The organism is Arenibacter algicola, assembly GCF_000733925.1.
GTDB classification, from domain to species: domain Bacteria; phylum Bacteroidota; class Bacteroidia; order Flavobacteriales; family Flavobacteriaceae; genus Arenibacter; species Arenibacter algicola.
Genome location: NZ_JPOO01000001.1, coordinates 807,400 through 865,070 on the forward strand (window position 1 = coordinate 807,400; position 57,671 = coordinate 865,070).

General features: G+C 41.4%; 47 protein-coding genes and 1 pseudogene (1 of these 48 running past the window's edge). 41 read left to right on the top strand and 7 right to left on the bottom strand.

The genetic code is table 11. The annotated features are described in order from the left end of the window. The first annotated feature begins 713 nt into the window (after positions 1-713). The 5 genes from U735_RS0103345 (at position 714) to U735_RS0103365 (ending at position 9,502) form a co-directional block, all read left to right on the top strand. A complete protein-coding gene (locus U735_RS0103345) occupies positions 714-5,951 on the top strand; it encodes a PAS domain S-box protein (RefSeq protein WP_031442470.1) in 5,238 nt (1,745 codons plus the stop codon). A gap of 11 nt (positions 5,952-5,962) precedes the next feature. Further along, a complete protein-coding gene (locus U735_RS0103350) occupies positions 5,963-6,343 on the top strand; it encodes a response regulator (protein WP_031442471.1) in 381 nt (126 codons plus the stop codon). A gap of 679 nt (positions 6,344-7,022) precedes the next feature. Next, positions 7,023-7,421 (top strand): response regulator, encoded by a 399-nt coding sequence (locus U735_RS0103355; RefSeq protein WP_031442472.1) that lies wholly within the window; start codon positions 7,023-7,025, stop codon positions 7,419-7,421. Positions 7,422-7,950: 529 nt separating this feature from the next. Then, positions 7,951-9,141, top strand: coding sequence for a sensor histidine kinase (locus tag U735_RS24870; protein WP_051891853.1), 1,191 nt, complete (start codon positions 7,951-7,953; stop codon positions 9,139-9,141). Continuing rightward, entirely contained in the window at positions 9,134-9,502 is a 369-nt protein-coding gene (locus U735_RS0103365; RefSeq protein ID WP_031442474.1) for a response regulator, read from the top strand. The genes U735_RS24870 and U735_RS0103365 overlap by 8 nt, the downstream gene beginning before the upstream one ends. Positions 9,503-9,738: 236 nt before the next feature. Here U735_RS0103365 and U735_RS25450 read toward each other — a convergent pair whose 3' ends face one another. Next, positions 9,739-9,885 carry a hypothetical protein gene (locus U735_RS25450; RefSeq protein WP_157364995.1) on the bottom strand — a complete coding sequence of 49 codons (147 nt, stop codon included), beginning with the start codon at positions 9,883-9,885 and terminating at the stop codon, positions 9,739-9,741. Positions 9,886-10,404: 519 nt separating this feature from the next. Here U735_RS25450 and U735_RS0103370 point away from each other — a divergent pair. The 5 genes from U735_RS0103370 (at position 10,405) to U735_RS25905 (ending at position 16,236) form a co-directional block, all read left to right on the top strand. Continuing rightward, complete coding sequence (locus U735_RS0103370; protein WP_031442475.1) at positions 10,405-11,685, top strand: serine hydrolase domain-containing protein; 1,281 nt, start codon at positions 10,405-10,407, stop codon at positions 11,683-11,685. 1,214 nt (positions 11,686-12,899) lie between these two features. Then, positions 12,900-13,253 carry a DsrE/DsrF/TusD sulfur relay family protein gene (locus tag U735_RS0103380; RefSeq protein WP_031442477.1) on the top strand — a complete coding sequence of 118 codons (354 nt, stop codon included), beginning with the start codon at positions 12,900-12,902 and terminating at the stop codon, positions 13,251-13,253. A gap of 61 nt (positions 13,254-13,314) precedes the next feature. Then, on the top strand, positions 13,315-14,826 hold the full coding sequence (locus U735_RS0103385) for an MFS transporter (RefSeq protein ID WP_103103987.1): 1,512 nt from the start codon (positions 13,315-13,317) through the stop codon (positions 14,824-14,826). 774 nt (positions 14,827-15,600) lie between these two features. After that, positions 15,601-15,900, top strand: a complete 300-nt coding sequence (locus U735_RS0103395; protein ID WP_031442479.1) for a nucleotidyltransferase family protein — start codon at positions 15,601-15,603, stop codon at positions 15,898-15,900. A 234-nt stretch (positions 15,901-16,134) separates the two neighbouring features. Continuing rightward, positions 16,135-16,236 carry a HepT-like ribonuclease domain-containing protein gene (locus tag U735_RS25905; protein WP_316933009.1) on the top strand — a complete coding sequence of 34 codons (102 nt, stop codon included), beginning with the start codon at positions 16,135-16,137 and terminating at the stop codon, positions 16,234-16,236. A gap of 310 nt (positions 16,237-16,546) precedes the next feature. Here the strand turns inward: U735_RS25905 and U735_RS0103400 are convergent, their stop codons facing one another. Next, positions 16,547-17,002: an excisionase family DNA-binding protein gene (locus tag U735_RS0103400; protein ID WP_031442480.1), complete on the bottom strand. Its 456-nt coding sequence runs from the start codon at positions 17,000-17,002 to the stop codon at positions 16,547-16,549. Positions 17,003-17,292: 290 nt separating this feature from the next. Here U735_RS0103400 and U735_RS0103405 point away from each other — a divergent pair, with 290 nt between their 5' ends. From U735_RS0103405 to U735_RS0103510, 19 genes and pseudogenes are all read left to right on the top strand, one after another. Then, the gene (locus U735_RS0103405) at positions 17,293-18,315 is read left to right on the top strand and encodes a helix-turn-helix domain-containing protein (protein ID WP_031442481.1); all 1,023 of its coding nucleotides are present in this window, start codon (positions 17,293-17,295) and stop codon (positions 18,313-18,315) included. Between the two features lie 136 nt (positions 18,316-18,451). Beyond that, complete coding sequence (locus U735_RS0103410; RefSeq protein ID WP_051891854.1) at positions 18,452-19,540, top strand: flavin-containing monooxygenase; 1,089 nt, start codon at positions 18,452-18,454, stop codon at positions 19,538-19,540. A gap of 898 nt (positions 19,541-20,438) precedes the next feature. After that, positions 20,439-20,921 carry a DUF2975 domain-containing protein gene (locus U735_RS0103415; protein ID WP_031442483.1) on the top strand — a complete coding sequence of 161 codons (483 nt, stop codon included), beginning with the start codon at positions 20,439-20,441 and terminating at the stop codon, positions 20,919-20,921. 3 nt (positions 20,922-20,924) lie between these two features. After that, complete coding sequence (locus U735_RS0103420; RefSeq protein WP_031442484.1) at positions 20,925-21,152, top strand: helix-turn-helix domain-containing protein; 228 nt, start codon at positions 20,925-20,927, stop codon at positions 21,150-21,152. A gap of 149 nt (positions 21,153-21,301) precedes the next feature. After that, the gene (locus U735_RS0103425) at positions 21,302-22,597 is read left to right on the top strand and encodes a TlpA family protein disulfide reductase (protein ID WP_084681067.1); all 1,296 of its coding nucleotides are present in this window, start codon (positions 21,302-21,304) and stop codon (positions 22,595-22,597) included. Between the two features lie 453 nt (positions 22,598-23,050). Then, the gene (locus tag U735_RS24385; RefSeq protein WP_051891855.1) at positions 23,051-23,686 is read left to right on the top strand and encodes a class I SAM-dependent methyltransferase; all 636 of its coding nucleotides are present in this window, start codon (positions 23,051-23,053) and stop codon (positions 23,684-23,686) included. Between the two features lie 12 nt (positions 23,687-23,698). Continuing rightward, positions 23,699-24,595, top strand: coding sequence for a bile acid:sodium symporter family protein (locus tag U735_RS0103435; RefSeq protein ID WP_157364996.1), 897 nt, complete (start codon positions 23,699-23,701; stop codon positions 24,593-24,595). Positions 24,596-24,921: 326 nt separating this feature from the next. After that, the gene (locus U735_RS0103440) at positions 24,922-25,371 is read left to right on the top strand and encodes a hypothetical protein (protein WP_031442488.1); all 450 of its coding nucleotides are present in this window, start codon (positions 24,922-24,924) and stop codon (positions 25,369-25,371) included. A gap of 605 nt (positions 25,372-25,976) precedes the next feature. After that, positions 25,977-26,870 carry a hypothetical protein gene (locus tag U735_RS25685; protein WP_051891856.1) on the top strand — a complete coding sequence of 298 codons (894 nt, stop codon included), beginning with the start codon at positions 25,977-25,979 and terminating at the stop codon, positions 26,868-26,870. Positions 26,871-27,181: 311 nt separating this feature from the next. Beyond that, complete coding sequence (locus U735_RS0103450; protein WP_031442490.1) at positions 27,182-28,144, top strand: 5'-nucleotidase; 963 nt, start codon at positions 27,182-27,184, stop codon at positions 28,142-28,144. A 1-nt stretch (position 28,145) separates the two neighbouring features. Then, complete coding sequence (locus tag U735_RS0103455) at positions 28,146-29,753, top strand: site-specific DNA-methyltransferase (RefSeq protein WP_031442491.1); 1,608 nt, start codon at positions 28,146-28,148, stop codon at positions 29,751-29,753. Between the two features lie 3 nt (positions 29,754-29,756). Beyond that, positions 29,757-30,821, top strand: a pseudogene (locus U735_RS24395) (Fic family protein). Between the two features lie 158 nt (positions 30,822-30,979). Next, on the top strand, positions 30,980-33,370 hold the full coding sequence (locus U735_RS0103465) for a DEAD/DEAH box helicase (protein ID WP_232233161.1): 2,391 nt from the start codon (positions 30,980-30,982) through the stop codon (positions 33,368-33,370). Positions 33,371-33,480: 110 nt separating this feature from the next. After that, positions 33,481-35,034: an IS21 family transposase gene (gene istA, locus U735_RS0103470; RefSeq protein ID WP_031442493.1), complete on the top strand. Its 1,554-nt coding sequence runs from the start codon at positions 33,481-33,483 to the stop codon at positions 35,032-35,034. Positions 35,035-35,058: 24 nt separating this feature from the next. Then, complete coding sequence (gene istB / locus U735_RS0103475; RefSeq protein WP_031442494.1) at positions 35,059-35,796, top strand: IS21-like element helper ATPase IstB; 738 nt, start codon at positions 35,059-35,061, stop codon at positions 35,794-35,796. Between the two features lie 117 nt (positions 35,797-35,913). Continuing rightward, complete coding sequence (locus U735_RS0103480) at positions 35,914-36,255, top strand: hypothetical protein (RefSeq protein ID WP_031442495.1); 342 nt, start codon at positions 35,914-35,916, stop codon at positions 36,253-36,255. A gap of 1,280 nt (positions 36,256-37,535) precedes the next feature. Continuing rightward, positions 37,536-40,586: a SusC/RagA family TonB-linked outer membrane protein gene (locus U735_RS0103500; protein WP_031442499.1), complete on the top strand. Its 3,051-nt coding sequence runs from the start codon at positions 37,536-37,538 to the stop codon at positions 40,584-40,586. An 11-nt stretch (positions 40,587-40,597) separates the two neighbouring features. Then, positions 40,598-42,010, top strand: coding sequence for a RagB/SusD family nutrient uptake outer membrane protein (locus U735_RS0103505; protein WP_031442500.1), 1,413 nt, complete (start codon positions 40,598-40,600; stop codon positions 42,008-42,010). A 19-nt stretch (positions 42,011-42,029) separates the two neighbouring features. After that, positions 42,030-44,861 carry a M16 family metallopeptidase gene (locus U735_RS0103510; RefSeq protein WP_031442501.1) on the top strand — a complete coding sequence of 944 codons (2,832 nt, stop codon included), beginning with the start codon at positions 42,030-42,032 and terminating at the stop codon, positions 44,859-44,861. A gap of 95 nt (positions 44,862-44,956) precedes the next feature. On the opposite strand, the gene U735_RS24400 is transcribed toward U735_RS0103510, so the two are convergent. The 4 genes from U735_RS24400 to U735_RS0103530 form a co-directional block, all read right to left on the bottom strand. Beyond that, positions 44,957-45,253 carry a DUF6520 family protein gene (locus U735_RS24400; RefSeq protein WP_034247993.1) on the bottom strand — a complete coding sequence of 99 codons (297 nt, stop codon included), beginning with the start codon at positions 45,251-45,253 and terminating at the stop codon, positions 44,957-44,959. Positions 45,254-45,378: 125 nt separating this feature from the next. Beyond that, a complete protein-coding gene (locus tag U735_RS0103520; protein WP_031442503.1) occupies positions 45,379-45,843 on the bottom strand; it encodes a MauE/DoxX family redox-associated membrane protein in 465 nt (154 codons plus the stop codon). Positions 45,844-45,924: 81 nt separating this feature from the next. After that, positions 45,925-46,896 carry a helix-turn-helix domain-containing protein gene (locus U735_RS24880; RefSeq protein ID WP_031442504.1) on the bottom strand — a complete coding sequence of 324 codons (972 nt, stop codon included), beginning with the start codon at positions 46,894-46,896 and terminating at the stop codon, positions 45,925-45,927. Positions 46,897-46,950: 54 nt separating this feature from the next. After that, the gene (locus U735_RS0103530; protein ID WP_031442505.1) at positions 46,951-47,352 is read right to left on the bottom strand and encodes a DUF7793 family protein; all 402 of its coding nucleotides are present in this window, start codon (positions 47,350-47,352) and stop codon (positions 46,951-46,953) included. Between the two features lie 169 nt (positions 47,353-47,521). On the opposite strand from U735_RS0103530, the gene U735_RS0103535 reads away from it, so the two are divergent. The 6 genes from U735_RS0103535 to U735_RS0103560 all read left to right on the top strand — a co-directional run bounded on the left by U735_RS0103535 (position 47,522) and on the right by U735_RS0103560 (position 53,942). Then, positions 47,522-49,951, top strand: coding sequence for a bifunctional aminotransferase class I/II-fold pyridoxal phosphate-dependent enzyme/GNAT family N-acetyltransferase (locus U735_RS0103535; RefSeq protein WP_232233163.1), 2,430 nt, complete (start codon positions 47,522-47,524; stop codon positions 49,949-49,951). A 23-nt stretch (positions 49,952-49,974) separates the two neighbouring features. Continuing rightward, positions 49,975-50,814, top strand: coding sequence for an RteC domain-containing protein (locus tag U735_RS0103540; RefSeq protein WP_031442507.1), 840 nt, complete (start codon positions 49,975-49,977; stop codon positions 50,812-50,814). Between the two features lie 286 nt (positions 50,815-51,100). Next, entirely contained in the window at positions 51,101-51,388 is a 288-nt protein-coding gene (locus U735_RS0103545; RefSeq protein ID WP_031442508.1) for a helix-turn-helix domain-containing protein, read from the top strand. Beyond that, complete coding sequence (locus tag U735_RS0103550) at positions 51,388-52,062, top strand: hypothetical protein (RefSeq protein WP_198036613.1); 675 nt, start codon at positions 51,388-51,390, stop codon at positions 52,060-52,062. Before U735_RS0103545 ends, U735_RS0103550 begins: the two co-directional genes overlap by 1 nt. Next, positions 52,046-52,729 carry a P-loop NTPase family protein gene (locus U735_RS0103555; RefSeq protein WP_232233164.1) on the top strand — a complete coding sequence of 228 codons (684 nt, stop codon included), beginning with the start codon at positions 52,046-52,048 and terminating at the stop codon, positions 52,727-52,729. The genes U735_RS0103550 and U735_RS0103555 overlap by 17 nt, the downstream gene beginning before the upstream one ends. Positions 52,730-52,829: 100 nt before the next feature. Beyond that, complete coding sequence (locus U735_RS0103560; protein ID WP_031442511.1) at positions 52,830-53,942, top strand: exonuclease/endonuclease/phosphatase family protein; 1,113 nt, start codon at positions 52,830-52,832, stop codon at positions 53,940-53,942. An 84-nt stretch (positions 53,943-54,026) separates the two neighbouring features. Here the strand turns inward: U735_RS0103560 and U735_RS25455 are convergent, their stop codons facing one another. After that, positions 54,027-54,185, bottom strand: a complete 159-nt coding sequence (locus tag U735_RS25455; RefSeq protein WP_157364997.1) for a hypothetical protein — start codon at positions 54,183-54,185, stop codon at positions 54,027-54,029. Positions 54,186-54,477: 292 nt separating this feature from the next. On the opposite strand from U735_RS25455, the gene U735_RS0103570 reads away from it, so the two are divergent. The 6 genes from U735_RS0103570 to U735_RS0103600 form a co-directional block, all read left to right on the top strand. Next, entirely contained in the window at positions 54,478-54,636 is a 159-nt protein-coding gene (locus U735_RS0103570; protein ID WP_157364998.1) for a hypothetical protein, read from the top strand. Then, positions 54,633-54,971: a single-stranded DNA-binding protein gene (locus tag U735_RS0103575; RefSeq protein ID WP_031442514.1), complete on the top strand. Its 339-nt coding sequence runs from the start codon at positions 54,633-54,635 to the stop codon at positions 54,969-54,971. The genes U735_RS0103570 and U735_RS0103575 overlap by 4 nt, the downstream gene beginning before the upstream one ends. Before the next feature lie 94 nt (positions 54,972-55,065). Beyond that, positions 55,066-55,446 carry a DUF6876 family protein gene (locus tag U735_RS0103580; RefSeq protein WP_031442515.1) on the top strand — a complete coding sequence of 127 codons (381 nt, stop codon included), beginning with the start codon at positions 55,066-55,068 and terminating at the stop codon, positions 55,444-55,446. 395 nt (positions 55,447-55,841) lie between these two features. Beyond that, positions 55,842-56,396 carry a BfmA/BtgA family mobilization protein gene (locus U735_RS25690; RefSeq protein WP_051891858.1) on the top strand — a complete coding sequence of 185 codons (555 nt, stop codon included), beginning with the start codon at positions 55,842-55,844 and terminating at the stop codon, positions 56,394-56,396. Positions 56,397-56,400: 4 nt separating this feature from the next. Then, positions 56,401-57,426: a MobB family relaxase gene (gene mobB / locus U735_RS0103595; protein ID WP_031442517.1), complete on the top strand. Its 1,026-nt coding sequence runs from the start codon at positions 56,401-56,403 to the stop codon at positions 57,424-57,426. A gap of 50 nt (positions 57,427-57,476) precedes the next feature. Continuing rightward, positions 57,477-57,671: the start of a type IV secretory system conjugative DNA transfer family protein gene (locus U735_RS0103600; RefSeq protein WP_157364999.1), read on the top strand. The gene runs 1,392 nt beyond the window's last position; only the first 195 of its 1,587 coding nucleotides appear in the window; it begins with the start codon at positions 57,477-57,479; its stop codon lies beyond the right edge, outside the window.

The following is a 57,671-nucleotide window of genomic DNA, read 5'->3' on the forward strand; positions in this document are numbered from 1 at the left end:
GAGAAAATACCTGGACTTAATTATTAACTGAATGTCAAAGCACAAGATTATACCATAACCTTGTGCTGGGGTTGAAGTAGTCGGATAAGATAATGGAAAAGGTATAAGATATTAAAGGTGACAATACTGCTCCAAATAACCATTAATTACCCAACACCTTACAGGGTATCCGTAAAAAAAATCCAAAAGCCAGACATTTACGCCATCTTGATTACATCTGGTTCAGTTTTTCCCTGTAAGAGATTGCCTAATCTTAATGTATAAGTTGGTTGTTTCAGGAATTTTATTTGCTCTGAGCCAACGGGGTGAAGGAAGAAGAAATTGTATCTGCTAAAAATCAAATATAAATTTAAGGAATGAAAAAAAATATGTTTGGTTTGGAGTGCTTTTCGCCAAAAGCAATGGCTAGGAACCTATGGTCAAGAGGTATTGAAACAGGAAATTTTGAATACGGTCAATTGCCAAACCGTAATAGCCTTCCAAGGAATTTTATTCCTTACCAAAACCCTTACCTTTACGGGCATAGACTGGTATGTGTTTTAAGCTGATAGGAATTGGTTATTTGGTTGGCATGATGGGCATTGTATGGTTTTACAAATGTGGTGTTCTGAATTATTAATATCCCTTACATAATTTGTAGGAATTTTAAACGTTGGAATCTTTATGATAATTGGGAATTAGCAATAATCATGAGACAATATAATTAATAATAAATGAAAGATTATAGTATGCTTTTTCAATGTAGTCCCTTCTCCAATTGGGTCTATGATTTGGAAAATGGTAAAATAGTTGAGGTCAATGAGGCAGCCTTGGGCCTATTTGGCTATGGTAGGGAAGATTTTCTTGGTCTTAGTATTAATGAAATAGTCATGGATCCAGACATTCTTCAATCCTTAATTTCAAATAATGAAGTAGAGCAATATGCCCAGTTTCAAAGTGTAAATATAAAAACCAAATGTGGGGCACTAAAATATTGTAAGTTATTGTGCCAAAAGGTGATTTTTCAACAAAGAAATTGTGCTATGGTTACGGCCCATGCCATGAGGCAATTGGATGAAAATAAGTATACCCAAAATGGAGACCAAAGTTCCAGGACTTCGGATGTTTCCCATTTGGGATATTGGAAATATGATTATGTAAACGATTCGCTCAGTCTGTCCGATGGAGTCTTTGCAATTTGGGGAAGAAATAGGAGGGATATGTCATTGACCATGGAAAATATTTTGAATTTCCTGCCCAAAGGGGACCGGGAGCTTTTTTACGATAACATGGCCTCTTTGTTTTATGGTCACAAGGACATGGATTTTGAACATTGTATCCTTCTTCCTGATGGCAGTAGAAGATGGGTAAGGGAACGTGGAAAATTAATAAGTAATATAGAAGGCGAACCTCACTCTTTTGAAGGTACCGTTCAGGATATTACTCTTAGATGTGTGGAAGAACAGCGGTTGAAATTAATGGAGAGTGTGGTAACCCACACAAATGATGCCGTGATGATAACCGATGCAGCGCTCCTGGAGGGACATGGTCCAAAAATAGTGTATGTAAACAGGGCATTTACCCAAATGACCGGATTTAAACCTGAAGAGATAATTGGCAGTACCCCTGATATCTTAAGAGGCCCTAAGACTGACCTGAATGCGCTGCAACGTTTCCAAAAGACCTTGGCGGATGGGAAACCCAGTGAAATTTTTGTCACGAATTACCGCAAAAATGGTTCACCTTACTGGATCCATATCGCAGCTTCACCAGTTAAGGATTCCGAAGGGACAGTTTCACATTATATTGAAATTCAAAGGGACGTTACCACAAAAATAAATGCCCAAAGTGAAAAGAATTTTCTGGCCAAGATCTCTGCCACCTTTAACGAAAAGAAAGGCCTTAGCAGTTCCCTGGATCGGATATGTAAATTGGTTACCTTTTACGGGGATTTCACATTTTGCGAGGTTTGGCTGCCCAGTATCCAAAAGAACAGCCTTCGTTTCTCAGCCATGTTTGGGAAGAATGAAGCCGGGGAAACATTTTATGAACACTCTAGAGATGTCTATGAAATGGAATTGGGAGACGGCCTTCCCGGCACGGTGTGGAAAACGGGCCAATCGGTACTCTGGGGCAACATTGACCGGAACAACCTTTTTATAAGAAAGAAAGCTGCGCAACGATCGAAGATCAAGTCAGTATTGGGCATTCCATTGAAACATCAGGGCAATTTTGTTGGTGTTATGGTCGTAGGTACACCTGAAAATGAAAAACACTTCAAGGCCCATTATCCAGTACTTTCCAAATTGGAGGATTGTTTGGGGTCGGAAATAAGCCGCAAGCGTATGGAGGAGGATCTGACGTACCTGTTCGAAACCCTGCCAGACCTTATTTGCCTGTTTGATTTTAAGGGGAATTTTCTTAAAGTGAACAAGGCCGGGTGCAACATATTGGGCTATGGCGAAGATGAGCTCGTGGGGAATTCCTTCGAAAAGTTCATCCATGGGGAGGACAGGGAAATCTCGGATGGACTCGTCCAAAAAATAAGGGACGGGCTGGAAACCTTTGAAATTGAAAATCGTTACATCACCAAGGCTGGAAACCTGGTATGGCTAAGCTGGCACTGCAGGATAGTGATGGATGAAGGAGTGGTTTACGCTACCGCCAAAGATATAACGAAGGCCAAAAAATTACAGGAAGTGGTTTCCGATGCCTCACGATTGGCAAAAATAGGCGGTTGGGAGATGGATATGATCAGTAAAAAGTTGACATGGTCCAAAGGGGTGCACCAAATCCATGAGACTGACCCAGAGGTATATACGCCAGAATTGGAGCGCGCCATCAATTTTTATAGGGCCGATCATAGGGAAAAGGTCAGAAATAAGGTTGGTTTGGCCTTGGAAAAAGGAGAGGCTTTTGATTATGAAGCAGCCTTTATCTCCGCCAAGCATAACGAAAAATGGGTCAAAGCCATTGGGCAGGCCGAAATGGTCAATGGAAAATGTGTCCGGCTCACAGGAAGCCTTCAGGATATTACCCAACTCAAAGAAACCGAGCATCGACTTTTGGCTCTCTCCAACGACCTTCCCGGTGTTACCTTCCAATATTACCTATATCCAGATGGGACGGGAAAAATGAGTTCCGTTAGCCAAAAATCCCAAGAAATATACAATCTTAGCCCTGCCCAGTGCAAGGAAAACGCTAATCTCATTTGGGATCGGATAAAAAAAGGAGGGGATCATAAGGCATTGTTGCAGGACATCCAAAAATCTATTGAAACCCTTACACAATGGCATAGCCGATGGCGGTACGTGCTGCAGAATGGAAAGATCCGTTGGCATGAGGGCTTTGGTACACCCTATAGATTGGCCGATGGCACCATTCTCTTCAACTCCATGGTCTTTGACATCACGGAGGAGGTGAAGTTGTCCCATCTCCTGGAAGAAACCTCGGAACTCTCCCAAATTGGCAGTTGGGAAATGGACTTGCTTGCAGCACCAGGTAGCGATGTCATGTATTGGTCGCCCATGGTCCAAAAAATATTTGAAGTGGACGGGAGTTACAATACCACCTTGAGTGGAGGTCTGGAATTTTTAACTCCTGAAAGCAGGCCCTTAGTGGAAAAAGGGATCGAGGAACTCATTGAGAGGGGATCGGAATATGACAAAGAAGTGCTTTTAAAAACCGGTACGGGAAGAGGAAAATGGGTACGGATCATTGGGAAAAGTGAACGTGTGAATGGAGTGTGCACCAAAATATATGGAAGTATTCAGGATATCCATACCATGAAAACCACCCAGTTGCAGCTCAAGGAAATCCTGGGCAGTATATCGGATGCTTTCTATGCATTGGACAAGGACTGGAACTTTACCTTTTTTAACAGGGAGGCTGAAAATTTACTGGGGAAGAAAAGTGATGAGGTACTGGGGAAAAGCCTATGGGAGCTGTTTTCCCCAACCTTGGGCACTGAACTTGAAACCTTATATAAAAGGGTCGCCAAGGAGGGTGTGGCAGAGAGCTTTGAATATCTTTATCCAGGAAATGGATCTTGGTACGAGATCAACACATATCCCTCCAATGGTGGGATTTCGGTTTATTTTAAAAACATAAATGATAGGAAAAAGGCCGAGGCAGCACTGAAATCGGCCTATCAGGAAAAGAATATTATCCTGGAAAGTATAGGGGATGCTTTCTTTGCAATGAAGGAGGACTTCACGGTGACCTATTGGAATAAAACGGCTGAGCGACTGATCGGGGTGAAAAGGGAAGACTTGATCGGTAAAAACCTTTGGGAGGTGTTCCCCGATGCGGTTGACCTGCCTTCCTACACCAATTATCACAAAGTTATGAATACCAAAGAGCCCATAACTTTTGAAGACTATTATGGAGTATGGCTTGAAGTCAACGCATATCCATCGGAAGAAGGCATAAGTGTATTCTTTAGGGACATAACCCAAAAAAAGAAAGCTAATGAGAAAATCCTGTACAAGACCGAGCAGTTGGACATTATTGCCGAAATGAACACAGAACTGCTCAATTTTGATAACTGGTTCAAGGTAATCGACAAAACATTTGGCAGGGTCGGGGAGTGTGTTAAAGTAGACCGAATATACTATTTCCAAAATTCGGTCAATGAAAAAACCGGCGAACTGGAAACCAGCCAGCGCCTGGAGTGGAGCAATGCAGGCGTGGATTCCCAGATAAATAATCCCTCTCTTCAAAATGTTCCGTTTAGTACTATTCAAGATTTTATGCAGCCTCTAGCTCAAAATAAGCCATTTAAGGCAATAGTAGGAGAAATGCGAGATAGTGTGACCAAAAAGCTGCTTGTAGAACAGGACATCAAATCCATTTTGGTCCTTCCTATTTTTATCAACAAGGAATTTTGGGGCTTCATTGGTTTTGACGACTGCAAAATCGAAAAACACTGGAACCATGATGAAATTTTCTTCTTAAAGACTATTACGACCAACCTTTCCGCTGCAATAGAAGCCTCCTTGACGAACAAAGAGCTGGAGCGCTCATATGCCGAAAAGAACCAGATCTTGGAAAGCATCGGAGATGCCTTTTTTGCGGTTGACAAGGAGTGGATAGTCACTTATTGGAACAATCAGGCAGAACTTTTACTGGGAAGAAAAAGAGAGGACATCATCGGTAAAAATCTTTGGGAGTATGGTGATGAAGTTGAACTAGGTTTTTTTGTCAAATACGATAAGGCAATGGCAACAGGGGAGAAGGTAAGCTTTGAAGAATTTTATCCTACCTTGCGAAAATGGTTCGAGGTATCGGTCTATCCGAGCCACGATGGACTTTCCGTCTATTTTAAGGACATTACCTTGCGTAAGGAGACCGATATTTTGATTCTACAGGCCAACGAGCGTTTTGAAAAAGTGGCCAAAGCAACTACCGATGCCATATGGGACTGGGACATAGAAAATGGGGTCATTGTTCGAAGCCATGGATTTGAAAGGCTATTTGGGAACAACGTAAAAAAGTATTTGAATGAAAGTGAAATCTGGGAAGACAGTTTTCATCCGGACGACCTGCCAAAAATACGTACCAGCCTCCAAGAGACTTTACTTGATCCTTTAAAGGAATTTTGGAGTAAGGAATATAGGATCGTCCATGAAAAAGAAGGGATCAAAACCGTGATAGACAAAGGCGCCATCATCAGGAATGAATCCGGGGAGGCCATCCGTATGGTGGGAGCTATAACGGACATAACCGAGAGGCAAGAGTATATAGAGACCATCGAAACCCAAAATAAAAAATTAAGGAGTATCGCTTGGACACAATCACACGTGGTAAGGTCTCCATTGTCACGCATTTTGGGAATAATTAACCTTTTGGACATGGCACCCTATGATTCCGAGGACGTACCTTTTTTGCTTAAACAGATTAAAGTATCAGGTAACGAGCTGGACGAAATCATCGGAAAAATTGTAAACGAAACACGTTCAATTAGAATTTAAGATTATTGGAGATGAAGAAATTGGTAATACTAGTCGATGACGACCCTGTATTCAAGTATATTTCAGCAAAAATGATTGAAAAGGTTAGGCCTGGTTTCAGAATAAAATCTTTTTCGCAAGGGAAAGTGGCCTTGAACTTTCTTCGAGAAAATTATACTGATGAATACTACTATTATATTCTTTTAGATATCAACATGCCCGTTATGGACGGTTGGAAATTCCTGGAAGCTATTGAGGATATAGATTTTATTAAAACTGAGAATGTTTCTATCCATATAGTTTCTTCCTCCGTGGACGACAGTGATATTGAAAAGTCTAAAAAATATGACCTTGTCCAAGGCTTTCTCCACAAACCACTTTCTGCTGACAGAATAAAATCCATCATTATCTAACCTAGTGGCTTATGCTGTGTTGTGATTTTTATTGGTAGTGATGTAGAACCGTGTAATACTGTCTTTCATTGTTTAAACCTGTACATCTGGAATTTGATACCTAACCTCATTTATTCATATAAAGTAAAAGATTGGTGTTCTCTATTGACTATATTTAGCCCTAAGGATGCGAATTAAGTCTAGAAAAGTTAAACTAATATGATTGTTAAAGTATCTCCATCTTTTGATGGTATTTCTTGTAGATTTTAACAAGGTTGCCATGTTCCATAGTCTACTATGTAATACCTTTTTACTCCCTGTTTCATAGATGATATGGCATACCGCGAGTTGGTCTTTATGTATAAAGAGTATTGTGAAATGTATATAAAAGTAGAAATATTGGGTTTGGATTTCCAAAGGATATTCTTGATAATCTAAGGGGACACCTGCTTGGTACAAAATAGAATTAGTAAGTGTTTTTGGTCCAGTATATCGTTCTGGGTCAATAAGTTATGAAAATTCACCAGAATAAACAAAACACTTCAGATTTCGTGGCAGCTTTAGCTATTTGATTATAGGTAATATATATCTAAAATTTATAGGATAAATCTTACAAATAATTAAATCGGAATACAATAAATCACCGCCACAAGAGTTAAACAATTAAGCTCAATTCTACTAGTAACTTATCCCCATGTCTATGGATTCAAAAAATATTCTGCTAATAGAAAACTGTGACCTTGACGCCATATTGATAAAGGAATCATTAATGCAGAATGGTGCATTGTATAATATAAATTTGCTGAAGAAACGTAAAGAGATTGTAGCACATCTTGAGGATATACTAACACCAAAAGGTAGTGATGTACCAGATTTGATCATTGCCAATGAGGAACTCATTATGCATAATGGTGTAAATATATTAGCACAAATTGGTGGACTTGCCAATTATTACATCCCTGTTATAATTCTTTCCTCTAATGGGCCAGCTGTACGTCCCTTATATAATAAAAACACATGCTGTGTAATTAGTAAACCACTTGAAGTTAGTGAGTTTTTGAATATAATCAAGGAAATCAAATTTAATTGGTTGTTATAACTGGTTAGTTGGCAATTAAGTAAAGGAATCCCAATATTGACAATATTTATGAAAACAAGGTTTCATGAAGACTATTGATCTGATGGGGAACCTCTTTTTAAGTTATACAGCAAGATTATGATTGATAAGCAAAAATGAAAATTTTAAAGCTGAAAAATACCATTAATTTTATCTTGTATCTTTTCGAACTCCTTAAGAAAGCACCATCCATTCTTGTTGGTTAAAACTAGGTCTCATAGTTTGTCGGAAATTCCTATGTGCTTTTCCCTACAATTTCTTAGACTGTTCAAGTTCGATCGGCATTATAAAACTTATTAGGTCAATCGTTTAGAAATCAACTTTATTATTTTCAGTAAAAAATTGGGTCCGAAAATATTTTTTCCTAAACTACTTATGGCATAAAGACATTTTCTTATATTAGATATAGATACCTGCTTATATGGTCGGCCAAAAAAAGGCTCCTCATATTTTGAATTTTTAAATACAAACAAGTTGATTACTATAAGTTCATAACAGAGGTTTAAGGGATATGAAGAATGAAAATAATAAAGATGGCTATTCGGACTTATCAAATCCATGGAGAGATTTTCAGCAGATTGATGTTGGTGGTGATATATACGAACAAATATTCAAGTACTCCATTTTCCCAACAATAGTCCATGACATGGCAATGAACATCATCAAGGTCAATGATAGTGCCCTACAAGAATTTGGCTTTTCCAGAAGCGAATTGTTGAAGAAAAGCATATTTGATTTACATACCGAAGATGAGATTGAGCATTCCTCCGATGTTTTAGAAAGTATGAAATATAGTACATGGCTGAGCACCGAGACTAAGTTTAGACGAAAGGACGGATCGATTTTTTCGGCTCAGGTTACCCCATGTAAGTATATTTTAGGAGATACACCGATAATTCATGTCCATATTGAAAACATTACTGAGCGAAAAAGAGCAGAAGCTAAGATGCAGGAACTGAATACAGCCTTAGAAGTTGAAATGGCTAGGGTGGAATTCCATTCTAAAAAACTTGAAATTAAGACGAAAGAACTTGAGGAGTTTGCCTATGTGGCCGCTCACGATCTCAAAGCACCCATTACCAACCTAAATGTTCTTTCAGAAATGATAAATGCCGACAGACTTTCAAGCCAAGCGGATATTCAATTATTCTCTAAATTAAAAAATAATATTGACCAGATCTATAAAACAATTTTCACACTTAATGAGGTAATTAATTTTAAAACTACACTTAAGGACAAGAAGGAGTATTTGGTATTCGAGAATGTATTCAACGAAGTTGCGCAAAGCATAACCGAACAGCTCAATTCCACGAATACCATCTTAAGTGTTGACTTTTCGGAATGTACTGAAATCGAATATCCACCCTTACATTTAAAAAGTGTCCTTCAAAACTTACTAACTAATGCGGTAAAATACAAAAGTCCGAATAAGTTGTTGAAAATAGAAGTAAAAACTTGTATTGTGAATGGAAGTGTTTGTCTCACAATGAAGGACAACGGACTTGGCTTTGATGTGGAAAAGTACGGAAGAAAAGTCTTTGGCCTGTTCAAGCGCTTGCATACACACGTTGAGGGAAAGGGTGTTGGAATGTATATTGTTAAATCCATAGTAGTTGCACATGGAGGAAGCATTGAGGTTAAAAGTAAGCCTAATAAAGGAACTTTGTTTACCGTTTATTTAAACAATAGAAAAGATGAATAATGTATTACTCGTAGAAGATGATGAAACAACAAACTTCATTTCTAGAATAATTCTAAAAAGTGCAGGTTTCCAGAATGTGGAAGAGGTGCTGAACGGAATGGAGGCCTGCAAACACTTGGAAAAGGAATGTCCGGACATTATTTTTCTGGATATAAATATGCCCGTTATGGATGGGTGGGAATTCTTGGAGGAAAAGAAGGTGAAAGCTCCTTGCAAGAACACGAAGATTGCAATCCTTACATCATCTATACATCCTAATGACCTGAAAAGGGCAGGAAAATATCCCTGTGTTATCGCTTATTTTGAAAAGCCACTGACTGAAGTAAAGTTGGAAGAACTAAAAAAGAAATTAGCGACTTAAGACCTATTCTAAATCTGCGATATAAGTAAATGTTGAAGTGCTAATTGCTTGTGGAACGGTATGTGAAATATGAGTATATAATTAACCGGCTGGAAATATCTCTATTCTAAGTCAAATCAACTAATTTTCTTGACAAGATTCATTCACGATTTCTTTGGTACAATGACCAAAGAGCAAATCGGGGATCAAGAACAATTGTTGTGGTTATGCAAATATTCTTATGGAAAAAAAATACCTTAATAAAGGCACTGCCTTTTGCCTTCGTTTTCCGCAAGGGATCCCAGAGCGTATTTTACCGTCCATGAAAGGTAAAAAGTGCCTTGAAACGGAGCTATTTTAGCGCGCCAAAAAGGGGTAGATCCAGCCTGTTTCCTTATTTTCATATGTAGATATTTATTGCCTGCCTGTTCGGTAGACAGGTTTTTTAGCGGTCATACCTGCCCGACTACATCGTTCAGGCGGGTGTAATTCGCATATCTTCATTTGAGTTTGAGACCAAATTATGGTCATGCTCATTTCATATACGACCTATATACGGCTCATCTATGGCTTATCCATGGCTTATCCCCGGACAACCCCTATTCCGTTGAGTTTTAATTTTTTTCCATAGCCCGGCCATTAAAAAAAATAATTCGAAAAAGTATCCATAAATAAAACCTGAACAGTTTCTAGTATTAGATTTAATCCGTCATTAGGCATTCTTAAATGCCGCTTCTGTTCTGATACCTTGCTTATATTAACCAAAAATTACTAAATTGGTAAAGAACAAAAAGAATCAAAATCAAATAACAAGGATAGCGTAAAACTGACACCGAATGGTACAACGGTGGATTAAATTGAGCTGGGCCATTGGCATACTTGATTTAGTACTATAATGTCGTGGTTAATTATAATTTAATTAAATGAAACCTACAATAGTGACTCTTGTGAATATACTTTTCTTTTATTTTTCTCTTGCACAGGAGTTTAAAGGTTACACTTTGGATGAAATACAAGCCATTCATGTCGAATTTGATATCCATCAACAATCGAATAAAGGTGGGGATTTCACTCGATATATCAATTCACATATGTCTGAATTTTGGCCCCATCAGATCCTTAGCCGATCTGGCCCTATCCGGCAATTGGGCTATCATTTGAGGGAGGATGTCGAAAAATTCGTTACTGAGACCAAAGAAGGATCTATCCCACTAGAGGAGTATATAAAAAGTCCTTTGGTAGATGGCATGATAATTTTGCATAAGGGCAAAATCGTGTTTGAAGAATATCCTAACATGAAGGATTACTACAAGCATCACAGTTACTCGGTTACCAAACCATATGTTTCAACTCTTATTGGTTTGCTGGAGATGGAAGGTAAGATAGAAGTTCATAAAACAGTATCGGAATATTTAACAGAACTTAAAGGCACTGACTGGGGAGAAGTTCCCATTATTGATGTTCTGGACATGACTTCAGGAATGGGGATTGACGATAATCTTTTTGCACAAATATTCTTTAACGAGAATGGCTGGATCGGTAATGACAATTCTAAAGGTGGACCGTCGGACCAACTTGCTCCTGCCAAAAAGACGGGGCCTTCTGGGCAGATTTATGAATACTTCTCGCTAAATACTGAAGTTTTGGGATGGATCATCGAGCGAATTACAAATAGAACAGCTATTCAGCTGATGGAAGAATGTATATGGCAAAAAATGGGTGCAGAATCCGATGCACTGATGTTTTTACCGAATGCGAATGACAGGATGTATATGGGAGGTTTAAGTGCCATTTTACGAGATCATGCCCGTTTTGGACTGTTATTCACTCCATCGGGTAGAATTGCTCCCTATAATTTTATACCAGATGCTTACATTAAGAAAATACAACAGGGTGGCCGACCTGAAATTATAAAAAAATCAGGCCCAATTAATCTATTTATTTATGATGATCCAATTACTGCTGAACATTTAGTAGATGGCGAGCCTCCAAGACATTCTACTTACCAATGGGATATAGTTATGAGTGATGGTGATTTTTTCAAGGAAGGGGGAGGTGGACAAGGGCTATACATCTCGCCCAGTCGTGACTTGGTCATCGCGTATTTTGGAACCCGTAACTTTGATAGTGATGGTAACCTATTGATAAACAATTTGCATCAGATATCCAGGCAACTTGCAAAATCTGGATTATTTGATAAATAACCAACCATGATTACTAAGTATCCCATCCGCCAATAGGCCGGGGCCGAATATTTTATTGACGGATCCGTTTTCTTTCTGAGGTGAAAGTGTAAGCTTCCAGTTTTAGTTTCTGTGCCCAAAGTTTTTTCTAAATTGAGTATTTCATTTCGTTTTTGCCACAACAAAACTAGAAACATCTCAAATTGCGGTTTCCGGTAATTTACTTTTCAAGGATTTTTTTATGGACAAATTATAGGGCGATCCGGTAAAGGTCAGAAGCAGAAATAATAGGTCAGGTGTATACTAAGGACACAAAAACCTTCACCTGAATATCCATATATGATTTAATCCTCTAATGTTGGCAAACATTTGAAATTACTTTAAATTATCTGTGCAATACGTTAGAATGGACTCTAAAGATTCTCTGGCTATTATTAAATCTCTCGGGACAATTTGATACTTTTTATATCTAGAATTATGGCAAAGGTCATAATGGTCATTATAACTATTCCAAATTTCAATGGTAGTGCTTTGTATTACGAATTTCTTCATTTTGTCATGAGGAGTGCCTTGACAAAATCTTGAAAAAACCTGATTATACTCATTAAATGAATTAATTTTTTTTTCTCCGTTATCCTCTTTTCCTGAGTGTTGTTTTAAATGGGTCAAGACACTTGGAATATACAGTAAATTTAAACCTAAAAGGAAGAAGTGGAATTCGGTAGTTTATTCAATAATCAAGGGAAATTCGCATTGTGACTATCTTGTGAAGTTTTGGAGTTCAATATAACTGACTTTATCGGCCTTTAAAACGATTTGGTGGAACTCAAAAATACGGGAGTAAAATTGCCCACTCAATAAAAAACATGAACGCACACAATAACTTAGTATTCGGCCAGCCGATAGGCCAGGGCCGAGTATCTCGTTATTGGACCCGTCCAACTTTTATAGGCAAAGCCTCCTTGGGATTTATTTTGGCCGGCTACCTTTTTTAATTTACCGCGCTTAAGGTAAACAAGAAAAAAAAATCCCCCTGCACTGCACAAAGCAAAAATTCCTAACTTGGGATAAAATATAACGGATTTAATCCCCATAGCATAGTAAGCATAAAACTGACACCCTATTGTTCTACGGCGACCAAAATAAACTTCGCCCGTGGTTTATATGATTTGATCCTATAATGTTAGGTGCCTGCTAAAAAAAAAAGACATAACACTACATAAAAACATTCTGAAATGAAAATATTAATAATTATAAATGACGCACCGTATGGAGCTGAAAAGGCGTTCAACGCTTTAAGAATTGCCAATCAACTGAACAAGGACTTTCCTGAAACTGAAGTAGTAATCTTCCTATTAGCAGATGGAGTGAATTGCGCTATTCCGAACCAAAACACTTCAAACGGCTACTATAACATTGAGCGAATGCTCAAACTCTCAACCAGAAAAGGAACACGACTTTTACTTTGCGGAAGTTGTTTGGAAGCTCGCGGTTTAAAGAATATTGAACTTGTTGAGAAAGCTGAAATCAGTACAATGGCAGAATTGACAAAGGAAATAACTGCAAGTGATAAAGTTCTGACTTTTTAAAGTAACGAAGGTTACTGACTTTAAGATGTTATAAAACCAACTTTGCAAAAAAAAAAAACAGATGGCAGAAAATATCAAACTCGGATTAAAAGAAAATTGGAAGCAGTTTACGCTTTTGGTTATCGTTAACGCTTTCGTTGGCGGAATGATTGGAATGGAACGTTCTATCTTTCCGCAATTTGCCGAATTAGAATTTGGTGTAGCTTCTAAAACTGCCATACTTTCATTCATTACTGCATTTGGCATTACTAAAGCCTTGGCCAACTATTACACAGGAAGACTCGCTAACAAATTTGGACGTAGAAATTTATTGCTATTCGGTTGGCTCATTGCTATTCCAATTCCGTTTATGCTCATCTATGCACCTAGTTGGAGTTTCGTAATTTTTGCCAATGTACTTTTAGGCATAAGTCAAGGCTTGACTTGGAGCAGTACGGTAGTGATGAAAATTGACCTTGTTGGCGAAAAAGACCGTGGTTTTGCAATGGGCTTAAACGAGTTCGCGGGATATTTTGCAGTTGGAATTGTTGCATTTCTTACAGGATATATTGCCGACACGTATGGCATTACACCCTATCCATTTTACATTGGAATTTTCATTTCTATCGTTGGTTTTATTTTGACCTCCTTGTGGGTGAAAGATACCAGAGTATTTGTTCATAAAGAAAGTGCGACAGACAAAACAGCTCCACTTGATAATGTTTTTTTAGAAACCACTTTTAAAAACAAGACATTGAGTTCCGTTACACAGGCAGGGCTTGTCAATAACTTAAATGACGGAATGATTTGGGGCTTACTTCCAATTGTCCTTTTGTCCCTGAATTACAACAACGAAAATATCGGGATCATAACGGCTATTTACCCAACAGTTTGGGGAATCGGACAGCTATTTACTGGAAAAATGTCCGACCACTACTCAAAAAAAGTAATGCTCTTTTGGGGAATGCTTTTGCAAGGTTTAGCCATATTACTAATTCCGTTTAGTAGTGATTTTTATGTTTTGGCTTCCATTTCTGCAATTTTAGGATTAGGAACAGCATTGGTCTATCCTACATTCCTTTCCGCAATTGCCCAAGCAACAAGTCCAAGACAACGTGCAGAAAGCATAGGAACTTTCAGACTTTGGAGAGATTTGGGTTATGCTTTCGGAGCAGTAATTTCAGGAATAACAGCTGACTTGTTCGGAGTAGAATATGCCATATTCTTAATAGGTGGACTGACTATTATTTCTTCATTAATAATTAAGTTCCGTATGCCAGAACAAATAAAAAATAACAAAGAATGTATTGAAGTTAACGAAGTAAAACAGGCGCTTCAAGCGAACAAAAAAATTCAAATCATTGACGTAAGAAGCAAGGAAGAGTACGAGCAAGGACACATTCCAAATGCCTTGAACATTTCACTTCAAGATTTGAAAGACAGCATTTCAATATTTGACAAAAAAAATCAGTTTGTAACAGCTTGTGGTAAAGGTGGTGGTCGTTCAGCAGAAGGAGCAAAACTTTTAAAAGAATATGGACTCAATGCAATTTGGCTGTGTGGTGGAACGAATAAATGGCTGAATATCAATTAGTAAAGGAAGGTTGGCTAGGCAGACTCGTGCCTTTCCTTAATTTGGCTGGCCAACTAGCCACTAGGCATTTTTCCTTGGTAGGCCTAATGCCCCGATGGTCCAAAAGTGGATGGTTAACGATTGAAGATTGAAAGCCATCAGCGATTCCCGCAAATAGCTATTAAAGGAGTAGATTTTTTTCTCTAGTTATATTGTTTGGCAATCCAGTGAAGGTGAAAATTATCAAAAATAGGTCAGGTAAAGAACATAACAACCTTTACTTTGTTACAAAAAAGTCTAAAATAACCCCTTGTTAGGTTATAATCAGTGATATGTGCACGCATAATTTATTAGAAACATACAGCCAATTTTTGCCATATTTATGAGGGTTAAGTGTCAATCATTAGATCGTTCCAGACTTAACGTATCCCATTGCTTGCAAATAACGGTTGTGAATTTGTATGGTACTGCCCGTTCCCCCAAAAAAAAACTAAGAGAGCCAAACTTGATGACCATATTACCAAACCCTGGCTCCAAATTCGCCCTACCATTTGGCCCACTAATTTTTAAGATATTCCTTAAGTCAGTGGTAGGTATTCCGCGTTAATCTTTATATATCTCACTGAAAACTAGAAAAAATTCCCCAACACAAAACAAAAACTCTTAAATTGGTGCTAAATAAAAAGGAGCCAATTTCAATAGCATGGTAAGCGCAGAAGGTAAACCTGAACAAAAATAGTCCCTCCAGATAAACTCTCGGAAAAACCGTAAATTTGTTATTTATATGATTTATTTATGAAAATATCAGAAAAAAATATAGAACGGATCAAACAGCTTTGCGAACAATATAAAGTTAAGAACTTTTCAGTTTTTGGCTCGGTATTGACTGACAATTTTTCTTCAGAATCCGATATTGACTTTGTTGTTGACTTTGAAGAAAATGATCCGTTGGAATATACAGACTTGTATTTTCAATTAAAGGATAAATTGGAACATTTATTAAAAAGACAGATAGACCTGATAGAAGAACGTGGAATAAAGAACTCATTTTTTAGAAAGGAAATAGACGAGTCAAAAGTTGTTCTTTATGGATAATAAAATAAATGCTTGGCTTGAGGATATCTTAAGGTCAATAGATGAGATTTTCGACTTTTTGTCTGAAATATAAGATTTTCTAGAATTTTAAAAAGACTTAAAAACCAAAAAAGCGGTCGAGCGAAATATTGAAATTATCGGAGAAGCGGAGAATCGGTTAACAGGATAACAAATTACAAGAACACAAAAATTGAAATACAAAACGCAAGACAAATTATCGGGACAAGAAACAGAATTGCACACGAATATGACAACATTTCTGATGAAGTTATTTGGACAATAATCGTGAGAGAACTACCAAAACTAAAGGAGGAAATAATAAAAATCAAAAAATAAAGTAATTGCCACAATAACTAGGCCTTAGTGCTACTACTACTACTACTACTACCACCTGTTTTGAAAAATCTGCAGAAGCCCAACATGAAGGCCGTGCTAATTGTACTTGGTATGGTTATTACTTTTTACGGCAATTACTGAAATTCCTGATTATTTAGTTGGTTTTGTGCCAATATAAGAAACCAAATCATCAAAAATATGCTCACTCCATTTAGGATTATATAAATCATAATTCGCAAACTAAAAAAGTAGATCTCTTATCTCGATTGGATAAATAACATTTGTATCCAAGATGAAAATAAAAAGCACACTATGTATCATACAATCCGATTTCTTCGTCAGATTGCATAATATCAATAATATGCTTTTTCTGAGCTTCCTTTATTTTCCTTTTGTACTGCATTACATCTTCAAACTTTACTCTTCGGTGTTTTTCAACCTTTGTGAAATCTATTTTGCCTTCTTCCAAAAGCTTAACAAAATGAGGTCTGGAACAACCCAAAATTTCAGCTGCCTTTTGAGTTGTAACTTCTGTAGGCATTGGTACCAAAGAAAATGGTTTTCCTTTACTCATTGCTTCCAAAATCTCTACTAAAAGTTTCAATGCGCTTAATGGAATTTTAATTCTCTCCTGGGTCTCATCTATCTCAATTTCTGGATTTTTTGACTTTAAGTCCTTAATCACAGTAGAAAGAGCATCATATAATTGAATATCAACCTTTTGCTCCTCTTTTGAGGCCTTATTAACGTTATTGTATGTTTCCATTTTGGTCTAACAGTTTTGTACTTTATAATATTAAACGAAACAAACGAAACAAGCTTACAATTAAAATTTCAAAATTTGCACAATAACTAAGTCTTAACGTGGTCAGTACAACCTGTCCCCAAGATCCTGAGGGAGCAAAAAACGAAGACTGGTCTCCCAATAAACAAAAATTCTTAACTTAGGGCCAAATAAAACAGATTAACCTCCCCTAACATTGTAAGTTTAGATACGATACCGCATAGTGCAAAGGCAGGGCACGTCAGATTGCGTCCTTGGTTTGAAATAAGTCCATGGATGCAGATTTGAACATCACATCGGGCAGCGTAAAATCTTTCGGGTTTTGCTTTAACGATGGAAAAAATAAAACAAAGAGATTTTTGCTAACCGCTGGACCGTACAGTAGTTGTGTGCAGTTCCGCACTGCAAATGGCGAAAGTCTAAAAAAGGATTGGGCAATGAATAACATTCAAGACTTTATTGAGCATAGTAACATGTTCAGGGTATTTAAAGTGGACGAATTACTATTTGCAGAATTTAAATGTCCAGTTGAAGCATCAAGTGACATCGTATGGTCCAATAACAATTTTTTTGCTTTCATTTTGACAGGACGAACTTTGGTAAAAACACCACACAACCAATATCCAATATGGGCAGGAGATTGTATTTTTGTGAAGAAAGGCAGTATTCTAATAGAAAGTGAGTACCAAGAAGATTTTTGTGAGTTGATGGTTTTTGTTCCAGATGACTTTATCAGGTCTGTTATGATAAAGTATAAGTTTCCATTGGAATCTGATTCGATAGAATCATGCGATGCTGTATATCCCTTTGGCCCGGACCAAATTTTACAAACATATTTCCATTCTTTACTGGCCTATTTCTATCAGCCAAAACCACCTGCAAACTCGTTGTTAAAGTTGAAGTTTGAAGAACTTATTGTTAGCATACTATCAACTAGTAAGCATCTACCTCTTAAACGTTACTTTAAGGAAATAGCCCAATCAACAAGACCATCAATAAAACAAATAATGGAAGACAATTTCGTCTATAACCTTTCCATTTCTGAATACGCCAGGCTGTGCGCTAGAAGCCTTTCTTCCTTCAAAAGTGAGTTCACAAAGACACACAATACCTCACCGGGCAAATGGTTGCTGAGCAAACGACTTGAGCACAGTAAGTATTTAATAGATACCACAGATCAAACACTTGATATGGTTTGCATGAACAGTGGATTCGAAAACAAATCCCACTTCACTAGGACTTTTAAGGCAAAATATGGCATACCTCCGGGACAGTACAAATCACATAAAAACTAATTATTAATTCCTTCTTCAGCTTTTCAGTAAAGTTATTTGACCTTTCAGAAAACATCCACATGGTTACTTTATTTAGCTTTGAGTTATTAAAATCAATATTCGAATTGTTGCGTTTTAACAACTTAAATTGTTTGGTATGGAAACTAATATAAACGTCAAAAAGAACCTAGATGTGGAAACCATAATTATTGGCGGCGGACAGGCCGGACTATCCGTTGGATATGGATTGGCAAAAGCTGGAAGGTCATTTATGATTTTAGATGCCAACAAAAGAATAGGTGATGCTTGGCGCAATCGTTGGGATTCACTAAAACTTTTTACACCGGTATACCTAAATGGCTTGGACGGCATGCCATTTCCTGGAAAACGGCATATATTCATTACGAAAGATGAAATGGCAGATTACCTTGAGAAGTATTCGGAAAAGTTCAAACTGCCCGTTATAACAAATACTAGAGTTGATAGGCTATATGAAAATGAACAAGGTTTTGAAGTAGAAGCCGGTAACCAAACTTTTAAAGCTAAAAAAGTTGTTATTGCCATGTCCAACTATCAAAAACCAAAAGTTCCAGAATTTGTAAAATATATTAATCCCGAGATCACACAATTGCATTCCAAAGATTATCGAAACCCTTCCCAACTTAGGGACGGGAGTGTTTTAATCGTTGGCGCCGGTAATTCCGGGGCTGATATTGCTCTTGAACTGGCCAATGAACGTCAAACATATCTTTCAGGAAGGGATGTGGGCCATGTCCCATTTCGAATCGAATCAGTAATCGCTCGATATTTGCTTATTCGCTTAGTACGCTTTGTTGGTCATCATATCTTAACAATTCGAACAGGTATTGGTCGCAAAATAAGACCGAGGGTGTTAATCACTGGAGGGCCACTTGTACGTGTAAAATCTTGTGATTTGATCGCGGCTGGTGTGGAGCGTGTTCCCCGCGTCATTGGCGCAAAACAGGGCTTGCCCTTACTTGATGATAACCGCACACTTAAGGTCCAAAATATTATATGGTCAACAGGGTTCACCCCTGGTTTTTCTTGGATCGATTTGCCCATTTTTGAAAGTACTCAAGAACCTGAGCATGTAAGGGGAGTAGTTATTAAGAAACCAGGCCTATTTTTTGTTGGTCTGAATTTCCTTTATTCAATGACATCAGATACAATTACAGGAACAAGGAGAGATGCTAAATACATAGTACGACAGATACTTAACTCCTAACAGTCACCAAATCGATAAAATGGACCATGTCATAGTAACTTGATTTTTCGATATTTTTATAGGATATTAAAGAAATAATAAAAATTTCGCCAATCTAGCGGGTAAATCCGCCCCTAAGTAGCAACGCATTGCACCTCTCACACCATCTCACATACGGGGTAAAGCAGCAAAATAGGTCAGCTATAGAACACAACAACCTTTACTTTGTTACAAAAAAGTCTAAAATCACCCCTTATTATGATACAAACGGTGATAAGTGCACCCTGGATTTATTAAGAACATAGGTTCATTTTTAACTATATTTATTGGGGTTAAGCTTCAGCTATTAGATCGGTCCAAACAGAACTTCTATCCCATTGCTTACAAAGACCGGTTGTGAATTTGCTATGCCCTGTCTGATTCCAATAGCCTGCGGGAGCTAAACATGAAGACTGTATTTTCGATCTTAGCCGGTTTTTCATTGGCCAGGAAGTATCCCACTTGCCTAATTTTTCCGCCGTTTTTAGACTACCACATAACTTAAAAATCTCAAATTACGGTTTTCCGTAAACAACTTCTCAAAGAATTGTTTTTCTTTAAGGCATGTAATTTGGCAAGCAAGTGAAACTGGACTCAACAAAATTGGGTTAGGGGCAGTAGAGCCATAAACCATTAAATTAATAATCAGCCAATCTAAATAGATTTACTAAATTAGTTCAAGAAGAGGAATATAAGCACTAGCTGCTATATACGTACGTTAGCGGGCATTGTAAAACGACACCACCAGCCAGACAATTTAGATTCTGAATTTTCAATTTAGCCTAATCATAAAATATTTATCATTTATCGATATATATTGATTGAATTTCAATAAATATTTGTATATTATGCTGGCATAAACATCAAATTCATAATGGGTATGAATAAATTTTCAACAGTATTTCTCCGAATCGTAATTGTCATTGTGGGACTTGTCGTTCTATCTTTCTGTGTATTTGCCTTTCCCCACATCGGCGAGGGTTTTACAGCGGATTTTCCGCAGGAATCGAAGTCAGGTTATTGGGTGATGGCATCGCTTTATGCCGCTACGATACCATTTTTCCTTGCATTGTATTTTGGCATAAAACTCCTCTCATACATTGACCTGAACAAAGCATTTTCTGAGGATTCGGTTCGTATACTGCAAAAAATAGTGTATTGTGCCGTGGCTATGAGCATCGCACTTATGGTATATATGCCGGCTGCCTTCCATTTTGCGGAGATAGACGATGCACCAGGGGTGATAGTTTTTGCTTTTGCATTCGCCTGTGTGCCTTTGGTGGTAGCGGTTTTTGCCGCTGTTCTCAAAAAGCTGTTGCAAAATGCAATTGATTTTAAAAACGAAAACGATTTAACAGTTTAAGCTATGGCAATTGTAGTAAATTTAGACGTTGTAATGGCTGAACGAAAAATGTCACTTAATGAACTTTCTGACAAAGTTGGATTGACTTTATCCAATCTTTCCATATTAAAAACTGGAAAAGCAAAAGCAATACGGTTTAGCACTTTGGATACAATTTGTAAAGTGTTAGAATGCCAACCTGGTGACATTTTAGAGTACGTTAATGACGAACAAAAAACAACGACCCGCTAACATTGTAAATAAGCAATAGCGGGTGTAGTGGAAAATCAAAGGTTGGTGCATTTAATAAACTTTGGTAGTGGCGCACAAGGAATCTCCTTGAAATCCGCTACTGCTCTTATACTTGACCGATATGCCCGATAATTCTGAAATTCATCATTATGAAAATGAAAATAATCTTCTTCTTGATTTTCCTAACAACATTATCATGTAAAAAAGAAAAATCACCCCGATCAATAACTGTCGACCTGGAAATAAATCAGGTTGACAATCCATTTTCAAAATCTTTAAACGCTTTAAGATTTCTTGATTCAATACCCAAAGAATTCAATGGAATTATAAACAAAGACAGTTCTTTTGTGATGTATTTAAACACGATAAATCCTCGGGATTTACAATCAAAAGTAAAAGAGAAAAAGTTAAAACAAGAAACAATTGATTCAGTAGACACCAAAATTTATGCCCTAAGTGGTTTCAATAAAGGAATGCAGTATTTCATCCTTGATTTGAATGGCAACAAAGATTTTAGTGATGATGAAATTGTAGAATTTCAAAAAAATGTTTCCGAAAATGAAAATTACCGTGATTCCTTTGAAATAAAATCAATTGAAGTTACTAAACTGTCCGGAGACAAATTTCACAGAGGTTTGACGTATCTTCAATTTCTCCCTGCACCAAAGTATTTTACTTATAAAAAAGAAACAGCGACTGAAAAATTTAAGCACAGTCTGCAACTCGCAGCCCTTAAACATGATTTTTTGTACGGGACATTTAATATGGAAAACGAAAATTATGGTGTTGGTGTTAATAAGGGATGGAAGAGTTACGAATTTATCTTTAAAAAATCGGACACATCATTTTATACGCAAAATCATCAAATGTTTGCAAAATACCTTTTAAAAGACACATTAAGACTAAACAACAAATATTATGTAATCGATAGTTTATCCACTTTTCCTCCAAAGTTAACATTAAATGAGGTTAATATTAAGGGGGTTAAATACGGGTTCAGAACAAACGAGATTTCAAAAAATTATCAGATAACTGATTTAAATGGTGAGACTACAACTTTAAAAAGTTTAGCCAAGGAAAAAGGCCTAATACTTCTGGATTTTTGGGGCACATGGTGTGCACCTTGTAAAGAACTTACCCCCGAATTGGTCAAGTTACACCAAAAATATGGGGACAAACTAGAGTTCGTAAGTTTGGCTTTTGAGTTGGACACTAAACCTGTACTAGAATACGCTACAAAGAACCATATGAATTGGTATAATGGAATTATTAAAGGAAAGCCTAAATCGGGAGATATGTCTTCACCAATAATTGGTGGTTTGAGAATAGAATGCTATCCTACTTTCATTGTTTTGGACCCTGACTTAAACATTTTATTTCGGACTTGTGGCGGTGGAGGTAATTATTCTGATTTAAAGGCATTTATAAGTTTAAAACTGGAATAAAAATTACTGTGGCTAATAACTAAGTCTTCGTGTGGTCGGTACAGCCTGTCCCGCTTAAACAGCGGGAGCCAAACATGAAGACCGTGTTGACTGAACCGGGTCATGTTTTTCCTTACAATGGAGATTGCTAAGTTTACTCCATCATAATCTGCCAAGCATTTTGGTCTTATTGTGCACTTTTTAATTTTTATGTGTCATAATTTTATTCACGTTTTACGGTTTCCCGGAACTTACTTTTTAGCCATTTTTCTTTAAGAGTTGAAATTATGCAAGCCAATGAAGCTGGACCCAACAAAAACAGGGTATTGTTTGTGACGGCAAGCAGGCCTTTAATTAACACCAGGCGAACAAAATTTTTTATTAAATTAGATGTACAATTGTATATGATAACTTATTACTATATACAATTGTTATGCGGCGGTTTATTGAAACGAAAGCTAAACAAATACTACAATGAATTTATTGAAAACAATCGGCAAACAGATGCAATACCCAAAAGGTCTTTTTGGCAAGATCTTATTTGCGTGGATGACACCAAAGACCATTGCACATGCTCGGTGGACCGCCGACCTTCTAGAGATTCAGACGGAAGACAAGATTATTGAAATCGGTTTCGGGGATGGCTCGAATATTAAATTACTATTGCAAAAAGCAATCAGAGGTTTTGTCACAGGAGTGGAAATATCGAAGACCGCAATAGAAATGGCATCGAAGAAAAACGCCGAAGCCATTTCTGATGGTAGGGTTAAATTACATTTGGCTCAAGGCAATGCACTTCCTTTTGAAAATAATACATTTGACAAGGCATGTAGTGTAGCCACTGCATATGTGATTGAAGATCCAGGAGCGGTTTTTAAAGAAATGTTCCGTGTTCTCAAACCCAATGGACGAGCAGCCATTACCTTTCCTGTGCGGGAAAATTTTATGCGCTTTAAACCCGTGGCAACAGACGGTTTTTATCTCCATGAGCTTGCAGATCTCGAAGCAGAATTTCAGAGTGCGGGATTTGTCAATTGCCGAACTGAACGTAATGACAGCGTAAAATTTGGAGCTCATTGTATGCTTGGAGAGAAACCTACTATCCCTTAAAAAAAACTTCTCGTGGACGACATTAATCAAATACCATTCAATTTCGATCCTCGAATCGGTATGATTGTCGGTGTCATGGTTGGGTTTTTGGTCTTTGCAGTATCCTTGGACTTGACATGGGAGAAACTGCTGAGAGTGCTTAAAAGACCAAAAGCCCCCACAATAGGACTTGTTGCTCAATTTGGAATCCTGCCCGCTATTGCCTTTCTGACCGGTCTTTACCTGACCGATTCACCAAGTATTGCACTTGGACTTTTGCTGGTCACTTGTTGTCCTGGAGGAGCTTTGTCTAACTATCTCACCGGTGTTGCACACGGAGATGTGGCAACTTCTATAAGTATGACCACGATCTCTACACTTTTCAGTATCGTACTTACACCGCTTTTAGTTGCTTTTTGGGCATCGATGAACCCTTCTACACATGCGGTATTTCAGAATATCAGCATGGATCCACAGCGCGTGATATTAACATTGCTAATCATGTTGGTTATCCCCGTCACTGCGGGTATGATTTTACGTGCAAAGCGTCCCATCACTGCCAATCTTATCCGTGGTACAGTTCGGCTTATTGCAGGGATTATCTTTGCCGTGATCGTTGCTGTGCTCATAGGGAGCAACTTCAAGTCCCTTGCTCTTCTAGCTCCAACTGCACTATTTCCGGTTCTTTGCACTTTCGTGATAGCAGTTGGCCTAGGATGGGGAATAGGAAGGCTGGCGGGGCTTATGGCAGCTGAACGTAGAGCAGTAGCCATTGAGGTTGCATTTCAAAATGTTGCCTTAGCCATTGGGCTTGGGATCGCATTTTTCCCCTCTCTTGGGGGTATCGTGGCCGTGTCGATATTATGGGGCATTGTTCATTTGACATTGGGATTTGGCCTGGCTATAGTATGGAATCGTATTAATCTTTAATAAAGGCTGGTCTAAAACAATGAAGACCGACCGCATAAGCTAGTAAATTTTCGTTGGCAAAAAAGCTCTCAGAGCAAGTCGCATGTGATTTTCCCGCAACTTCCTTTATAAGTATTTGTTTTTCTTTAGTTCCACAAAAAAATAAGCAAACCCATGCCAGCTAGACCCCACAAAATAGGGCAGGAGGTAGCAGAGCTATAAACCATCTAATTAATAACTAGACCAACTAAAAAAATTTATTAAATTGGACCTATAATAGGAATATAAACACTAGTTACTATATTCTATTGTTAGGTTTCATACAATAAAACTAAAATTCAAGAACTATGAAATTATTCATCGCTACCCTTTCGCTACTCATATTCTTTTGGAATATCAATGTTCAATCCCCTGATAACGAAAATAATAGGATAAACCAACATTCAAATACGGCATTGGAAAATTACTGGAACAACGATTTCAATGGTTTATGGTTAAATGAAGACGACAAAACAAGATCGATTACCAAATGCAAAATTTCGTATAAGAACAACAGCTACGTTGTGCAAATGTGGGGCGACTGTCACCCAGAGGATTGCGATTGGGGCGAAAATGTTGCGAATGATATAGAAAAAGGAACGGATAAGTTTGAACTTCTTTGGGATCAGGAATTTGCTGAAAGTCTTGTGACTTACCAAATAATTGACGGTAAACTCACAGTCACAAATAAAAGACGTTTTAAAGATAATTCTGGCAGGGCGGATTATGAGCTTGTTGAATATTTTAAAAAACAATAAGTACGAAACCTAACAAAGGTAACCGTTGCGCAAGCCCGGAATTATTAAAACAACGACCTGGATAACCGCTTTTTAAGGTGGTTTTGTTTTTTAAGCACCCGAACAGATCATTGTTTATGCAGGGCATAGAAACCATCTTTGTGGCTTATGTTGTCCGGTTTTTATAAAAACCGCCAAGGCGGCCTTGCCTACCCCAATTTGTAAGCCTACAGTTCGCTATTCTTTCTTCGTTGTCTTGGTGGATTCTACGGGTTAAAGTGCCATGCATTTCGGACCAATTGTGCTACTATGGACAATAGAAACTAGAAACATCTCCAATTACGGTTTCCCATAACCAACTTCCCAAAGAATTATTTTTCTTTAGTTCCATAAAATCAAGCAAACGAACTATAGCCAGATCCCAAAAAAATAGGGTAGGAGGCAGCAGTGCCTTAAACCATTAAATTAATAACTAGGCCAACGAAAAAGATTTATTAAATTAGGTGATTATTTGACATCAATTATAGACACTACTTAGGAGTTATTAAATGCTTTGGAATAAAGGAAATAAATTTACCGAAATCCCGTACGAAAGGGAATCGGAATTGGAAGATGCGGTTAATTAAGTGAAGGATGCTCTTTTTGGTCCTCAGCGTATCTATCTGGACGACAAGAAAAGGATTGGTAAAAAAGGCAGGACCAATAATTTACCGGATGGCTATTTAATAGATCTCACCAATAGTCAAGATCCTAAAATATTTGTAGTAGAGAACGACTTGGCCAGCCATCAACACCTGAAGCATATTGCAGTACAGATTCTAGAGTTTTCCCTTTCCTTTGAAACCAGCAAGGTAAAAGTAAAAAACATCATCAAGGAGATGTTGCAGAAAAGAAAACCAGAATGGAACAAATGTGAGGAATTTGCCAAGAAGTTTGGTTATGAAAATGTGGATTATCTCCTTGAAACCATTATTCACAAAAAGGACTCCTTTAATGCCCTGCTTATTATAGATGAACTAGGCGAAGAATTGGAGACCGTTTTGATCAGCAGGTTTAAATTCCCGGTAGAGGTAACCACCATAAAACGCTTTAAGAACAAAAAAGGAGAAATCTTATATGACTTCCAACCCTTTTTAAATGAGGTGACTGAAGACACCGAAAAAGTGGATATCTCAGAGATAGACACCATTGTAGTGCCAGCCAGAGAGGATGGATTTAAGGAAACCTTCATAGATGAAAACTGTTGGCATGCCATACGCTTGAATTCATCCATGATTCCCAAAATAAAATATATAGCGGCCTACCAGGTAGCACCAATTTCGGCCATAACCCATATTGCAGAGGTTAAGTCCATTGAGCAATGGAAAGACACCAACAAATACATTCTTTATTTTACGGAAACCGCGGAAAAAATTAAAAAGGTCCCTTTGGGCCATAATAAGGGAAAGGCCCCACAAAGTCCAAGATATTCCTCTAGAAATAAGATATTAGATGCAACTACTTTGGACAGTGTGTTTTAGGGTTGTTAGAAAGTGAACTTCAATTTTGTTCCCACTTTTATATACCGAATACATGGAAATGAAGGGTATGTTTTTAGATATAAAACTATCTTAGTGCTTTTAGTGGATAGCTTTACATTTAGCGAATAGATGAGATTATAAAAATATTGGATAAAATGTATTTGCTTAGTTAAAAAACTGGGATAGAGTTACAATAGGGTTCACTTTTATGCTTAAGCTATAGACAGCGAAGATTAGAAATTTTGATGGTAATATCAGTGATTTTGTACGTGGACGTGAAGGATTTAATAATATCAAACAAAGAAAAATAGATGCCAGTAGACTTTTCAAAAATATTAGTGGTTGGTGTTTCTTCGAGAGCTCTTTTTAATCTCGAAGTAGAAGAGCAAATTTTTAGAGAACAAAATATTCGCGGATTTAGAGAATACCAATTAGCTAATGAAGACAAGCTACTCGAAAAAGGAACTGCATTCCCTTTGGTGGAGGCATTACTAAAACTTAATACACATGTTGAGAAACCAATCGTTGAAGTTGTGGTAATGTCAAGAAACAGTCCAGAAACAGGTGTAAGAGTTTTAAAGGCTATCGAACATTACAAACTTCCAATTACAAGATGGGCGTTTTCAGGTGGTGAACCACTTGCACCTTTCATTGATGCATTTGATGTTGACCTTTTCCTGTCTCGTGATGAAAGTGATGTTCAAAAGCTTGTTGACACAGCGAATTGTGCAACTGCCTTAATATACGACCCGCCAGAAAATTTTAAACCTGAAACAGACAGGGTGAAATTTGCTTTTGATGCTGATGCTGTTGTGTTTTCAGAAGAATCTGAAATCATATACAAGACGAAAGATATTGAAGCATTCCACAAACACGAAAAGGAAAACGAAGATGTTCCCTTGAATGACGGACCTTTCGCAGTGCTTCTAAGGAAGCTGTCTGACATTCAAGATTTTTTGCCTGTCGAAAAAGAACTTTCACCACTTCGTATTGCAATCGTAACAGCTCGTAACGCACCAAGCCATATGCGTGTAATCAAAACGCTAAGGCATTGGAACGTATATGTAGATGAAGCCTATTTTATGGGTGGACTGCCAAAAGAAAAAGTATTAGAAGCTTTTGGTGCTCACATCTTTTTTGATGACCAACATACCCATTTGAGTGATTCGAGTAAGAAAATCCCTTGCGGACGAGTGTTGTATAAATCGAATTCCATTCTCAAAAATTACGAGAAGGAAATTATTGTTGAACCGAAGAAAGTAAAAGAGAAATAATATGCCAACACTCAATTGGATAGGAAAAGACAAGGTGGTGAGCCACCACCAAGATGTGCCATACCGAGTATTGGAACACAAATACCACTTTGATGCTGAAAAGGGCGAAACAAGCGGTCTGCCTGCCGAAGTTTCAGCGAAGGCAGGAAACAAAATAATACACGGTGACAACCTTGAAGCACTTAAAAGCCTACTGCCTGAATACGAAGGAAAAATAAAGTGCATCTACATAGATCCCCCTTACAACACAGGAAATGAAAATTGGGTTTATAACGACAATGTAAACCACCCCAAAATAAAAAAATGGCTCGGTGAAGTGGTGGGTAAAGATGGAGAAGATTTAAGCAGACACGACAAATGGCTATGTATGATGTACCCACGATTAAAGTTGGTACACAAACTATTGGCTGATGATGGGGCGATTTTTATTTCAATAGACGACAATGAACAGGCTAATTTGAAATTGCTTTGTGATGAGATTTTTGGAGTGAGAAATTTTATCAATAACATTATTTGGCAGAAAAAATACAGCCCTCAGAATGATGCACGGTATTTGTCCGATATGCACGACTTTGTTTTGTGCTATGCAAAGTCAAAAGATAATTGGAAAAGAAATTTACTTCCGAGAACAGAAGCTCAGAATAAGAGATATAAAAATCCGGACAATGACCCTCGAGGACCTTGGAAATCGAGTGATTTGTCTGTTAAGACATATTCCGAATCAACAGATTATGAAATTAAAACTCCGTCAGGAAGAATTGTCTCTCCACCAAATGGGCGATGTTGGGGTGTTAATAAAGAAAAACTTCAAGAACTAATCCAAGACAACAGGATATGGTTTGGAAAAGATGGAAAAAATGTTCCGTCCGTAAAAAAGTTTATGAATGAGGTTCAGCAAGGAACCGTTCCTTTGACTTTATGGCTTCGTGAAGAAGTTGGTGACAATCAAGAAGCAAAGCAGGATTTAAAAGTTATAATGGGAAAATCTAATTTCCCTTTTGACACACCAAAACCATCGAGGTTAGTTGAAAGGGTATTACAACTCTCATCAGACAAAAATTCCATAATTCTCGACTCCTTCGCAGGTTCAGGCACAACAGCCCACGCAGTATTGAATATAAATAAACAAGATGGTGGCAATCGGAAATTCATTTTGGTAGAAATGGAAGATTACGCCAATGGCATTACAGCAGAAAGAGTAAAGCGAGTAACCAAAGGATATGGTACAGGAGCAAAAGCAGTAGCAGGAACAGGCGGAGCATTTGACTTTTACGAACTCGGTTTACCATTCTTTGACGAAAATCAAAACCTGAATGAAGAAGTGGGTTTGCCAAAAATCAGAGAATACATTTGGTTTTCAGAAACTCGTACTTCTTTTAAAGAACCAAACCAAGAATCCTATTTTTTAGGCAAAAAAGACGAATCGGCTTACTATTTCATTTATGAGAAAGACCGTTTGACAACTTTGGATTTTGACGCATTAGAACTCATAAAAACCAAAGGCGAGCAATACATCATTTATGCTGACAATTGTTTGTTACCAAAGGAATTTATGGCGAAGAAGAACATCATTTTCAAGAAAATCCCAAGAGACATCACAAGATTTTAAGCTATGGAAGAAATCAAAATACAAAACCTGCCACCAAGTGTTGATTGTGAGTCTGTAGCTATTTTAAAGCAACTCAACAAAGCTTCACGGGCTTTAGGGCAATTAAAAGGAGAAGTCTCTAAAATTCCTAACTCTCAGATTTTACTTGATACGCTTACGCTTCAAGAAGCAAAAGACAGTAATGAAATTGAAAACATTGTCACTACAGATGATGAAATGTACCAAGCCAGTATTGACGAAACGGTGGCTTCGGTAACGGCAAAAGAAGCACTCAATTACTCAAATGCAATTAAATTAGGATTGGATATTGTTCGCAATAAAGGATTGTTGACCATTAACGATATTTCCAGGATTCAACATATTATTTCGCCCAACCACCCCATTCGGAAAATTCCGGGAACAGTTCTAAAAAATCCGAAAACGCAAGAAGTGGTTTACACACCACCACAACACTATGACGATATAAAAGCTTTGTTTGATAATTTAGAACGATACATCAACGTGCCTGAATTTCACGAAACAGATGCCTTAATTAAAATGCCCGTTATCCATTTTCAGTTTGAGAGCATTCATCCCTATTTAGACGGTAATGGCAGAACAGGACGTTTGCTAAATATTTTGTATTTGGTGCAGCAAGGTTTGTTGGATATTCCTGTGCTATACCTGAGCAGCTACATCATAAAAAACAAAAGCGATTATTACCGATTGTTGCAGGAAGTACGCACCAAAGGTAGTTGGGAAGAATGGATTGTGTGGATGCTAAAAGGCGTGGAAATCACCGCTAAAGAAACCATTGTAGTAGTTAACAAAATTTAAGTGTTGATGGACGACTACAAAAAAGAAATCCGCAGCAACTTTAGCTTTTATAGCCACGATTTAATCAATATTCTTTTTAAGCATCCTTATACCAAGAACAGCTTTTTAGAGCGTGAATTAAAAATTCACAGAAACACAGCTTCAAGTTACTTGAACACCCTTGCAGATAGAGGATTGCTTACCAAAGTGAAAATTGGCAAGTTCAACTATTACATCAATGTTGCTTTGCTGCAAATACTTAAAAACAGGTGATAGTCAGTAACTTAAATAAAGAAATCGATATGCACAACAAATCAAAGTTTCTTGTGCACGTTTCAGGAACATCTACAAATATGTGTAGAATGTTGTGCAGGATATCAGTATATGCTTAAAGATTGACCAAATGTTGTGCACGTTAAATTATTAGAAATATGGAATTAAAGAGCTATCAACAGAAAGTAATTGAAAATCTTGAAGAATACTTAACCTACGTTCAAGAGCAAAAAGATTTAAAAACGGCTTTCGATAAATATTGGGAAGATAAAATCGGTCCGTACAATCCGTTGGACGGAACAGGAATGCAGCCCTATAAAAACAACATCCCGAATGCCGCTCACGTTGCGGTTAAAGTGCCGACCGCAGGTGGTAAAACCTTTATTGCCGTAAATGCTTTGCATTCCATTTTTCAGGCGTACGATTCCAGCAAGCCCAAAGCCGTTATTTGGTTAGTGCCTTGGAGTAACCTATTGCAACAAACCTTTGAAGCACTTTCAAATCCAGAGCATCCGTATCGCCAAAAACTCAATACGCTTTTCAATCATCGAGTAGAAGTCTATCAAAAAGGAGATTTGTTACAAGGCTCAAACTTTAATCCAACAGTTGTAAAAGACCAATTGAGCATTTTTGTAATGAGTTTTGCCAGTTTGCGAGCAAGAAACAAAGACGACCGAAAAGTTTACCAAGAAAATGGACAGTTAGAAGCCTTTGTATCGCAATTCAAAAACAGCGAACACATTTTAGACGGTGTGGACGATACTGCTCTAATAAACGTCTTGCGTTATCTCAACCCTGTTTTGGTGGTGGACGAAAGTCACAATGCGGAAAGTGATTTAAGTGTGGATATGCTCAAGAACTTAAATCCGTCTTTTATTCTCGATTTAACTGCAACACCAAAAGATAATAGCAATATTGTAAGCCTTGTTCCTGCCATTGAACTGAAAAAGGAACATATGGTAAAACTTCCTGTAATTGTTTACAACAATCACGATAAAACGGAAGTCATCAATAATGCTTTGCATTTACAACGTAAGTTGGAAAACCTTGCTAAAAAGCAAGAAACAGGAGGTGGTAAATACATCAGACCTATTGTATTGTTTCAGGCACAACCCAAAACAAAGGACGACAATACAACTTTCGAGAAGCTGAAAGAACAGTTGTTGAGTTTGGGTATTCCCGAAAATCAAATAAAAATCAAAACTGCCAACATTGACGAATTGAAAGGTATTGATTTGATGCGCAAGGATTGTGAAGTCCGCTACATTATAACCATCAACGCATTAAAAGAAGGTTGGGATTGTCCGTTTGCCTACATTTTGGCTTCATTGGCAGACAAATCAAGTGCAGTAGATGTTGAGCAGATATTAGGTCGTGTGTTGCGTCAGCCCTATGTGCAAAGGCACAAATCATTTCAACTAAACCTTTCTTACGTTTTAACGGCATCCGCGAAATTCAATGAGACTTTGCAAAGTATTGTAAAAGGCTTGCAAGAATCAGGATTTAGTGAAAAGGATTATCGCAAAGTCGATAAGATGACCGAAGAAGAAAGGAAAACGGTTACTACTGACCCAGTTGAATCTTTCCTTTTCCCTGAACAACAAACGGAACAAGAAGAAGATGAAAACATCGACACCAATCGAGTAACGTTTGACCCAAGTGCAGATGAAGAAGAACCTGAAACAACAACGGTTATAGATGAAATTGAAGCCATTGCGGAAGAACAAAACCGACAATTAGAAGAACAAATCAAAGAACAGGAACAACAGCCTGTTGACGAAAATATTTTTCAAGAAATGGGTGATAAAGTAAAACGCTATAAGGTAAAAGAAGCCTACAAAGAGTTTATTGATAAAATCGAGTTTCCACAGTTCTTTATCAAGGTAACCGCAAGCGATATTTTTGGAACAGATGAAGAATTACTAAACAGAGAATCTTTGCTCAAAGACTTCAAGCTGTCAGACGAAGACATCAAAATTGACTTTGACAAAATTTCTTCTGACCTGTACAAAATTGACTTGGAAGAAGCTAAAAAAAACGAGTATAGACCTTCATTCACAAAGATTGAAGACAATTTAGTGAAAGACCCAATTGCCGAATACATTTTGGCAAAACCAAAAGAATATCAGATAACTGACATCACACATCAAATGATGCAGATTATCGGAAATATGTACCCAATTCCAGACCAAGAAATCAAGGTTTATATTGGTCGTATTCTGAACAGTATGAGTACTGAGCAATTGAGAGATATTTTGGTGCGTAAATGGAGCTACACCGACAAAATCAAGGCTCACATTAGAAAACTATCAGATTCCTATGCCGAAGGTCGATTTATGGATTTAATAAAGTCTAAGCGAATAAGCACAAAAAGGAATTGGAATTTAAGCAAGGAAATAGTTCCAGGAAACACAGGTTCTTCGATTGGTTGGATACTTCGGTTCGTTTTGTGCCACCCATTTCGGAGTTATAGTGCCAGGCATTTCGGTTTGAACTGTGCCACTTTTAGTCTGCGGCCCGATCCGTTTCGGTTCGTTTTGTGCCAGTGATTTCGGTTCTATCCGTGCCACCTTTGTCGGGAACGGGACGTATAACGTTTCGTTTTGTGCCACTTTGAAAGATCAAGTAACAATTACCTTGTCGCTTAAAAACAAGCGATATGGCCAATACACTTGATCCAATGGACCTGAAACAGATTATTTCTTTGCACCTCGATGGGCTGAGCAACCGAAAGATAGGTGCAACCCTGGGGATATCCCGTAATACGGTAAATACCTATATGCGCCTTTTCGTGGCCTGCGACCGTTCCCTTAAGGAACTGTTGGCCCTTGACAATGGGGCCCTGGAGGCCCTCTTCCCATCCCATACGACCATAGACAATGAGCGCTACGAAGAGCTCATGCGGTCTTTTGAGGGAATCAACAAAGCTAGGAACCATCCCGGATTTACCTTCCTCCACCATTACCGGGATTATGTGCAAACGGCCAAGGACCCCTATGGCTATACCCAGTTCCTGGAACATTACCGTCGCAAATATGCCAAGGCCAAAGGTTCGATGAAGCTCGAGCACGACCCCGGCAAGGAACTGTTCATCGACTTCGCGGGCAAGAAGCTCCATATCGTCGACAGGGCCACAGGGGAAGTAATCCCGGTGGAAGTGTTCGTGGCCATCCTTCCCAATAGCCAGTATACCTATGTGGAGGCCTGCAGGAGCCAAAAACGGGGAGACCTGATCGCTTGTTGCACCAATGCCCTGAACTATTACGGTGGCGTGCCCAAGGCCATCGTATCGGACAACCTGAAATCCGCGGTGACCAGGGCCAGCAGATATGAGGCCGATATCAACCGGAGCTTCAAGGATTTTGCACGCCATTACAACTGCGCCATAAACCCCGCCCGGGGGTATTCCCCGCAGGACAAGGCCCTGGTGGAGAACGCCGTGCACCTTGCCTATCAGCGCATCTATTACCCGATACGGGAAATGGTGTTCTTCTCCCTGGCCGACCTGAACCGGGAGATAAAACGCCTGTTGGGGGCCTATAACGATCTATTGTTCAAACGAAAGGAGGCCAGCCGCAGGGAGCTGTTCCAATCCGTGGAACGGGAATACCTCAAGCCCCTGCCCGGGAGTGCGTACGAGCTAAAGGATTACCGCAGGGCCAAGGTCCAGAAGATGGGCTATGTATACTTCTCCCCGGACAAGAGCTATTACAGCGTGCCCTACCGTTATATCGGAAAGGAGACCACCATCCACTATACGGGTTCCATGGTGGAGGTGTACTACCACCAGCGGCGGATCGCGCTGCACGGGCGCCATCCGGAAAAAGGCAGCTATAATACCAATAAAGAACACCTTAGCAGCACCCATAAATACTACAGTGACTGGAGCCCGGAGTTCTTTAAAAGGAAAGCGGCCCGCCATGGCGACCATGTACTGGGCTGTGTGGAGGAAATACTTGCCAAGGGGGACTATCCGGAAATAGGATACAAAAGGGCAATGGGAGTCATACAGCTCCATAGGGCCTATGGCTCGGAACGCCTGGACAATGCCTGCAAAAGGGCCCTGCAGGCGGATGCCGCCACATATATTCGTATCAGGAACATACTGAGGAACAATTTGGACAAAAGCTCCCTGTTCTACCGGGACCTCGAAGAGGACAAGAGCCACATCCCGGACCACGGGAACATACGTGGCGCCTCCGCTTATCAATGATGATTAACTTAAAGCCGATATATTATGAACAATGAACAGACAATCGAAAAATTGAAACAGATGCGCCTTACGGCCATGGCCCAACTGCACTTACAACATGTAAGGGACAACGCCGTGGCCGACATTACCGCGGACGAATACCTGGCCCTGCTCACGGACCACCAGTGGGAGGACCGCCAGAACAGGAAGATCCAACGGTTGTTGAAACAGGCGGGGTTCGCTCAGTCCGCCAACCTGGCCGAGGTGAACTATGCCCAACAGCGCAACCTGGACAGGAACATGTTCGCGCGCCTGGGAACCTTGGATTTTATGGCCCGGAAGGAAAACATCATCCTCACCGGGGCCTCTGGAACGGGCAAGAGCTATCTGGCACAGGCACTGGGGCACCAGGCATGTATGATGGAACACAGGGCCATATACGCCAATACGGCCAGGCTCCTCAAAAGACTGAAACTCTGCAAAGTGGACGGTACCTATCTCAAGGAACTGGACAAGATCCTGAAAACGGACCTGTTGATCCTGGACGACTTTGGGCTGCAGAGCTTTGACAACCACGCCCGGGAGGCCCTGATGGATATCATCGACGACCGTTACAAAAAGGCCTCCACCATTATAGCCTCCCAGATACCCGTATCCGCGTGGTATGATATTATAGGGGAAAGTACCATTGCGGATGCCATATTGGACAGAATCGTGAACTCCTCACATAGGTTGGACCTAAAAGGGGAAAGCTTAAGAAAAGGAATTATAAAAAACGTCTAACACATTTTTTTTGTATTATTGAAAGATCTTTCAAAGTGGCACTGTTTGACCGAAACAGGTGGCACCATCACTCCGAAATAGCCAATTGGTAATTCACTATACGAAAAAGAAGGCTCAATGAACAACTTTGAAGAACGGGTGGCTATGGAACTAGGGACATCTTCAAACATTGAGTTTTGGCATAGGAATTTAGAGCGTGGAAAAGGGTTTTACATAAATGGATTTAAAGCCAACCACTACCCTGACTTTATTATGCGGACAAAATCAGGCAAGACGATTTTAGTAGAAACGAAAGGCGACCATTTGGACAACACCGATAGTGCCGCAAAATGCCGACTTGGGAACGAATGGGAAAAACAGGCAGGAAATGACTTTGCCTACTTTATGATTTTTGACAAAAAAGAAGTCCACGGAGCATATACGTTGGACAAAGCAAAAGAACTGATTAGTGGAATGTAAAGCAAACGCTTCTTAAACTTTTTGGTTAAGTTCTCGATCAAGGTATTAAAAGTGAAATGGTCAATCAGATGTTGCAATGAATATCACCTATATTCCGGTCAAGAATGGTAGTAGATGTTATTTAAGTTTTATAGTGGAATATTCACACCATACTTAATTTCAAATTCCTTAAAGAATTGCTGCAGAGAGTATTTTTCGTGTCGGCATATATTGTAAATCGTAGACATAGGCAGATCATAACCTGACGATTCTTTTAACTTAGTGATAGTTGAAGATGATAAGCCACATAATTTAGCGTATTGGTTTTGGCTTACTTCAATTCCCTGTTGGTTTTTTGGTTTTATTAAGAATTTTTCAAATATGAACGCACACAGATATTTGTTGACCAAAGCATTGGCCTTATTAATCTCATTCTTGTCCGTATTATTCTCCATAAAATAATATCACTCCCAAATCAAATCAATAATTAAAAAATATCTGTTTGCTATAGCGAACGATTGAAATATTTTATTATATTTGTCTCATTAACATATGTTTGCGATTCTTCTTTGTTTGAATTAGTCTAGAAGCAGTCGCTTGGATTCCCGGTCTAAAAACTGGTAACTAAATGCACGGGATGATAAGCAAGATGCCCATGACCCGGGGCATGGGTTTTCTTATCAGAGTGTGCTAAACCAGTATCTTGGACCTTAAAGTGAGTTACAGCCCACTTAATGCCGAGCGCTGTTCTATTTAGAAGTTTTGCAAGCAGTAACTTAAAGGCTAAAAGAGCTATGAAACACATCTTATGTAACTTAATTGGTAAAACCGCCGCTGGGCACCTTACTACATTATTGCAACATACCGTGTACGACATTCTCTTTACCAAAAAGCCCAAGAACCCAATATAGGTTTTGCATTATTATGGGATTTGTGTTGTACCAATTATTCCGGAACTCGAAAATCTTTTTATCCCATAATCCACGATCCACACATTTTTGGCATCCGGCCAAATAACGACAAAGCAGCCTAACAATCATTTAAGGCCTTCCCTTTGCTGCATCAGCTGTGCTATAATTTAGCATTGTTGACAGGCGAGGAGGGAAGCCATAACAGTGAGCTAGCTGAGGTATGCCCATACGGCAACCATAATCCTGCCCACAAAGCAGCAATACCAACCAATAGATCCTTATTGCCTATGACATAGACCACTTACAAAAATAGCCTCCCAAACACTGTTGACCCCACGGTTTGGAAGGCCTTGACTAAATAAAACTAAGTTTCATCTAATCTTCAAAATTATGAAAAATAATCTTGGGTACAGGGGCTTTATGCGCCTATGTTTACTATATATCTGCTTTCTTGTTCCCCCACCTTACTTTGCCCATTTCCCCCATGGGCATTGTTTTAATTCTTTTTCCAAGCTTGATACCCAACAACAGTACCAGATATCCGGTACCGTTACGGATAGTTACGGCCCTATGCCCGGGGTGCATGTACTTATTAAGGGTACCAATACCGGTACCTTTACCGACGCCAATGGGGAATACTCCCTTTTGGTAAACAATACCGATATCCTGGTCTATTCCTATCTGGGCTACCACAGCCGGGAACTGCCCGTACTTGGCAGGACCACTATGGACATAGAGATGCAGTCCGAGGTCACCGAACTGCAGGAAGTGGAGGTCAATGCCGGGTATTATACGGTGAAGGAAAGGGAGCGGACGGGGAGTATTAGCAGGGTGACTGCGGAGGAGATAGCGCTGCAGCCTATAGTGAGCCCGTTGGAGGCCCTACAGGGCCGCATGGCGGGGGTGGAGGTGGTGCAGCAGAATGGTATACCCGGAAGCGCACCTACCATACGGATACGGGGGCAGAACAGTTTAAGGAACAGTCGTGAGGACAATGGCAACCTACCGCTGTATATCATAGACGGTGTGCCCATAAATTCCGCACCCATTTCTGGTGGGAGCGATATGTACTTTGGGGGAATGGACCCCTTAAGTACCCTTGACCTGTCCAGTATTGAGAGCATAGAGGTATTGAAGGATGCCGATGCCACTTCCATCTACGGTTCGCGCGGGGCCAATGGGGTGGTCTTGATCACTACCAAGAAAGGATATGGTTATAATAGAAAAACAGAAGTCGAGGCCCGTTGGTATTCAGGTCTTGGAAGCGTTTCCCGTAAAATGGAGCTTTTGGACACCCAACAGTATCTTGAACTAAGGAAAGCGGCCTTGGAAAACGACGGTAGGGAACCGGACATTTCCACGGATTACGATCTGCTTTTGTGGGACCAGGATCGTTATACGGATTGGCAGGAAGAACTGTTCGGCCGTACGTCCACCATTACCGATGTCCACATTTCCGCTTCAGGGGGCAATGCCACCACCTCGTTCAGGTTGGGCTCTACCTTCCATAGAGAGGGGATGGTATTCCCGGGAGATAACCATTACCAAAAGGTCACTACCAACCTGAACCTGAACCATATTTCGGAGAACAAGAAATTGGCCATAAACGTTTCCGCAAGTTATGGGTTCGATAAGAACGATACCCCTGCCTATGATAGCAGTTTTGTTAGCAGGGCACTTTCGCTGGCCCCGAATGCGCCGGAAATCTATAACGAAGATGGCAGCCTGCACTGGGAGGAGTGGGAGTATTCCCCAAACCTGACCAATCCCCTGGCCGCTATTTTGAACAGGACCTCCACGGACCTGGGCAATAATATCGTAGCCAATCTATCCCTGTCCTATCAACTGCTTCAGGGAATGTCATTAAAGGTCAATGCGGGCCATACCGACCTGTTTAGGGAATACAAGGGCCTGTTTTCCAAAGACGAATATAGGCCGGACAGCAGGGATGCCCAGAACCATAGGTCCATCCAAAGCCTTAGAAAGAGAATTTCCACCATTATTGAGCCCCAATTGATATATAGGGGCAAACTAGGGAACGGGAATTTGGATGGCCTGTTGGGGCTGACCTATCAGCAAAATAGATCCAAGAGTTTAAGGGTAAGTGGGGAGGGGTTTGCTTCCGGAGCCTTGATAAAGGACCTGTCCGCGGCCGAAGTAATCAGTGTTTCGGACAACAGGAACATAATGTACAGGTACAATGCCATCTTTGCCCGCCTTGGCTATAATTGGAAAGAAAAATACTTTATCAATATTACCGGGCGTAGGGACGGATCCTCACGTTTTGGTCCCAACAAGCGGTTTGCCAATTTTGGTGCCGTAGGGGCCGCCTGGATCTTTAGTGAGGAGACTTTTATAAAGAACCATCTTTCTTTATTGAGCTTTGGGAAACTAAGGGGCAGTTTTGGTACCACGGGCAGTGACCAAATAGGGGATTATGGGTATTTGGATGCCTATGAGGCTACCAGGGGTCCCGGCGGTTTGTACCCTACACAGCTTTTCAATCCTGATTATTCCTGGGAGGTGAACAAAAAATTGGAAGTGGCCCTGGAGCTTGGCTTTATTGGGGATAGGATACATATAGGCGCAAGCTGGTACCGCAACCGTTCCTCCAACCAATTGGTGGGCTTTCCCCTGCCTTCCTTGACCGGTTTTGGTTCGGTCCAGGCCAACCTGCCTGCTACCGTACAGAATACCGGTTGGGAATTTGAGATATCCACCCGGAACATCAGTTCCAAGAACTTCAATTGGCAGACCTTTATCAACTTTACCGTTCCCAATAACAAACTGGTACGTTTTCCCGGTATGGACCAAACGGCCTATGCCAATAGATATAGGGTAGGGCACCCGTTGAGCATTGGGCTGCTGTACCAATATGATGGTATAGACCCGGAGACAGGCCTGCATAGGACGGTCGATATAAACGATGATGGGAGGTACGATTATACGGACCGTACCGTTCTCAAAAATCTGGGCAGTAGGTATTTTGGGGGCGTTACCAATAATATCTCCTATAAGGGCCTGGGCCTTCGGTTTTCGATGGACTTTGTAGCCAGGGACAGCCCCGGATACCATATAGCCACCCCTGGGACCATTAGCCAACAGACCGCGGATTTTTATGGGGCCTGGCAAGATCCGGAAAATAACGATATCCAAAGAATATCGCTCTCCAACAGCGCTTCGGCCGCTTATCGGAACTACCTGCTTAGCGAACGTTATATTTCCGATGCTTCCTTTTTAAGGCTCAAGACGTTGGGGCTAAGCTATGGACTTCCGGGCTCCTTCCTTAAGAAGGCAAATTTAAGGGGTTGCACCCTTTTCCTACAGGGGCAGAATCTTTTTACCCTTACCAGTTACAAAGGATTGAACGTGGAAAATCCCGGCGATTCTTCCTTACCGGCACTGCGTACCATAACCCTAGGGATTCAACTTCAACTTTAAAAAATAAGATCATGTTCAAAAAAGGATATAAACTGGTATTATTGTTCATACTCATCAGTAGTTTTTTTAACACGGCCTGTGAGGACTATGTGGATATAGGGGCACCCGATCATAAAATGGTCACCGAGACCGTATTTGCAGATGGGGAAACGGCATCGGCGGCCGTTCAAGGGATATACAATGAAATGGCCACGGCGGATTTTTCCCGTGGATATCTTTATTCCGTAACCGCACTTGCCGGTATGTCCCCCGATATTTTTGAGACGACCAGCGCAACGGATACCCGTTATGGGCCATTTCAACAGAATGAGATATCGCCAATAGGTTCGGACGATGCTACCGCCAATTACAACCTATGGTCCAGTGCCTATAATATCATCTACATGGCCAATAGTGTTTTGGAAGGGACCAACAGCTCCAAGACCATTTCCAAGGAGACCAGGGATCGGGTAGGCGGACAGGCCCTATTTATACGGGCATTTACCTATTTCTACCTGGTAAACCTATATGGGGAACTACCCTTGCTCCTGTCAACAGATTATCGAAAGAATGCCATTGCCGAACGGGAGGATGTGGATACGGTCTATGATCGGATAGCCGAAGATCTGGACAGCGCCATAGTACTTTTGGAAGGGGAGGAGGAATACCGGGACTCCGAACGCACGAATGTAAACCGGTTTGCGGCCATGGCGCTGCGTGCCAGGGTCTACCTGTACCGACAGGATTGGGAAAAGGCCGAAGAGCTGGCCGGCGAGGTCATTGCCCAAACTTCCCTGTACGGGATATTGGACGATTTGGACCAGGTCTTCCTAAAGAACAGTCGTGAAGCCATTTGGCAGATATCGCCAGTGGGAAGGGGCCTCACCGCTACCTATACTGGGGAAGGGTATCTATACCGGGGCCAAAATTCGTCACAGATAAAATTGTCAGGGGATTTTGTGGCCTCCATGTCGCCCAATGATAAACGCCTGCTCCACTGGATGGCTTTTAATACGGGCAGGGAGTTCTATTTTCCACAAAAATATAAGGATGCCAATAGCAGGAACGCCGTTGTGGAATATTCCACCGTTCTGCGGCTTCCCGAACAGTACCTGATCCGTGCCGAGGCCAGGGCAATGCAGGGAAGATTGTCGGAGGCTATAAAAGATATAGATGTGGTCCGGAGCAGGGCCGGTCTTGGTCTTTTGGCCGATATGGATCCAGATGTGGATGGAGCGGAACTGTTGGAAGAAATTATGGATCAGAGGAAAAAGGAACTTTTTGCCGAATGGGGACACCGTTGGTTGGATCTTAAACGCACCGGTCGGGCAACCGAAGTATTGGGGCCGATAAAACCGCAATGGCAGGATACCGATGTCCTGTTTCCCATACCGGGGGAGGAGCGGGAGAAAAATCCGAACCTCTCCCAAAACAATGGTTACTAACAAATCTTAAATTTTAATTATGAAACAGATCACAAAACTTGTCCTGTTCGTCCTATTGCAGATAACATCCAATAACCTAATAGGGGCAAGCCCTCTACCGGGGCCGGTAGATTCCCTTGCACTGGACCCTAGCATAAGATTCGGCCGCTTGCCCAATGGCTTTACTTACTATATAAAATCCGTAAAGGACGGAGGAAATAGGATCAACATGCGGCTGTACGTAAAAGTAGGTTCCTCCCATCAAAACAACGAAGAGTTGAACTTTCCCCATGCCCTGGAGCATTTGGCCTTTAAATGTGCCAAGGACTTTCCGGATAATCTATTGAACGATCCGCTGCTTCTTGCACGTTTGGGCCTTGCCCAAAAGGATGTTTTTGGACTAACACAATATTTTTCCACTTGGTACAGGTTTAACGTGCCCATTGCCAATCCGGACGCCATGGATACCGGCCTGCTTTGGTTCGAGAATATTTCCGATCTACAGTTGACCAAGGAAAAAATCGATCAGGAACGCGGTCCATTACGTCAAGAAACCGTATTTAGGGCAGGAACCGATCTAAAAGGGCACTTTAGGCGAAAACAGATTAGGGCCGAATTGTTCCCGTGCCAATCCGATTATTCTGATTTTTTTGAACATAACCAAAATTTTTCTGCCGATTCGCTTATACAATTTTATAAAAAGTGGTACCGGCCGGACCGTATGGGATTGGTCGTCGTAGGCGATATTCCCGATGTCCACGCCCTGGAACAACTGATTAAAACCCGATTTTCCAGAATAAAGGGAGATCCGTACCCACTGCAATGGGAGGACTGCCGTTTAAGGTATTTGGAAGGTAGCAACGGTTTTATAGCCTTGAACCCCGAGCCCGATGAAAATAGAAAATTGGAGGAAGTGGAACTACAGTTGTATTTCCGTGATCCCAAAATTATCAAGGAACGGAATAATTGGGATGGTTTAAGACGCCGACTGATCTGGGACGTATTGAACAAAATGATCAATATCAGGTATACAGAGGCGGGCAGGGGATACAATACTACTTTCTACGCCTTGGGGTCCTCTCCTGACCCGATTATGCCTGCATATAAAGTGGTGATAAGGACCGGGGTGGACCAGGCCGAAAAAACCACCCGACAGGTCATAAGGATATTGCAGTCCATAAAACGGTTCGGTCTTGGCGAAGAGGAATGGAATTTGGCCCAAAAGGAATACAGGAAGATCCAGGAGCAAATGGATACCATGGATTCCAATTATTGGGTGCAACAGATCGAAGATTATTTTAATCACGGTGTGGCCTTGCCCAAAAATAAGGCAAAGGGCCTGCAGCAATGGTTCTCCAATTTGTCCAAGAAAGAGTTCAATGCGCTGTTGGGAGCGTACATACCCGATATGCCCAATGATATAGCGGTAACGGTATTACAACAGAGCGGTGATGTGCCTGTGAATTATACGGAAACGGAGGTTCGAAATTGGATAATGCGGACGATCGGGGAGGATATGGAACCGATAGCACCGCCAAAAACGCCCGCCCGGTTAATGGCCAAAAAGGAGGTTTCCGCTTTGGAAAAAGTAGGATATACCGATCACGGGACAACGGCCTCGGGAGCCAGGGAATTTAAGCTGGCCAATGGCACAAGGGTCGTTTTGGATGCATCCCCATCAAATGGGCGTAGGATCCAGCTCCATGGTTTTAGCTCAAAGGGTGCGGCATGCTTTCCCAAAACCGATAAGTTCTCCGCAATCAATGCTGCCAATATTGTTAAAAATGCAGGGGTGGGGGATTATGACAAGTTTGCCCTGGAACGATTTCTTTCAGGGACAAGTTTTTGGCAAGGGGCCCATCCCTATATCGATTATAGGGAAACGGGCATTAGGGCGGACGCGGATCTGGAAGACCTTGAAAACATGTTGCAATTGGTATACCTTTATTTTACGGATCCAAGAAAAGACAGGGAAGCTTTTGAGGATTGGCGCACCCAAGAGAAAAAACGGTTTCAGGATCCTTCATTTAGCCCTATATACCCTGATTTTTATGAATCCATAATGGAGTACATGGACGACCCTTCCATCATCCCCCAGGGAACAAGAAGATTTCAGGGAATTTCCAGAACGGATATGGATAAAGCATACCATATTTATAAACAGTTATATGGCAATGCAAGGGATTACACCTTTATTGTGGGCGGGGACTTCCCAGTGAAGCAGGTTCTGCCATTGCTTCAAAAATACCTCGGGAACCTGCCCAACTCAACCAGTAGGGATACTTGTATTTCCAGGCACCCACCAGCTCATGTCCTGCCCAAGGAACCGGTAAAAAAGAAGTTTTATGTATCGGAAACGTCGGCCACCTATAAGATGAAAAGCGTAAAATATTCCTTGAGGTACATGGCCAAGCTAAATGATCCTATGGATTGGAAGGAACAATTGAAAATGGAGGTCTTGGGCCGTTTGATGAACTACAGGATCAAGGAACTGCGCTTTTTCAAAAATGCGTCCTTGTATGTAATGAATGCGGGGGCCACTTTCAATAGGGAATTAATGCAGTACGAATTCAGGATGTCTTTGGACTGTATTCCGGATGAATTGGAAATGTTGCGGAAGATGTGCAGGGACATGGTGGATGAAGTTAAGAAGGGGCAATTTGCCCAAGAAATTTTGGACAAGGTATTGGACAGGCCAAGTCTTTTGAACATACCAAGATCTACCGATTATCATTATTTTAGATATAATGAGCCCTGGGTAAGCCCATTTGAAGTAGAACAATATATAAAGTCCTTGAGCAAAGGGGATATTCAGGAAGTGGCCAGGAAATATTTAATGGAGGAGCATCTTTTTGAATTCACTTATCAATAATCAAAAAAAAACGAATGGCATTTATAGCCATTCTATAAAGTGAAAACAATAGGTACCGGAAATTATGCTCCGGTACCTATTTTATTGGACCGACCTTATGGATTTAGTCTTGGATCTGGAATTTCCTCTGGTATGGGCGAAGTACTTTCTAAAGGAGCTCCGTTCTCATCGTCGTAAACCTGATATTTGGTTTCAGTTTCGTCCCCTTCAAGGGTCACTTTACAGAGCTCTTCTCCAGAAGTACAGTCTACATCCACCTCATACCAAGTAGTGCCTATCTTAATAAATCCGGTAGCGTAATAATCATCGGCCGTTGTGCTTACAAACGCAAACGACAGTGCAATGGCAAAAACAAATGCCAACATCGGTAATATCAATTTCAACTTTTTCATGATTAAATAATTTTAATTAATAATAAGTGCCTACTCTCTTCTACAGGTTTTCGGTCTTCCCCCTGCTTTTGTTGCGCAACAAAATATCTTCATCATTTTATGTTTTTTTGTGGTCCCATGACCATTTATGGGCCTTGACGGGTCTTCTTCCAGCGTATCCCCTTATGTTTGCGGGAGGCCCATATGGCCAGTAGGGCCAATAGGAGCAATGCCGCGTTGAGCACCAAATGCTGTTCCCAGGTCAACAGAGATATTATGCCTCCACAGGAACAGGGTCTATACGGGGCAAAAAATACAATGGCCATGGTGTAGCCGGTAAATAGGAGCATCAGGACTGCTGCCCCGTAAAGACCTATCAATCTGGTTTTTTTCCAAATCAATAACAGGGCAACGGCCAGTTCCGACAATGGTACGGCCCAAGAGGCCAAGGATGCCATGGCCTTTCCCCCAAGTATGGGCGAGTTTCTGATATTGTCATAGAAAAGATGCCCTTCCAGGAGTTTGGTGAGTCCGGCATAGGTGAATAGGACAATGAACAGCAAACAGGCCGTTTGTACAATTGTCTCCCTAAATATTTGGTGCCGTTTCATATCATTTGTATTGATATGGCAAAGTTCGGAAGTTAAAATTGCTTGTAAGGGATAAATACTTATCCCAGAGGGATTTATGTATTATATCTCTCCCAAATCGGCCTTTTTCCTGAAAATTTTAGGGGAATATCCGTACTGCTCGCTGAACGTCCTGCTGAAATGGGGAACACTCTTGAAACCGACCATCTTGGCAATGGACTTGAAGTTCAGTTCGGTATATTGGACCAAGGTCTTGGCCTTTCGCAACCTTTCCTGTACCAGAAATTTGAATACCGTGGTGCCATAAAGTTCCTTAAAACCATATTTCAATTTGAATTCATTCGTGCCCAATTGGTGGGCCAGGTCCTTAAGGTTGGGCAGGTCCATCTGCAGGTTGTTGAGGATCATATCCCGTCCCTCCCGGATCTTGCGGATGTCCTCATAACTCAGCTTGACCTTCGGTCTTGTTACTTGCTTTTTGGGAATGGTGCTATTAGGGTCGTTATTAATGGCAGTTTGGTTCCTTTCCTTGGCATAGGTCCTGCCCATAACGGTATGGACCACGGTGATCAAAACGTTGTGGGAACGGTCCTCTTCTGATTTGATGGACGTGATATGGCAGCGGTTGGGAACGACCAGATTTTCATTGGTCAAAAAACTGAGGGGGATTGCCATATCATAGAAGCTCTTTTTTCCGAGGGTCTTCCATTTCTGGTCCCAATCCATTTGGGAGGCTTCCGTCAACAGGTCCGAAAATGGTTTTTGGACAATATTGCCGTGCAATTTGGAAAGGATGGTACAGGCCTTTTGGTTGGCCATTTGGACCATTCCGTTCCCATCCAGTAGAAAACACATCTGTACCAAATGCTCGGTAGTACCCTTGGAACTCACATATCCCTGATGGTAGAAAGATTCCTGGATCTCTTCGGCCAGCATATTCAGCACTATGGCCAGGGCCTCCACATTGTCGTTCCTGTCAGAAGTCTCCAAACGGTAAAAGAAATTACCACCTGCCATTTCCAGGAGCATGTGCTGGATTTCCTGCATTCTATCTTTTGTTTTTAAAGGGGACATGTACACGTGTTTATAGAGGAGTAAAAAGGATATTATGTTGCATGTTAAAAATGTTTAAAATAGGATCGTCCCTAAGCCTAGGCTCAGGAACCTGCTTAAAAAGGCCAAGGCCTTGGAAATTTCCCGAAAAGAGGCCGTAGGGATGGCCGGATGGTTCGTCATAAGATAGAACCTTGTCATGACATCCGTCACGGGAGGCTCAATGATAAAGGCCAGGGCCTTTATCAGCAGGGAACCCTCCAGCGCCAGATAGTCCCTGGCAGCCTTGTCCACCCTGCGGAGCTGTCGGATGTCGCAGAGGACGGGATAGGCCCGTTCCTCCTGGAACATCAACCGGTCCCTGACAATCCGTTTAGACGCTTGGAGATCGATAATTACCCCCTTTTTGTAAATGATATGTACAATATTGTCCACAAGCATGTACTGCGTGAAATCGTTTTCAAAATAACTTTGCATGGTCTATTAATAAAAACTGGTAGATGACACTAAATTTACATAAATATAATAATTGTGAATTTTATAATCCGCTTTAGGTCCTTTATAGAGGGGGGTTTTCTTATCCCAGAGGGATTAAAACTTATCTGAGAGGGATAAATTTTGTATTGGGTAGTACAAAATCCTACAAATGCCACTACATTTTAGGGACCAAACACAAATGACCATGGCAAAGATCAAGCACAATAATTTTTTGGACACCGTCAACGAGGTGATCACCGATGCCGCCAAACAAGGTGTTCTACACCTATATGCGGAAGGGGAGGACCTTACAGGAAGGACCATTGGGGTCGGGGGAAATACGCTCTACCATTTTGGGACCACGGGATATTTGGGACTGGAACAGGATCCCAGATTAAAGGCGGCCTCAATCGGTGCCATCCAAAAGTACGGTACCCAGTTTCCCCTGTCCAAATCCTATATTTCCCATCCGTTGTACAGCGCTCTGGAAGAAAAAATTGGGCAAATGTACGGGCAGCCCATCATTATCACCAAGAACAGTACCCTGGGCCATCTGGGGGCCATACCCAGTGCCGTGGACGATAGGGATGCCGTTATACTGGACCATCAAGTGCACTGGAGCGTTCAGAATGCCTGCAAGCTGCTAAAGAACCGAAGTATCCCAGTGGACATGGTCCGCCACAACCATTTGGACATGCTGGAGGACAAAATAAAATACCATTCCCGAAAGCGGAACCGTATCTGGTACATGGCGGACGGGATATACTCCATGTACGGGGACAGTGCACCGTTGCACCAACTGATGGCCCTGTCTGAAAAGTATTCCCAATTGCACTTCTATATCGATGACGTGCACGGCATGAGCTGGGCGGGGAGACACGGTACCGGTTTTGTCGTGGACCAGCTAAAGGAGCTTCCGGACAACATACTCCTTTTTGGGACCTTGAGCAAGACTTTTGGAGCAAGCGGGGCGGTACTGGTATGTCCGGATAAAAAAATGCACCATAGGATAAGGACCTTTGGAGGGCCCCTGACCTTTTCGGCCCAACTGGAGCCGGCATCCGTCGCAGCGGCCTCGGCTTCGGCGGACATCCATCTTTCCCCAGAGATCTACAGCCTCCAGAACGAACTCAAGGAACGTATCCAATATTTCAACGGCCTGCTGTCCAAAACGGATCTGCCCTTGGTGGATAAGAACATTTCCCCTGTGTTCTATATTGGTACCGGGATGCCCAAAACAGGTTACAATTTTGTAAACCGATTGATGGAGGAGGGATTCTATGTCAATCTAGGATTGTTCCCGGCCGTGCCTGTAAAGAACACTGGCGTACGCATCACTATATCCAGACATAACCAAAGGGAGGAGATAGCTGCCTTGGTGGAGGCCATGGCCCATCATTATCCAAAAGCCCTCGAGGAGACCGGGACCGACCCGGGCAGGGTACGCCATGCCTTTGCCATGGCCGTCCCTAAAACAGGGGCAAAAGTTGTACCTGGTGATCTCGATATCCGATTGGAAAATTCCATAACCAAGGTGGGGAAGGAGATGTGGAACAATTTAATGGGGGCACATGGGGTCATGGACTGGGACGGACTCTTGTTTTTGGAGAATTGTTTTCAAGGCAACGACCTTAAGGAACACAACTGGGAGTTTCGCTATCTGGTCATACGCGACGGCAAAGGGAAGCCGATATTGGCCACGTTCATGACACTAGGACTGTGGAAGGACGATATGTTGGCCAAGGAAAGCATCTCAAAAACCTTGGAACAGACCAGAAAGTACGATCCCTATCATTTGACTTCCAGGGCACTCTCCCTAGGTTCTCTTTTTACAGAGGGAAATCACCTGTACCTGGACCGGAAGCATCCATTGAAGGATAGGGCCCTGAACATACTGATGTGGACCCTGGAAACCTTGGGACATAAAATGGGGGCCAAAATGACCGTCCTCCGGGATTTTGGACCGGATGAAGAATTGGGGGAATTTTTTAAAGATCAGGGATTTGTACGCATCCAAATGCCTAATTCCTGTGCCGTGGACCTTTCAGGTCGTATGGACGTCGAAACTTATTTCTCCCGGCTTTCCGTCCGTAACCGTCGTCACTTCCGAAAGGAAATATTGGCTTTTGAGCCGGAATTCCAAGTGGCCATCCTGGCATCTTGCCACAGGGAACAATTACAACAGCTTATAGCGCTGTACAGCAATGTACATCGGAACAATCTTGGCCTGAATACCTTTTCCTTTCCGCAGCGGGTGTTCGAGGCCATGTCCGATAATCCTCATTGGGAGTTCATCCTACTTACTTTAAAGAGCGGCCCACAAACACCCATAGGGGCAATGTTCTGCTATAAAAACCGGGGAAAAACCTATGTTCCGGCCTTCGTAGGACTGGATTATACCTATGTAACGAGCCATTATACCTATCGCCAATTATTGTACCAGACCATCAAAAGGGCCATCGCCCAGGGCTTTACCCATATAGATTTTGGGCTGACCGCTTCCTTTGAAAAACGTAAGCTGGGGGCCGAGGTCAGCGAACGGTTTGCTTATGTACAGGCTTCCGACAACTATGTACTGGAACTTTTGGGCACCATGTAAGATGAGGGATAAACCCAAAGGGGATGAATTATCAAAGACTGGTATCGGAATTCAAGACGCAACTGGACAAGCTGGAGAACGGAAACGGCGACATCCTTTTTAGGGCGGAGTCGGGCATCACCATGGTAGAACGCTACATAAAACGGCTGCAGGCCCAAATTGATAAGAAGTCCTTTGATTCCCAAGTGGAGGAAATCAATTTTTTTAAGCATATCAAACCCCAGTTCTTTAGTAAACTTATCTATTATGGCAGGTTGTTCAACATCGAGAGCAGAAGGCCTCGGGGGAGTAATGCCGCACAGGTGAAATACTTAAAGAACCAGATCGAAAAGTTGCAGATCTTCTTTAACGACAACCTGGAATTCTATAACTATTACCGTCGTGGGGCCATTTCCTTGGATGAACAGTATTTTGTACGGGGCAATATGGACCTGCGGCTGCCCTTGGAATCCTTTCATTTTATGATCGACGACAGGTTCTCCACGTGTCAGGACGGTACGGTGGCGACCATAATGGCCTATGACATGCTCATCGTATACCTTCAAAGGGAGATCGATACCTTGACGAGCAACATGGACGACTTAAAAGACAAACCTATGGAACGACCTTCAAAACTATTTTGGACCGGTAGCAAGACGGACCTGATCGAACTCCTCTATGCCCTCCACTCCATTAAGTGTATAAACAGTGGGACCGCGGACATTAAAGAGCTGGCGGCCCATTTCGAACATTTCTACAATGTGGACCTTGGCAACTACTACCATACCTTTATCGAGATCAGGTCCAGGAAGACCGGTAGGACCAAGTTTCTGGACAGGCTTATCGAGATGCTGCAACAAAGGATGGAGGGTCTGGACGACTGACCCAAAATCCCCCACCTTGGGATAGAGGTGGGGGATTTCCATTTTTTACCCTTCAACATAAAATTTGGATGCTTTTTAAGGTGGACGGTGAGGTATTGATACGGCAAATCACTACAAATGCCCCTATAAATTAGTTCCAAAAAAATATCACCCACCTCTATCATAGCTATGGAATTTTAACCAAAATGCCACTGCAATTTTGTAGGACGAAAATCAAATCCGGTCAGGGGCCGTCAAATTAGTTGACAGCAATGCGATGGCCCCTTTCCTTAAAAACCGTTCTACAATGGCAGCAACAATCATTACCACAGAAGATTTAATGAAATTCAAATTGGAACTTCTCGAAGAGATCCGGGAAATGTTCAACGAAAATCGGGCCATGGTCATGAAAAAGGAGTGGCTCAAAAGCACCCAGGTCATGGATATGCTCAATATCAGCCCAGGGACCTTACAGAAATTCAGGCACAACGGCACCCTGGCCTATACCAAAATAGGAGGGCTCATTTTTTATGAGGCCGGACAGATCGAAAAGATGCTATCGGACAACCTGGTCAATAACGAAAAACTCAAATAATGAACTATATAAAGCACCTAAATGGGGTGTTTGAGCAATTTTCAAAAGATTCGAGGCTCAATCCCTCACATGTAAGCCTATATATGGCCCTGTTCCAATGTTGGAACCAGAACAGGTTTCCCGAGAGTTTTCAAGTGGACAGGGAAGAGACGATGTCCCTTGCCAAAATAGGGTCCAGGACCACCTACCACCGATGCTTGACCAATTTGAGCGATTGGCACTACATCGCCTATCTGCCCTCCCATAGCCGGTTCCAAGGAAGCCGAATCATGATGCCCATTTTTGGGACAACTGCTGGACAACCCCTGGACCACCCTGAAACTAGTGGTGGACCAGCGGTGGTATCATATATAAACATTAACAAACATAATAAAACATTAAATAAACACTCTAGAGAGTGCCGCCCAAAAAATGAACATGATGTTATTGAATTTTTTAAAATGAACAAGTGGCCGCTTACCGAGGGTGCCAAATTCTACAACCACTACCAGGGAGTGGGATGGAAGGTAGGCGGAAAATCCATGATAGAGGACTGGATGGCCATGGCCAAAAATTGGATGCTACGGGCCAAGGAACTGAATAAGGTTGGTGCTTTTGGCGGTAGGTCCAACAAAAAGTTGAGTACAGATTATCTGGATATCCAAACAAATAAAAACTATGGGGAGCCTTTGTAATGATATGGCCGATCCACGCCCACATATCCTTGTTGTAGGGGGCACCGAATATTGCCTGGGCAGTTTTGACGGCAAACGCATCGAATACGACTTCTCCAAGGTGCTAGCCTATCTGGATGCCAAGGGCAGGTCCCTGTTCGGGGAAAGCTTTAAGATCCGTGAAGGGGACAAGGGCACTTTTCTAAAGCTCTGCAGTTATATGGTCAAGGATATCGAGAGTTGCCAGAAAATGGAAATGGATACGGGCAAAGGTATATTGTTGACCGGACCGGTGGGATGTGGCAAGACGAGCATGATGCGGCTGGTACGCCACCTTGTCCCGCATAAACGGAACTACGAAATTATTCCTTCCCGCAACATCACCTTTGCCTTCAACCATATCGGGTATAAGATCATCGAGGATTATGGGAACGGCCGATTTTACTGTTTTGACGATCTGGGGGTAGAACCCATGGGCAGGTACTTTGGGGACGATTGCAATGTGATGGGCGAAGTGCTGGTCTCCAGGCACGAACTGTTCCAACGGACAAAGATCCCTACCCATATCACCACAAACCTGAATGCCGAAGAATTGGAGGAACGATACGGCAAACGTGTCCGAAGCCGTATGCGCCAAATGTTCAATCTGATCTCTTTTGACAAGGACACCAAGGACAAACGAATCTAAAATCGACAATTATGAAATGAGCCAATACCACACTTGAAACCACTGAGATGTGTAAAGGCGAATTACATATGACATATTAGAAACAATAAAATTTAGACATATGAAAATAGCCAGCTTAAACATCGAAAATATATATCACCGGGACAAGGGCCTCGTTCGGCCCAAGCTGAACAAATGTGTTTCCGATTGGGTATCGGAGCTCGATAGCCTAATGAACAGAATCCAAAAAAACGCAAATGATATGGATCGGATCAGGGAACTCACATTCTTGTTGGGATTCGAAAAAACGGACCATCGACCTTTCGGAGTCCTGAGAAAAAGGCAGGGGGAACTCTTTCTGAAACCGAACGGATCCGCCCATGAGGCCAAGGCCTCTCGGCTTACCGATTGGAACGGATGGGTGGCCCTGCAGACGGTGGCCGTTCCCTATAGTTCCACGCTCAATAAGGCCAGGCTTATTGCAGCAACGGATGCGGATGTACTCGTCCTTCAGGAGGTGGAGGATAGGGCCTCCCTGATGGATTTTAACCGTGGACTTTTAAGGGAATTTGTTATGGAGCCCTACGAACAGGTGATGCATTTGGAGGATAACGATGGCCGTGGCCAGGGAACGGCAATAATGGCGAAGAACGGTTACCGGTTGGACACACTAAAAAGCCATGGCCTGGAACTGGCCGATGGGCAGGATCCTATTTTTGAAGTGGACTGTCAGGAATATGCCGTTTTGACCCCGGAAGGCCGATCTGTTCATATTCTTTCGGTTCAGTTCTCTTTGGACAAGGATACCCATAGAAAGCTTCAGGCCCAAAAGGTGGCCGATATCTATCATAAAATGAAGGATTCCGGAAAGGAATTGGTCCTGGTATGCGGGACCTTGAACGATGTAGCCTATAGCGATTGCCTGTCCCCATTACTTAGAGGAACCGATCTTGAGGATGTCTCCAGGCAACCTGGATTTAAAGTAGAAAGGGACCTGGGCAAAGGTGCAGGATATTTTAGATTGGGAGCCTATAGTATGGGGGTGAATATCAGGCAAAAGGATTATATGTTGGTTTCCCCGGAAATGAAGGGGAAGCTTACCTCCTGCGGTATTGATCGCAAAGGGATGTGGCCCGAAGGGAAAACGCGATGGCCCACTTATCCGGGCCTAAAGAACAGGACCCATGCGGCAAGTTCGCATCCCTTGATCTGGGGAGAGTTCAAGGATATATGACCGGAAGGGGATGAAGGGTTTTTCATTGGAAGGTTACCGTTTGCAGTTTATGGGGTACGGCCACACCACCTCGGCACATTGCCGCTACATTTCATTTCGGGCAATAAGCCTCGGGGGGGTCTTGGACACGAGCAAGGGTTTCCTGGTCGTGCCTTGGGCATCCTCCACTTCCCGACCATAAAACCCTTGCTCAAGTCCGCCTGGCCAACGGCCTGAAAGAATGGCCGTGGTCTGTGAACGCATATATCGGTTTTGGTTGTACAAGGTTTGACCAGGGTGCCATCGATTCATTTTGTGCCGTTCCTTGGATGTTGGAATTCTTCCAGGATTCGTTTTCGATCTACGGCCATTCCAGAACTCGGACCTTTTTTGGATAGCGAAATAACAACATTCCCCCTTGTCCGACGGCATAAACCAGTCACGCCCAGGGCGCGATCTTTTTTATACGTCTTTCCAAGTTCGAATGTTGTGTTGGGTTTTGCATCAAAAAAGGTAACGTGAGAGCTCTATGGGAAGTAGATCAAAAAAAGGAACCATGAAATCGAATCCAGATCCTAAAAAAGGAACCGCACAAAACTATCAAAAAGGCCTGCCTGCCGCAGGCAAGGAAAACGTTCGAGATATAATAAGTAGATCATTTAAATCCATTATTAACCGTCCACTGGGAGGTGGACATAATATTTTTCAATTATGAGCAAATTCAGAAACCATGTACAGTTGATCGGGAACATTGGGGAGGACCCCAAGATTACCAATCTTGACAGTGGCAAAAAGGTGGCCAGATTTCAGATGGCTACCAATGAGCGCTACAAAAATGCCAAAGGGGAGACCGTCCAGAATACGGACTGGCATACCATTGTGGCCTGGGGCAGGACCGCGGAGATCGTGGAGCAGTTCGGGGCCAAGGGCAGGGAAGTGGGAATTACCGGAAAATTGAAGTCACGCCACTTTGAAACCAAAGATGGTAGCATGCGATATGTAACGGAAGTGGTGGCCAATGAGATCCTATTGCTGGGAAGCAGGTCTTAATGGGAGGTCTTATCAAATGCCGGAAAAACAAAGAGGGCGTTCCCGAAATTCAACGCCCTCTTATTGATTAATACTAACTCAAACTATAACTCATATGAACTTCAAAACTAGAGAAATTAAGGAACGGATACAACATTTTAACGGTTCGTTAGTACTATATCAAATTCCACTTATCCGGACAAAATTTACAGAGGGCATAAGATACCTTGCACAGGCCGGAGAATGCTTTTGGCTGGTTACGGACACCTCTGTTATCGCCAAAAGCCTCATGGACAAAAGTCGATTCATTGCCATCGATTTTAGAAAACTCAACGAGGAGGAAAAGGACATTATGGGATATGAGGCCAAAATTGATTACAGTGATGGCAATGGGCATATTTTTGAGACCCAAAAATATCATTTGACGGATTTTCCGTTGGACGAACTCAGATTGTTCTTTGTGGAAGATACCCTGATGCTTCCCAGTGAATATTGAATTGTATAATGGGCGTCCCCGATCCTGGGGCCGCCTTTTTTTTAACGATTGCTTTTCACTATCCTCACCCTTTTTCCAAATCCTTTGGAAATTCCTCAAAATTGGACTTTAAAATCTCTTAAAATTTTCCATTCCATGCCGGGTTGTGGCCAAGCGGACTACATTGGGCATAGAGCGGAAATTTTTCGCCGGCGCGGAAAAACGGAATAGCAAGAGGACAACGCGCGTTGCGACGTTGTGGAGTTTTGTTTCTGTATAAATTATTGATTATCAATTATTTAAATTGATAAACTTCAGTAATTGAGAATTTAGAATAAAGTGGTTTGCGGCAAACGGCCCGAAAACCCCCATAAACACGGCAGAATTTGCGGCAATCAACAATTTAGACAATTGGTTTGGAAACTTTCAGCAACATACGGTTCAAGAAGGATACGGCGCGGCAGTTCCAAACCTTCTCCAGGCAGTTTTTCAATACCCATACGGAAGCATTGCAAACAATGTTGGATTTCTTTATTTACAACGAGATTTCCCCAAAGGAATCTTTTGGTCCCAATGGTAGGACCATCGCCGACCTAATCAAGAAAAGGTTCAATGCCATGGTCGCCATGATGAAGAACATAGAAATACACGGGGTGCTCCCGACCAAGGCCATGTTGGAACTGCTTTTCGAACACTCCCCCCAGAAGAAACTGGGGCAGGCCCCTTTGCTTATGGACGGAAAGAAGGCAGATCCTGAACGGGATATGTTCTTCAAGAAGGTGGAGAAGGCCATTGTCATGGAAAGGAATTACACCAATCTTAAGCGGGACCTGAGTCAAATAAGGATTGAATTTATAAACCTTCTGGACAAGGTGGAATTGGTAAAGAGCAGCTTCGGAAAGCCCAGGTTGCAACTGGATATGACCCCCGAGGAGTTCGAGCATGTGAAAATGAAATTAAAATCAGAATAGCATTATGTACATCAGTATTACCAAACAACATCTGGATGCTACCTTTTCCCAAAGTTCTTCGGATTATGTGGCCTATCTGGAAAAAGAGAACGAGGGTAAATTGCCCGAACATCAGGAACACTTTTTTGACCAGTACAATGAACGGATCCAACCCGAACAGGTCATCAAGGAAATAGACGGCAACACCGCCAAATTGAAAAAAAGGGAACCCAAGTTCTTTGCACTGACCATCAATCCCAGCCAAAGGGAATTGAGGCATATTAACAACGACCCGGAGCTACTCAAAAAATATGTAAGGGAGGTTATGAAGGATTATGCGGCGTCCTTCCATCGCGATACCCCGGTGTCCGTGGACAGTATCAAATATTATGCGAAGATAGAATATGAACGCACCTTTAAAGGATTTGACAGGGAAGTCAAGGAGAACCAGGTGTACCGTGCGAAGATTGTAAGATTGGAAAATGAGATCCGTATGGTGGAACGTGGGGAGGTTTCCGGAAATGTTAAGGCCATGAGGAAGGAAATTGATAGGCTAAATGCCCAAATGCCACACCGTATTGATGGACAGGTAGTGGCACAGGGAATGCAAAAGCCGGGCTTGCAGACCCATGTCCATATCATAGTAAGCAGAAAGGATGTTACCAATAGATATAGCCTTTCTCCCGGGAGCAAATACATGGAGTCGGAGTCCAAACTTAACGGCAAAATGGTCAAGCGTGGATTTAAACGGGACCAATTTTACGAAAATGCTGAAAAAAGGTTCGATACCCTCTTCAAATACCAACGCAACTATGTGGAATCCTATAGTGCCCGTAAGACCTTTGTCCAGGATCCCAAGATCTATTTTGCACAACTTCTGGGATTGCCCACAAACGAACGCAGTGCCGCACTTAGAATAATGGGTGCCGCCGGGGTGCATGTCCCTAAACTCAATATTCCCACGAACAAGGTGGAAGCTGCCCTGCAGGCCATTAAACAGTTCAAGAAAGCTGTTGACGTGGCCAGATCCTCTAGTTCCATAGGCATTTAGGGATTCAATAAAATGACAATGGTTAATATCTGTAATTCAAAATGTGGGCTATGGTACTTATCACAATTGGAATCTATGCAGTGTTGATTGCAGTATTTTATCTTTCCTATACACACTACACGTATGCCTATGTCCAAAATATTCTAATGTTGATGCTGTTGGGAGTCGCTCTACATAACCTGCATGGCTGGCAGGAATTTACCAAAGTGTTGTTGTGGTGGTTATTGCCCTTTCAAATAGTCAAT

Bases quoted from the DNA above. Each gene is read 5' to 3' on its own strand.
- mobB (WP_031442517.1), top strand. From the start codon at position 56,401: ATGTACATCAGTATTACCAAACAACATCTGGATGCTACCTTTTCCCAA.
- U735_RS0103450 (WP_031442490.1), top strand. From the start codon at position 27,182: ATGCCAGTAGACTTTTCAAAAATATTAGTGGTTGGTGTTTCTTCGAGA.
- U735_RS0103580 (WP_031442515.1), top strand. From the start codon at position 55,066: ATGAACTTCAAAACTAGAGAAATTAAGGAACGGATACAACATTTTAAC.
- U735_RS0103385 (WP_103103987.1), top strand. From the start codon at position 13,315: ATGGCAGAAAATATCAAACTCGGATTAAAAGAAAATTGGAAGCAGTTT.
- U735_RS25450 (WP_157364995.1), bottom strand. From the start codon at position 9,885: ATGAAAATAAGGAAACAGGCTGGATCTACCCCTTTTTGGCGCGCTAAA.
- U735_RS0103550 (WP_198036613.1), top strand. From the start codon at position 51,388: ATGAACTATATAAAGCACCTAAATGGGGTGTTTGAGCAATTTTCAAAA.
- U735_RS0103560 (WP_031442511.1), top strand. From the start codon at position 52,830: ATGAAAATAGCCAGCTTAAACATCGAAAATATATATCACCGGGACAAG.
- U735_RS24385 (WP_051891855.1), top strand. From the start codon at position 23,051: ATGAATTTATTGAAAACAATCGGCAAACAGATGCAATACCCAAAAGGT.
- U735_RS0103545 (WP_031442508.1), top strand. From the start codon at position 51,101: ATGGCAGCAACAATCATTACCACAGAAGATTTAATGAAATTCAAATTG.
- U735_RS0103570 (WP_157364998.1), top strand. From the start codon at position 54,478: ATGAAATCGAATCCAGATCCTAAAAAAGGAACCGCACAAAACTATCAA.
- U735_RS0103400 (WP_031442480.1), bottom strand. From the start codon at position 17,002: ATGGAAACATACAATAACGTTAATAAGGCCTCAAAAGAGGAGCAAAAG.
- U735_RS0103370 (WP_031442475.1), top strand. From the start codon at position 10,405: ATGAAACCTACAATAGTGACTCTTGTGAATATACTTTTCTTTTATTTT.
- U735_RS0103535 (WP_232233163.1), top strand. From the start codon at position 47,522: ATGCCACTACATTTTAGGGACCAAACACAAATGACCATGGCAAAGATC.
- U735_RS25455 (WP_157364997.1), bottom strand. From the start codon at position 54,185: ATGCGTTCACAGACCACGGCCATTCTTTCAGGCCGTTGGCCAGGCGGA.
- U735_RS0103420 (WP_031442484.1), top strand. From the start codon at position 20,925: ATGGCAATTGTAGTAAATTTAGACGTTGTAATGGCTGAACGAAAAATG.
- istA (WP_031442493.1), top strand. From the start codon at position 33,481: ATGGCCAATACACTTGATCCAATGGACCTGAAACAGATTATTTCTTTG.
- U735_RS0103480 (WP_031442495.1), top strand. From the start codon at position 35,914: ATGAACAACTTTGAAGAACGGGTGGCTATGGAACTAGGGACATCTTCA.
- U735_RS0103440 (WP_031442488.1), top strand. From the start codon at position 24,922: ATGAAATTATTCATCGCTACCCTTTCGCTACTCATATTCTTTTGGAAT.
- U735_RS24870 (WP_051891853.1), top strand. From the start codon at position 7,951: ATGAAGAATGAAAATAATAAAGATGGCTATTCGGACTTATCAAATCCA.
- U735_RS24400 (WP_034247993.1), bottom strand. From the start codon at position 45,253: ATGAAAAAGTTGAAATTGATATTACCGATGTTGGCATTTGTTTTTGCC.
- U735_RS0103530 (WP_031442505.1), bottom strand. From the start codon at position 47,352: ATGCAAAGTTATTTTGAAAACGATTTCACGCAGTACATGCTTGTGGAC.
- U735_RS0103575 (WP_031442514.1), top strand. From the start codon at position 54,633: ATGAGCAAATTCAGAAACCATGTACAGTTGATCGGGAACATTGGGGAG.
- U735_RS0103395 (WP_031442479.1), top strand. From the start codon at position 15,601: ATGAAAATATCAGAAAAAAATATAGAACGGATCAAACAGCTTTGCGAA.
- U735_RS0103405 (WP_031442481.1), top strand. From the start codon at position 17,293: ATGGATGCAGATTTGAACATCACATCGGGCAGCGTAAAATCTTTCGGG.
- istB (WP_031442494.1), top strand. From the start codon at position 35,059: ATGAACAATGAACAGACAATCGAAAAATTGAAACAGATGCGCCTTACG.
- U735_RS0103415 (WP_031442483.1), top strand. From the start codon at position 20,439: ATGAATAAATTTTCAACAGTATTTCTCCGAATCGTAATTGTCATTGTG.
- U735_RS0103455 (WP_031442491.1), top strand. From the start codon at position 28,146: ATGCCAACACTCAATTGGATAGGAAAAGACAAGGTGGTGAGCCACCAC.
- U735_RS0103510 (WP_031442501.1), top strand. From the start codon at position 42,030: ATGAAACAGATCACAAAACTTGTCCTGTTCGTCCTATTGCAGATAACA.
- U735_RS0103500 (WP_031442499.1), top strand. From the start codon at position 37,536: ATGAAAAATAATCTTGGGTACAGGGGCTTTATGCGCCTATGTTTACTA.
- U735_RS0103345 (WP_031442470.1), top strand. From the start codon at position 714: ATGAAAGATTATAGTATGCTTTTTCAATGTAGTCCCTTCTCCAATTGG.
- U735_RS0103350 (WP_031442471.1), top strand. From the start codon at position 5,963: ATGAAGAAATTGGTAATACTAGTCGATGACGACCCTGTATTCAAGTAT.
- U735_RS0103505 (WP_031442500.1), top strand. From the start codon at position 40,598: ATGTTCAAAAAAGGATATAAACTGGTATTATTGTTCATACTCATCAGT.
- U735_RS0103365 (WP_031442474.1), top strand. From the start codon at position 9,134: ATGAATAATGTATTACTCGTAGAAGATGATGAAACAACAAACTTCATT.
- U735_RS0103520 (WP_031442503.1), bottom strand. From the start codon at position 45,843: ATGAAACGGCACCAAATATTTAGGGAGACAATTGTACAAACGGCCTGT.
- U735_RS0103465 (WP_232233161.1), top strand. From the start codon at position 30,980: ATGGAATTAAAGAGCTATCAACAGAAAGTAATTGAAAATCTTGAAGAA.
- U735_RS0103425 (WP_084681067.1), top strand. From the start codon at position 21,302: ATGAAAATGAAAATAATCTTCTTCTTGATTTTCCTAACAACATTATCA.
- U735_RS24880 (WP_031442504.1), bottom strand. From the start codon at position 46,896: ATGTCCCCTTTAAAAACAAAAGATAGAATGCAGGAAATCCAGCACATG.
- U735_RS0103410 (WP_051891854.1), top strand. From the start codon at position 18,452: ATGGAAACTAATATAAACGTCAAAAAGAACCTAGATGTGGAAACCATA.
- U735_RS0103555 (WP_232233164.1), top strand. From the start codon at position 52,046: ATGGGGAGCCTTTGTAATGATATGGCCGATCCACGCCCACATATCCTT.
- U735_RS0103380 (WP_031442477.1), top strand. From the start codon at position 12,900: ATGAAAATATTAATAATTATAAATGACGCACCGTATGGAGCTGAAAAG.
- U735_RS0103540 (WP_031442507.1), top strand. From the start codon at position 49,975: ATGAATTATCAAAGACTGGTATCGGAATTCAAGACGCAACTGGACAAG.
- U735_RS0103355 (WP_031442472.1), top strand. From the start codon at position 7,023: ATGGATTCAAAAAATATTCTGCTAATAGAAAACTGTGACCTTGACGCC.